The sequence below is a fragment of the Hymenobacter defluvii genome (assembly GCF_017589435.1).
Lineage (GTDB): Bacteria > Bacteroidota > Bacteroidia > Cytophagales > Hymenobacteraceae > Hymenobacter > Hymenobacter profundi.
This window is the reverse complement of the sequence record NZ_JAGETX010000020.1, coordinates 1-55,723: the sequence shown is the minus strand read 5'-3', so window position 1 is coordinate 55,723 and position 55,723 is coordinate 1. Positions and strand designations below refer to the sequence as shown.

Annotated in this window: 48 protein-coding genes; 36 read left to right on the top strand and 12 right to left on the bottom strand. The window is 57.3% G+C overall.

Annotation, left to right across the window (positions count from 1 at the left end; all coding sequences use genetic code 11):
* The 5 genes from J4D97_RS20035 to J4D97_RS20015 form a co-directional block, all read left to right on the top strand.
* On the top strand, positions 1 to 531 hold a 531-nt coding region (locus tag J4D97_RS20035), incomplete at its 5' end, for a DNA-directed RNA polymerase subunit alpha (RefSeq protein WP_279592465.1).
* Positions 532 to 734: 203 nt separating this feature from the next.
* Positions 735 to 1,334 carry a 50S ribosomal protein L17 gene (gene rplQ, locus J4D97_RS20030; protein WP_208309112.1) on the top strand — a complete coding sequence of 200 codons (600 nt, stop codon included), beginning with the start codon at positions 735 to 737 and terminating at the stop codon, positions 1,332 to 1,334.
* A gap of 195 nt (positions 1,335 to 1,529) precedes the next feature.
* Positions 1,530 to 2,801 carry a phosphopyruvate hydratase gene (gene eno, locus J4D97_RS20025; RefSeq protein ID WP_185284346.1) on the top strand — a complete coding sequence of 424 codons (1,272 nt, stop codon included), beginning with the start codon at positions 1,530 to 1,532 and terminating at the stop codon, positions 2,799 to 2,801.
* A gap of 162 nt (positions 2,802 to 2,963) precedes the next feature.
* Positions 2,964 to 3,278 (top strand): FtsB family cell division protein, encoded by a 315-nt coding sequence (locus J4D97_RS20020; protein WP_185281338.1) that lies wholly within the window; start codon positions 2,964 to 2,966, stop codon positions 3,276 to 3,278.
* Positions 3,279 to 3,398: 120 nt separating this feature from the next.
* Positions 3,399 to 3,794, top strand: a complete 396-nt coding sequence (locus J4D97_RS20015; RefSeq protein ID WP_185281337.1) for a hypothetical protein — start codon at positions 3,399 to 3,401, stop codon at positions 3,792 to 3,794.
* Between the two features lie 143 nt (positions 3,795 to 3,937).
* Here J4D97_RS20015 and hscA read toward each other — a convergent pair whose 3' ends face one another.
* The gene (hscA, locus tag J4D97_RS20010; RefSeq protein WP_185281336.1) at positions 3,938 to 5,797 is read right to left on the bottom strand and encodes a Fe-S protein assembly chaperone HscA; all 1,860 of its coding nucleotides are present in this window, start codon (positions 5,795 to 5,797) and stop codon (positions 3,938 to 3,940) included.
* A gap of 611 nt (positions 5,798 to 6,408) precedes the next feature.
* On the opposite strand from hscA, the gene J4D97_RS20005 reads away from it, so the two are divergent.
* Positions 6,409 to 7,248: a murein L,D-transpeptidase catalytic domain family protein gene (locus tag J4D97_RS20005; RefSeq protein ID WP_208309111.1), complete on the top strand. Its 840-nt coding sequence runs from the start codon at positions 6,409 to 6,411 to the stop codon at positions 7,246 to 7,248.
* A gap of 78 nt (positions 7,249 to 7,326) precedes the next feature.
* Here J4D97_RS20005 and J4D97_RS20000 read toward each other — a convergent pair whose 3' ends face one another.
* From J4D97_RS20000 to J4D97_RS19990, 3 genes are all read right to left on the bottom strand, one after another.
* Complete coding sequence (locus J4D97_RS20000) at positions 7,327 to 8,388, bottom strand: Ldh family oxidoreductase (RefSeq protein ID WP_208309110.1); 1,062 nt, start codon at positions 8,386 to 8,388, stop codon at positions 7,327 to 7,329.
* A gap of 75 nt (positions 8,389 to 8,463) precedes the next feature.
* Positions 8,464 to 9,411: a phosphatase gene (locus tag J4D97_RS19995; protein ID WP_208309109.1), complete on the bottom strand. Its 948-nt coding sequence runs from the start codon at positions 9,409 to 9,411 to the stop codon at positions 8,464 to 8,466.
* Positions 9,412 to 9,508: 97 nt separating this feature from the next.
* Entirely contained in the window at positions 9,509 to 10,390 is an 882-nt protein-coding gene (locus tag J4D97_RS19990) for a class I SAM-dependent methyltransferase (RefSeq protein WP_208309108.1), read from the bottom strand.
* 50 nt (positions 10,391 to 10,440) lie between these two features.
* Between J4D97_RS19990 and dapF the strand changes: the two genes are divergently transcribed.
* The 11 genes from dapF to J4D97_RS19935 all read left to right on the top strand — a co-directional run bounded on the left by dapF (position 10,441) and on the right by J4D97_RS19935 (position 24,138).
* Positions 10,441 to 11,250, top strand: coding sequence for a diaminopimelate epimerase (gene dapF / locus J4D97_RS19985; RefSeq protein WP_208309107.1), 810 nt, complete (start codon positions 10,441 to 10,443; stop codon positions 11,248 to 11,250).
* Between the two features lie 171 nt (positions 11,251 to 11,421).
* Positions 11,422 to 11,985 carry a GNAT family N-acetyltransferase gene (locus J4D97_RS19980; RefSeq protein ID WP_185281330.1) on the top strand — a complete coding sequence of 188 codons (564 nt, stop codon included), beginning with the start codon at positions 11,422 to 11,424 and terminating at the stop codon, positions 11,983 to 11,985.
* Positions 11,986 to 12,123: 138 nt separating this feature from the next.
* Positions 12,124 to 13,383 (top strand): glycosyltransferase family 1 protein, encoded by a 1,260-nt coding sequence (locus J4D97_RS19975; RefSeq protein WP_208309106.1) that lies wholly within the window; start codon positions 12,124 to 12,126, stop codon positions 13,381 to 13,383.
* 53 nt (positions 13,384 to 13,436) lie between these two features.
* Entirely contained in the window at positions 13,437 to 14,618 is a 1,182-nt protein-coding gene (gene glf / locus J4D97_RS19970) for a UDP-galactopyranose mutase (protein WP_185281328.1), read from the top strand.
* 303 nt (positions 14,619 to 14,921) lie between these two features.
* Positions 14,922 to 18,326, top strand: coding sequence for a preprotein translocase subunit SecA (gene secA, locus J4D97_RS19965; RefSeq protein ID WP_208309105.1), 3,405 nt, complete (start codon positions 14,922 to 14,924; stop codon positions 18,324 to 18,326).
* Positions 18,327 to 18,475: 149 nt separating this feature from the next.
* Positions 18,476 to 19,156, top strand: coding sequence for a deoxyribose-phosphate aldolase (deoC, locus tag J4D97_RS19960; RefSeq protein WP_208309104.1), 681 nt, complete (start codon positions 18,476 to 18,478; stop codon positions 19,154 to 19,156).
* A complete protein-coding gene (locus J4D97_RS19955) occupies positions 19,134 to 19,673 on the top strand; it encodes an SPOR domain-containing protein (protein ID WP_208309103.1) in 540 nt (179 codons plus the stop codon). Before deoC ends, J4D97_RS19955 begins: the two co-directional genes overlap by 23 nt.
* 42 nt (positions 19,674 to 19,715) lie before the next feature.
* On the top strand, positions 19,716 to 20,915 hold the full coding sequence (locus J4D97_RS19950) for a M20 metallopeptidase family protein (RefSeq protein ID WP_208309102.1): 1,200 nt from the start codon (positions 19,716 to 19,718) through the stop codon (positions 20,913 to 20,915).
* A 28-nt stretch (positions 20,916 to 20,943) separates the two neighbouring features.
* A complete protein-coding gene (locus J4D97_RS19945; RefSeq protein WP_208309101.1) occupies positions 20,944 to 21,765 on the top strand; it encodes a hypothetical protein in 822 nt (273 codons plus the stop codon).
* A gap of 228 nt (positions 21,766 to 21,993) precedes the next feature.
* The gene (locus J4D97_RS19940) at positions 21,994 to 22,446 is read left to right on the top strand and encodes an Hsp20/alpha crystallin family protein (RefSeq protein ID WP_208309100.1); all 453 of its coding nucleotides are present in this window, start codon (positions 21,994 to 21,996) and stop codon (positions 22,444 to 22,446) included.
* Positions 22,447 to 22,632: 186 nt separating this feature from the next.
* Positions 22,633 to 24,138: a Do family serine endopeptidase gene (locus J4D97_RS19935; RefSeq protein ID WP_185281321.1), complete on the top strand. Its 1,506-nt coding sequence runs from the start codon at positions 22,633 to 22,635 to the stop codon at positions 24,136 to 24,138.
* A gap of 245 nt (positions 24,139 to 24,383) precedes the next feature.
* On the opposite strand, the gene J4D97_RS19930 is transcribed toward J4D97_RS19935, so the two are convergent.
* Complete coding sequence (locus J4D97_RS19930) at positions 24,384 to 24,788, bottom strand: hypothetical protein (protein ID WP_208309099.1); 405 nt, start codon at positions 24,786 to 24,788, stop codon at positions 24,384 to 24,386.
* Positions 24,789 to 24,980: 192 nt separating this feature from the next.
* On the opposite strand from J4D97_RS19930, the gene J4D97_RS19925 reads away from it, so the two are divergent.
* Positions 24,981 to 26,276: a zinc dependent phospholipase C family protein gene (locus tag J4D97_RS19925; RefSeq protein WP_208309098.1), complete on the top strand. Its 1,296-nt coding sequence runs from the start codon at positions 24,981 to 24,983 to the stop codon at positions 26,274 to 26,276.
* On the opposite strand, the gene J4D97_RS19920 is transcribed toward J4D97_RS19925, so the two are convergent.
* On the bottom strand, positions 26,256 to 26,423 hold the full coding sequence (locus J4D97_RS19920; protein ID WP_208309097.1) for a hypothetical protein: 168 nt from the start codon (positions 26,421 to 26,423) through the stop codon (positions 26,256 to 26,258). The genes J4D97_RS19925 and J4D97_RS19920 overlap by 21 nt on opposite strands.
* 182 nt (positions 26,424 to 26,605) lie before the next feature.
* Here J4D97_RS19920 and amaB point away from each other — a divergent pair, with 182 nt between their 5' ends.
* The 10 genes from amaB to J4D97_RS19870 all read left to right on the top strand — a co-directional run bounded on the left by amaB (position 26,606) and on the right by J4D97_RS19870 (position 41,132).
* Positions 26,606 to 28,204: an L-piperidine-6-carboxylate dehydrogenase gene (amaB, locus tag J4D97_RS19915; RefSeq protein WP_208309096.1), complete on the top strand. Its 1,599-nt coding sequence runs from the start codon at positions 26,606 to 26,608 to the stop codon at positions 28,202 to 28,204.
* Between the two features lie 300 nt (positions 28,205 to 28,504).
* Positions 28,505 to 29,074 carry an RNA polymerase sigma factor gene (locus J4D97_RS19910; RefSeq protein ID WP_185281317.1) on the top strand — a complete coding sequence of 190 codons (570 nt, stop codon included), beginning with the start codon at positions 28,505 to 28,507 and terminating at the stop codon, positions 29,072 to 29,074.
* A gap of 97 nt (positions 29,075 to 29,171) precedes the next feature.
* Positions 29,172 to 29,924 carry a hypothetical protein gene (locus J4D97_RS19905; RefSeq protein ID WP_208309095.1) on the top strand — a complete coding sequence of 251 codons (753 nt, stop codon included), beginning with the start codon at positions 29,172 to 29,174 and terminating at the stop codon, positions 29,922 to 29,924.
* A 68-nt stretch (positions 29,925 to 29,992) separates the two neighbouring features.
* A complete protein-coding gene (locus J4D97_RS19900) occupies positions 29,993 to 31,174 on the top strand; it encodes a hypothetical protein (RefSeq protein WP_208309094.1) in 1,182 nt (393 codons plus the stop codon).
* A gap of 259 nt (positions 31,175 to 31,433) precedes the next feature.
* Complete coding sequence (locus J4D97_RS19895) at positions 31,434 to 34,751, top strand: toxin-antitoxin system YwqK family antitoxin (RefSeq protein ID WP_208309093.1); 3,318 nt, start codon at positions 31,434 to 31,436, stop codon at positions 34,749 to 34,751.
* Entirely contained in the window at positions 34,738 to 36,693 is a 1,956-nt protein-coding gene (locus J4D97_RS19890) for a DUF3857 domain-containing protein (RefSeq protein ID WP_208309092.1), read from the top strand. Before J4D97_RS19895 ends, J4D97_RS19890 begins: the two co-directional genes overlap by 14 nt.
* Positions 36,694 to 36,774: 81 nt before the next feature.
* Complete coding sequence (locus J4D97_RS19885) at positions 36,775 to 38,763, top strand: DUF3857 domain-containing protein (protein WP_208309091.1); 1,989 nt, start codon at positions 36,775 to 36,777, stop codon at positions 38,761 to 38,763.
* A 162-nt stretch (positions 38,764 to 38,925) separates the two neighbouring features.
* Positions 38,926 to 39,372, top strand: coding sequence for a PPC domain-containing DNA-binding protein (locus J4D97_RS19880; RefSeq protein WP_208309090.1), 447 nt, complete (start codon positions 38,926 to 38,928; stop codon positions 39,370 to 39,372).
* Positions 39,373 to 39,398: 26 nt separating this feature from the next.
* Entirely contained in the window at positions 39,399 to 39,911 is a 513-nt protein-coding gene (locus tag J4D97_RS19875) for a DUF4442 domain-containing protein (RefSeq protein WP_208309089.1), read from the top strand.
* Positions 39,912 to 40,037: 126 nt separating this feature from the next.
* On the top strand, positions 40,038 to 41,132 hold the full coding sequence (locus tag J4D97_RS19870; protein WP_208309088.1) for a glycoside hydrolase family 43 protein: 1,095 nt from the start codon (positions 40,038 to 40,040) through the stop codon (positions 41,130 to 41,132).
* Between the two features lie 187 nt (positions 41,133 to 41,319).
* On the opposite strand, the gene J4D97_RS19865 is transcribed toward J4D97_RS19870, so the two are convergent.
* Positions 41,320 to 42,882 (bottom strand): DNA integrity scanning protein DisA nucleotide-binding domain protein, encoded by a 1,563-nt coding sequence (locus tag J4D97_RS19865; protein ID WP_208309087.1) that lies wholly within the window; start codon positions 42,880 to 42,882, stop codon positions 41,320 to 41,322.
* Positions 42,883 to 42,986: 104 nt separating this feature from the next.
* A complete protein-coding gene (locus tag J4D97_RS19860) occupies positions 42,987 to 43,763 on the bottom strand; it encodes an energy transducer TonB (RefSeq protein ID WP_208309086.1) in 777 nt (258 codons plus the stop codon).
* Positions 43,764 to 43,862: 99 nt separating this feature from the next.
* Here J4D97_RS19860 and J4D97_RS23925 point away from each other — a divergent pair, with 99 nt between their 5' ends.
* The 4 genes from J4D97_RS23925 (at position 43,863) to J4D97_RS19840 (ending at position 50,206) form a co-directional block, all read left to right on the top strand.
* Entirely contained in the window at positions 43,863 to 45,698 is a 1,836-nt protein-coding gene (locus tag J4D97_RS23925) for a MutS-related protein (RefSeq protein ID WP_208309085.1), read from the top strand.
* A gap of 210 nt (positions 45,699 to 45,908) precedes the next feature.
* Positions 45,909 to 46,877 (top strand): bestrophin family protein, encoded by a 969-nt coding sequence (locus J4D97_RS19850; protein ID WP_185281304.1) that lies wholly within the window; start codon positions 45,909 to 45,911, stop codon positions 46,875 to 46,877.
* 128 nt (positions 46,878 to 47,005) lie between these two features.
* A complete protein-coding gene (locus J4D97_RS19845) occupies positions 47,006 to 49,207 on the top strand; it encodes an FUSC family membrane protein (protein ID WP_208309084.1) in 2,202 nt (733 codons plus the stop codon).
* Between the two features lie 477 nt (positions 49,208 to 49,684).
* Complete coding sequence (locus J4D97_RS19840; RefSeq protein ID WP_208309083.1) at positions 49,685 to 50,206, top strand: gluconokinase; 522 nt, start codon at positions 49,685 to 49,687, stop codon at positions 50,204 to 50,206.
* A gap of 136 nt (positions 50,207 to 50,342) precedes the next feature.
* On the opposite strand, the gene J4D97_RS19835 is transcribed toward J4D97_RS19840, so the two are convergent.
* A complete protein-coding gene (locus J4D97_RS19835) occupies positions 50,343 to 50,525 on the bottom strand; it encodes a hypothetical protein (RefSeq protein ID WP_185281300.1) in 183 nt (60 codons plus the stop codon).
* A gap of 134 nt (positions 50,526 to 50,659) precedes the next feature.
* On the opposite strand from J4D97_RS19835, the gene J4D97_RS19830 reads away from it, so the two are divergent.
* The 4 genes from J4D97_RS19830 to J4D97_RS19815 are packed head-to-tail and all read left to right on the top strand — an operon-like array spanning position 50,660 to position 53,834.
* Positions 50,660 to 50,905, top strand: a complete 246-nt coding sequence (locus tag J4D97_RS19830; protein ID WP_208309082.1) for a hypothetical protein — start codon at positions 50,660 to 50,662, stop codon at positions 50,903 to 50,905.
* Between the two features lie 27 nt (positions 50,906 to 50,932).
* The gene (locus J4D97_RS19825) at positions 50,933 to 51,667 is read left to right on the top strand and encodes a hypothetical protein (protein ID WP_208309081.1); all 735 of its coding nucleotides are present in this window, start codon (positions 50,933 to 50,935) and stop codon (positions 51,665 to 51,667) included.
* Between the two features lie 43 nt (positions 51,668 to 51,710).
* A complete protein-coding gene (locus J4D97_RS19820) occupies positions 51,711 to 52,751 on the top strand; it encodes an SHOCT domain-containing protein (protein ID WP_208309080.1) in 1,041 nt (346 codons plus the stop codon).
* 21 nt (positions 52,752 to 52,772) lie between these two features.
* A complete protein-coding gene (locus J4D97_RS19815) occupies positions 52,773 to 53,834 on the top strand; it encodes a DUF3089 domain-containing protein (RefSeq protein ID WP_208309079.1) in 1,062 nt (353 codons plus the stop codon).
* 103 nt (positions 53,835 to 53,937) lie between these two features.
* On the opposite strand, the gene J4D97_RS19810 is transcribed toward J4D97_RS19815, so the two are convergent.
* The 3 genes from J4D97_RS19810 to J4D97_RS19800 form a co-directional block, all read right to left on the bottom strand.
* Entirely contained in the window at positions 53,938 to 54,309 is a 372-nt protein-coding gene (locus tag J4D97_RS19810; RefSeq protein ID WP_185281294.1) for a hypothetical protein, read from the bottom strand.
* 45 nt (positions 54,310 to 54,354) lie between these two features.
* On the bottom strand, positions 54,355 to 54,693 hold the full coding sequence (locus J4D97_RS19805) for a hypothetical protein (protein ID WP_208309078.1): 339 nt from the start codon (positions 54,691 to 54,693) through the stop codon (positions 54,355 to 54,357).
* A 467-nt stretch (positions 54,694 to 55,160) separates the two neighbouring features.
* A complete protein-coding gene (locus J4D97_RS19800; protein WP_208309077.1) occupies positions 55,161 to 55,685 on the bottom strand; it encodes a carboxypeptidase-like regulatory domain-containing protein in 525 nt (174 codons plus the stop codon).
* Between the last annotated feature and the right edge of the window lie 38 nt (positions 55,686 to 55,723).

Below are 55,723 nucleotides of genomic sequence, written 5' to 3'. Positions count from 1 at the left end.
GCTGAAGAAAACAAGCCAACCGATCAGGTTTTCGGTCAGATTGCTATTGATGCGATTTTCACGCCTATCAAAAACGTGAAATACAGCATTGAAAATACCCGCGTAGAGCAGAAGACAGACTACGAGCGTCTGTTGGTTGAGATTCAAACTGACGGCTCAATCCATCCGGAGGAAGCACTGAAAGGTGCTGCCAACATTCTGATTCAGCACTTCATGCTGTTCTCTGATAATACGATGACTTTTGAATCGGCTAAGCCCGAAGAAGAAGAAACTGTAGACGAAGAGACGCTGCACATGCGCAAGGTTTTGAAAACGCCATTGGCGGATATGGACCTGAGCGTGCGTGCTTACAATTGCCTCAAGGCTGCCGACATCAAAACGTTAGGCGATTTGGTGCAGCTGGACATGAGCGACATGATGAAGTTCCGCAACTTCGGTAAGAAGTCGTTGACGGAGTTGGAAAACCTCGTGGAGGAAAAGGGTCTGACTTTCGGGATGGATCTGGGCAAATATCGCCTCGACGAAGACTAGTCTTGAATAGCCGAATGGCTGGACTGTTAAGAGGTTGCTCGATGAGCATACCGCCAACGGTTCGGCCATTCGGCTATTCACTTATTACAGAATACACACTTTTTTCACCAGTAAGCCCTGAGGGGCGTCGGTACTAATGTGGAGGCAGCTAGGCTGCTTACCCGCCGTGGCCGGCATCCGCAAGCTTACATTTTCTCTCTTTTATGCGTCACGGTAAATCTATCAACCACTTGGGTCGTACTACGTCCCACCGCAATGCGATGCTGTCGAACATGGCAATTTCGCTGATTCAGTACAAGCGTCTGACCACGACGGTAGCAAAAGCTAAAGCCCTGCGCCAGTTCGTAGAGCCGCTGCTGACTAAGGCAAAGAATGATACTACGCACTCGCGTCGTACCGTATTTGCTACCTTGCAAAGCAAAGAAGCTATCAAAGAACTGTTTGGCGACGTAGCGGCTAAAATTGCTGGCCGTCCGGGTGGTTACACCCGCATCATCAAATTGAGCCAGAACCGTCTGGGCGACAACGCTGAAGTGTGCATCATTGAGCTTGTAGACTACAATGAAACGCTACTAGAGGCGAAGAACGCCGGTGAAGCTAAGACGACTACCCGCCGTTCGCGTCGTGGTGGTAAGAAAGCTACCGATGATACCACTACCAGCGCCACTGAAGTAAGCGGTGAAGCTATTGCTCCGAATGCTACTGTGGAAGTTTCGGCTCCCGCAGATACCCCTACCACCACTGTGCAAGAAGGTGAAAGCCGCGAAGAAGCACAGGAGCGTGACGAAGAAGCTGCTTCGTAAGCAACTGCTCTGAAACGAAAAGGACTGGCCGCAAGCCAGTCCTTTTTTGTTGTTTGCCTACACGGCATGGATAAGAAGAGTACAGCTTCCCTGTCGAATTTCTTACCTTGCCCCACCAAAACACCCCGTTTGCTGCTGTTTCGCTCAACAGCTGGCGGCTACCCTACCACTTTTCAACCTCTCATACTTTTCAACATGAGCATTATCACCTCCATTCACGCTCGGCAGATTTTTGACTCTCGCGGTAATCCTACCGTGGAAGTAGACGTGACGACAGATTCTGGCGCTACTGGTCGGGCTGCCGTGCCTTCGGGTGCCAGCACGGGTAAGCACGAAGCCGTAGAACTGCGCGACGACGATAAGTCGAAGTACATGGGCAAAGGCGTGCTGAAGGCTGTGGACAACGTGAATACCAAGATTGCAGAAGAACTGATTGGTTTCTCGGTGTATGAACAGGCGTTGCTCGACAAAATCATGCGCGAGCTGGATGGCACACCGAATAAGGCAAACCTGGGTGCCAACGCCATTTTGGGCGTATCGCTGGCTGCTGCTCGTGCGGCGGCGCAGGATGCCGGTATGCCACTCTACCGCTATGTAGGTGGGGTAGGGGCTAATACGCTGCCCGTGCCCATGATGAACATTCTGAACGGCGGCTCGCACGCCGATAACTCCATCGACTTTCAGGAGTTCATGATCATGCCAGTCGGTGCGCCTTCGTTCTCGGAAGCGCTGCGCTGGGGCACTGAAATCTTCCACAACCTCAAAAACGTGCTGAAAAAGCAGGGACTGAGCACGAACGTGGGTGACGAAGGTGGTTTTGCACCGAACATCAAATCCAACGAAGACGCTATTAAAGTAGTGTTACAAGCTATTGAGGCAGCTGGCTACAAGCCCGGTGACGACGTAATGATTGCCATGGACGCCGCGGCATCAGAGTTCTACTCCGATGGTCACTACCACTTCAAGAAGAGCACCGGCGATAAGCTGACTTCTTCGGAAATGGTAGCTTACTGGACCGACTGGACCAAGAAGTACCCCATCATCAGCATTGAGGATGGTATGGACGAGGACGATTGGAGCGGCTGGAAGAGCCTGACCGACAGCATCGGCTCGACTACCCAGTTGGTAGGCGACGACTTGTTTGTGACCAACGTAGAGCGCTTGCAGCGTGGTATTGACGAGAAGATTGCCAACTCCATTCTCATCAAGGTAAACCAGATTGGTACCCTCACCGAGACGATTGATGCCGTGAACCTGGGCCGTCGCAATGGCTACAAGAGCATCATGTCGCACCGCTCGGGCGAGACGGAAGACAGCACTATTGCTGACCTGGCCGTAGCGCTGAACACGGGTCAGATTAAGACGGGCTCTGCTTCGCGCTCCGACCGTATGGCTAAGTACAACCAGTTGCTTCGCATTGAGGAAGAACTAGGCGAAACTGCTTACTTCCCCGGCAAAAAAATGTAAATCACGGGTTCTGCTGCTTAGCAGGATTTCACTGATTCCATGAGAATGGCACCGTTGCTTTCGAGCGGCGGTGCCGTTTTTGTTGTCAGCGGTATCAACTGAAATCTTGATATTTGTGGTAGGCGCCTGCTTTGGGGCGTTTCCTACCTTGTTCTACTTGCTATGAGCCTGCTCGACGTATTTCACCGTGTGCCCCGCTTTTTGCGCAGTTTCTACTTCTTGGCGGGAATGGGCTTTTTGGTGTGGATGTTCGTCTTCGATGCTAATGACTTGGTGAAGCAATACGATATGTACGCCAAATGGCGCGATTTGCAAACCGAGCGTGATTACTACCTTAAAAATATTGAGCAGGTGAAGCAGGACCGCGCCGAACTATTGAGTAGCCCTGAACTGCTAGAAAAATTTGCCCGCGAAAAGTATATCATGAAACGGCCGGGAGAAGACGTGTTCATTCTAGTGCCGCAGGAGGAAGAATAAGCCGCAAAAGCCGGTGCCAGCCAACGCAGCACCGGCTTTTGCAGTAACAAGGACATGGTCTATTTTACCCAGTTGTTGCGAACAGCTCTTTTTACCTGTCTATTATTCGTTTGTGGTAGCTTGCTGCTGGCAGCGGAGCTACCTCCTAAAAAAGCGTCGCAAGTGCAGCTGACGCGGAAGTTCTTGCTGACGGTGTTGCAAGGCAAATACCGCGACGCCTACCCCCTCCTGACTCCCGAAACCCGCCAACGCTTGACTACCGCTCAGTTCCGTACGGATAGCCGCGTACTGTATGAGCAAGGAAAGCGGTTTGGGCCGCGCATCACGCTCTACAAGCTAGGGTTTCGCATTGGCGACGATCAGAAGGCGCATCCGTTCTACCAATTCCACTTTGCCAGCGACACGCTTCGGCCAAAGCCGCAGGTGCTGTTAGACGTTAGCTTCCGAGATTCGACCGCTACTCAGGTGCTGACGTTTGGGATGGTGCCGGCGCCGCAGAAACAGAAAAGAAAATAGAGTAGGAAACACTGTCATCCTAAACGCAGCGGAGCGCAGTGAAAGACCCTATCACGCTAGAACGACTGACGTGCCAACGACTCGTCTTGACGTGATAAGGTCTTTCACTGCGCTCCGCTGCGTTCAGGATGACAAGAAGTTTCCTACTCTATTTTCTTGCCCGACATAGCTTGTTTGATAGAAATGTTCATCACGCGCTCGGCGAAGGGGCGGGTGTATTCTTCCAGCGTGTCCATGGCCTTCAGGATGGTATCCTTGTCGTTGGTGGCGAGGCTTTCGCGCAGAACTTCGGTGAGGGCCGCCGTTTGGGTGATTTCCGTTTCTTCGAGGTATTGCGAATTCTTGTTGACAAACCGCTCTACCTGATACAGCAGCTGGTCGGCGGCGGTGCGGGCCTCAATCACCATGCGGGCCGATACATCGTCGCGGGCGTAAGTGAGCGAGTCTATAAGCATTTTCTCTACCTGCTCGTCGGTGAGGCCGTACTGGGGCTTGATTTCGACTTGTTGGCTGACGCCTGAGCGTAGTTCAATAGCTTCTACCTTCAGAATACCGTCGGCGTTCAAGATAAAGTTGACATCTACCTTGGGTAGGCCGGCGGGCATAGCCGGGATGCCGCTCAGCACGAACTCTCCCAGCTTGCGATTTTCCTTCACCAAATCTCGCTCGCCCTGGTACACAGATACCTTGAGGTTGACTTGCCCATCCACAGAAGTGGTATACTGGCGGCCAGCCTTGGTCGGAATCTTGGAGTTGCGCGGGATGATGGAGTCCATCAAACCGCCCATGGTTTCGATGCCCAGCGTGAGGGGCGTTACGTCGAGTAGAAGCACGTCGCGGCGGTTTCCGGCCAGGATGTCGGCTTGAATGGCGGCCCCTAAGGCTACCACTTCATCGGGGTGCAGCGAATTATTGGCGGGCTGTTGGAAAAAGGCCGATACAGAATCGTATACCAAGGGCACACGGGTAGAGCCGCCTACCAGCAACACCGCATCCAGGTCTTTGGGGGTGAGTTTCGCGTCGGATAAGGCCTGCTGACAAGCATCCATTGTTCGGCGCACCAGAGGTGTGATTAGCTCATTGAACTTCGCCTTGCTTAAGGGTAGGCGCACCTCATCAAATATCACCTCAAACTCGTCGTTTTGACTGAGGTGGCGTTTGGCCTGCTCGGCCAACAGGCGTAGTTGCTGCTGAGCCGTTACGTTTTGGAACAACAGGGGAGAGAGCTGGTACTCGGTAGCCCAGTAGTGGTAGATGGCCTGATCGAGGTCGTCGCCACCGAGGTAGGTGTCGCCGTTGGTGCTTAGTACTTCGAAAATGCCTTGCTGAATGCGCAGAATTGAGATATCAAACGTGCCACCTCCCAGATCATAAACGGCCACAGTTTTTTCCTCGTCGGGCGAGAGACCGATGCCGTAAGCCAGTGCGGCGGCGGTAGGTTCGTTCACGATACGTAGCACCTCCAAGCCTGCCAAACGGCCCGCGTCGCGGGTAGCTTGGCGCTGCGAGTCGTTGAAATACGCCGGCACGGTGATAACAGCGCGGTTAACGGGCGTTTTCAGGGCGTGCTCAGCGCGCTGGCGCAACTCTTTCAGAATCTCCGCCGATAACTCGATGGGCGAGTAGAACTGTTCACCTACCCGTACCTGTACTAAGCCTTCCGAATTATCATCGATAATCTTGTAGCCCAGCTGGTCGGCGTGGTTGCCTAGGTCTTGATAGGCTTTTCCTAGCAGGCGCTTCACCGAGTAAATCGTGTTCTGCGGGTCAGTAAGCAAATATTGCTTGGCCTCGGTACCCACAATAGGCGCGGTACCATCGGTCGGGAAGTGCACTACCGACGGCACAATAGTGCCTCGGCCTTGGTCGTTGATGGCCACGGGCTGGCGGGTTTCCGGGTGAATGTAGGCCACCAGCGAATTGGTAGTACCCAGATCAATTCCAACAATAATTTCTTCCTGTTGCAGGCTCCCGGTGGAGAGGTTGATTGCGACTTTAGCCATAAGATGCGAAAAGCAGCGCGCCAAGCGCGCGATGAGGCGAACGGTAGGAGTATAGGTGTTTGATTACCTATACGAATAAAAGAACCGGTGCGGGCGCGCAAAAGTAACGAAGAAACAACGCCGGGGTAGTTGGGCAGTTGGTCAATCTCGGGGTGATATTCCCAAAGGGAAGTATTTTCCTTGTGCTTACCCTACCGTGAGATAGAAGGTGCCAGATTACTTAATGAATAGAATTTCAGAAGTAGTGCTAAGCTATACTGTGCCGCTTTCAAGTAGGGGCCTGGGTCGCGAACTTGTTCAATAGCAAGTGGAACAAGGCATGGTTCGAGACTAAACGCCAGCTATGCGGCAAAATTACCCCTGTGTAGGAGCTGCATCGTATGGTGGGTGGCCGTTTTACATGAAGCTGAATACAGGCGCGTCTTTTTAAATTTTTTGGTGGCGAAGCTAGTCGAAAAGGCCTCTGGAAGATGCCATGACAATATAGGGTCGTCCTAATAAAATGAAGTAGGCGGAAACTGAATCATCCGTTAACATTGTTCGTATAGGAGCAGATAAGCACCAGGCAAATGTGTTGGTGCTTTTTTCTTCCAGTAAGAACCTTACTCCCAATGGAAAAGCCGAGTGTAGTACATCGTCAGCGACTGAAGCGCCGGGCCAAGCGGCTCACGCGTCGAATTATGCCTTTTGTGGCCGCCTTGTTTCTGGCCACGCCGGTAGCGGCACCCGTCAGCAAAACGCTGGCGCGCGCTCGTACGCACCAAACCCTACCCACGGCCGAGGAGATGCGCGCCACTTTCCTGAATCAGCGGTTCGACAAGCTGTATCAGGATATGAACTTGGAAGCGCAGGGTATGCAATTCGGTGTGTTTGAGAAAGCTATGACCGGCTACCTCAACTTAAAAAAGGCCGATAAGCTGGGTGAGAAAGACCGCCTGACGGTTATCGATTTCAGCCTACCTTCCACTGAAAAGCGCCTGTGGGTGCTGGACCTGGACAGCAAACAAGTACTTTTCCACACGCTGGTAGCGCACGGCCACAACTCTGGCGAAAACATGGCGACCAACTTTTCCAACGAAAACGAGTCGAATATGAGCAGCTTGGGTTTCTATGTGACGCAGGCTGAGTACGTGGGTAAACATGGCCGCTCTCTGAAGCTGGTAGGCCTCGATGAAGGCTACAACGACAATGCGCTGAAGCGCTCCGTTGTGATGCACGGCGCCGATTATGTGAGCGAAGACTTTATTCGGCAGTATGGCCGTTTGGGTCGCAGCCTGGGTTGCCCGGCCTTACCCATGGACCAATACGCACAGATTATTGATGCAGTAGGCGGGCATACGTGCTTGTTTTTGAACGGCAACGATGCTTCTTACAGTTCGCACTACCTTGATCAAAACGTAGCCGCACAGGCCCTGGCCGCTGCAAATTCTAATACAGGACAACTGATTTAATTTCAGACTACTCCTAATCGTAAACAGCCGCTGCGAAAAATTCGCGGCGGCTGTTTGCGTTGGTAGCACAGGTTGTTTTTACAAAGTAATCCCAAACTTCTGCCCTACAGTTTCCAAGTCTTTCACCACGGGGTCGAGAAGCGGAATGCCTTCCAGCAGCCGCTTGGTCGACGATTCGCGCTCTGGGTCGCCAGGAATAAGCACTTGCTGGCCAGGCACGGCGCGGGCGTTGCGGAAGGTGGAAATCCAATTGTCCATGTGTGCTTTGAACTCGTCGGCGGGGCGGAAGGCGTCTACGCGCATCGCCCCGAAGAAGTGCCCAATGCCCTGGCCCACCGGATCGACGGGCGGTTGCAGAAACGCCACGAAGGGCGGCACCCACGGCCCGTAATTGGCTCCGCTGAGCACTGCCGAAAAAATATCGACCACGCTACCCAGGCAGTAGCCCTTGTGTGAGCCGGTTTCGCCGCCCAGCGGTTGTAGGGCGCCACCATCCTTTAGCTCATTCGGGTTGGTTGATACGTTGCCGTCCTTGTCCTGAATCCAGCCGGTAGGGGCGGGTTGGTTCTTGCGTTGCAGAATTTCCAGCTTGCCGTTGGCAGCAGTAGTGGTAGCAAAGTCCGCCACAAAGTCGGGCTGCTCAGCGGCCGGAATGGCTACGGCAATGGGGTTAGTGCCCAGCAATCGGTCGAGGGAGTGGGTAGGAGCCACCAGGGGCGAGGCGTTGGTCATGGCCAGCCCAATCATATCGTGCGCCAGCGCCTTCATGGCATGGTAGCCCGCAATACCGAAGTGGTTGGAGTTGCGCACCGATACCCAGCCCGTGCCCGCCACGCGCGCTTTCTCAATAGCCACCTCCATGGCCTTGGGCGCTACCACCAGGCCCAGGCCTCCGTCGCCATCCACCACGGCCGTACTGGGCGTTTCGTAGGTGACTCCCACGCGGGGGGTAGGGTTGATGCGGCCGGCTTCCCAAAGTCGCACATAGCCAATCAGCCGCGCCACACCATGCGAGTCTACTCCGCGCAAGTCGGCCGCCAGCAGGCTTTCGGTGGCTAGGGTCGCATCGGCCTGCGGGCAGCCCATGCTGCGGAACACGTTTTCGGTGAAGGTGAAAAGATGGTTGTAGGAGAAGGTCATGTGGTTGTGAAGCTATTTCTGTGAAAGAACGTCATGCTAAGCGCAGCGTAGCGGAGTCGAAGCATGACAGGGTTGCTATGACGCCAACATCTCTGCCAGCATGCCTTCTTTCAAAGCGTAAGCCGAGGCAATAATCTGCGTGAGACTATAGGTTTGCAGCACGTAGTCGATAAGGACACTGGCCACCACAATCATATCGGCGCGCATAGGCAGCATACCAGGTAGGGCACGACGGCCAGCATTATCCAGGGTGCGGAATAGGCGGTAGCTTTCGTAGAAACTTTCCGACGAGAGGGTAGTAGCCGGCGGTGGGGTAGGGCGCGGCTCGCCCACACGGGCGGCGTGCATGTCGGCCAGCGTATCGAAGGTGCCCGACGAGCCTACCAGCACCGTAGGCTGGTACTGCTGCACAGCCGCCGTAAGGGGCGCCAGCGCGGTAGCCAAGTAGGCCTGCTCGTCGGCAATATCAGAGGGTAGGAGGGGGTCGTGGCGGAAAAACTGGTCCAGCAGCCGTTGCCCGCCAATCTCGAAGCTCTGCTTCCAGAAAATGGTATCGGCATCGGCAATGATAAACTCCACCGAGCCGCCGCCAATGTCCATCAGTAAATGGCGAGTACTACCCAGTGGCACGGCCTGCCGGATGCCGTAGGCAATCAGCTCGGCCTCGCGGGCGCCGTCTATAACGTCTACCTGAATGCCCGTTTCCTCGAACACAAGCTGCACAAACTCGCGGCCGTTGCGGGCCACGCGCACGGCGCTGGTGGCAGTGGCGCGCACTTCGGTTACTTGGTGCAGTTCTATTTCCTCTTTGAAGCCTTGTAGCGTATGCAGGGCACGGTCCATGGCGGCGGGCTGCAACTCGCCCTTGCTCACCCCGCCTTCGCCCAGCTTCACGCCGGCTTTGGTGCTCAGCAACGTTTTGGGCGCTACATGCGCAGCCTCGGGCAGCTCCACAATCAGCAGGTGAAAGGTATTAGTGCCCATATCAATCAGGGCAAGGCGACGGTGGCGGGTTGGGTGCATAGGTAGGGGCACGTTACGCACCCATTGTTTTTGGGTGCGTTTTGGCTAGGGACAGGACAAAATAACAGTTGTTCAACGAGGGGCGCGCAACGTGCTCCTAGGTAGCAAATCGGCAGAAGGTGCCCAGCGGCAGCTTGCGCTGGCCTTGGTCGTGCAGGTAGATTTCCCCGATTTCGCGCTGCCCAGCCGACACGCCGAAGATGGCGGTGGTCAGATTGTCCAGAATCAACGCCGAAAAGCCCAGCGAATACAGGTTAATCAGAAAGAAATGATCTTGTGGGTCTAGCAACTCGCGGCAGAGCTTGAGCATCTCGTTCAGTTCGTCTTCCAGCTGCCATTTTTCGCCGTTGGGGCCGCGGCCGTAGGCGGGCGGGTCCAAGATCAAGCCCTGGTATTTGTTGCCCCGCTTCACCTCGCGGCGCACGTACTTCATGGCATCTTCCACCAGCCAGCGCACACCGTCAATGCCCGATGCTTCCATGTTGTCGCGGGCCCAGAAATTTACTTGCTTCACCGAGTCGAGGTGCGTCACGTCGGCACCGGCGGCGCGGGCGGCCAGGGTAGCGGCACCCGTGTAGGCAAACAGGTTCAGCACCCGCGGGGTAGGGGCACGGCGCTTTTTGGTTTGCTCGAATATAAAACGCCAGTTGGGGTCCTGCTCCGGAAACAGCCCCACGTGCTTGAACGACGACAAGCCCAACCGAAATTTCAGGTGCAGGTCGCCCTGATCGTAATTGATTACCCACTGCTCAGGCATGCTGGGCTTCAGCTTCCACTGGCCGCGTTCCTGGCTGCCTTTCTCGCGGGTGAAAGTAGCGTGGGCGCGCTGCCACTCCGAAGCCGGCAGGTGCGGATCCCAGATAGCCTGCGGCTCGGGTCGGGCCAGAATGTATTGGCCGAAGCGCTCCAGTTTCTCGAAGTTGCCTGCGTCCAGCAGTTCGTAGTCAGGCCAGGTGCCGGTGGTAAGGAAAGAGTACATAGCCACAAAGGTAGGGAGTAGGGTAGAACGCCGCGCCGTATCTTTGCAACATGACGACCACGCAGCTTTCCTTCTTCAAGTACCAAGGCACCGGCAACGACTTCGTGATGGTAGATGACCGGGCCAATCAGTTCGACGCCGCCAACCACCAGCTCGTGCACCGCCTCTGCGACCGGCGCCGCGGCATTGGGGCGGATGGCTTGATTTTGCTGCGTCTGCATCCCGAGTACGATTTCGAGATGGTGTACTTCAATGCCGACGGGCATCTGGGCTCTATGTGCGGCAACGGCGGACGCTGCACCGTAGCCTTTGCCCGCCAGGTAGGCGTAATTGATACCACCGCCCGTTTCCTGGCCGCCGACGGCCCCCACGAGGCCAGTATCGACGCCGACGGCACCGTGCACCTGCGTATGCAGGACGTAGCCGGGCAAGAAGAAGTAGCGGCTCACGACGGTGTATTTCTGAATACCGGCTCGCCCCATCTCGTACGGTTCTTACCCGCTGAGTCCTTGGCTGCCTTCAATGTGTTTGCTGAGGGTAGGGCCGTGCGCTATGGCGCGCTCTACGCCGATAAAGGCACCAACGTCAACTTCGTGGAAGAACCTAGCGCGCCTGATGCGCCCTGGCAGGTGCGCACCTACGAGCGCGGGGTAGAAGACGAAACTCAGAGCTGCGGCACCGGCGTAACGGCCGTAGCGCTGGCCGCCTCACGGCGCGGTGCCGGCAGCCCCGTGCACCTGCGCACACCCGGCGGCGACCTGCGCGTGGCCTTCCAGACGCATTCTGACGGCTCGTTTACCAATATCTACCTCAGCGGCCCCGCTACCCGCGTGTTCGACGGAACCATCGAAATAGCGTAGCTTGGCTCAAAAGAACGTCATTTCGACCACAGGGAGAAATCTCGCGTGCTGATGGTAGATACTACCTGATGTCAGCACGCGAGATTTCTCCCTGCGGTCGAAATGACGTTCTTTTGGCTCGTCTTATTACCAGTAGTTTAGTCTCTATTCGCGAATTTCTATTTTGAGTTGATGCTGCGTTGTCCATTAGTGAGCTTGCGGGCGCTGGAAAAATCGGATTTAGACTTTCTCTATCAACTCGAAAACGACCCCGTGATTTGGGGCGTGTCTGACACGCTGGCGCCCGTGTCGCGCTACATGCTGCGCCGCTACCTCGACCACGCCGCCGCCGATTGGCACGAGGTGCGCCAGCTACGCCTGGTGATTTGTGCCACCGAAGATGAGCGGCCCATTGGTACGCTCGATTTTTTCAACTACGACCCCTTGCACCAACGCGCGGGGGTAGGCATCACCATCCTGGCCACCGAGCGGCGGCAAGGTTTTGCGCTGGCGGCCCTGGAGCTAGTGCTCGACTACGCCTACCACACCCTGCGCCTACACCAGTTGTACTGCACCGTATCGGCGCGCAACACGGCCAGTTTGCGCCTGTTTCGGGCGGCGGGTTTCCGGCGCGTGGGCGTCCGGCGCGATTGGCTGCGCACGCCCACTAGCTGGGACGATGCCGTAGAATTTCAGCGGGTGCTCACGGCACCCGCATCCCCCGAAGCAGCATTTGAGGAAAAAGCTAAACAGTAGCGGAAAAAGCCCACGGAATTGCCCTAGCTCAACAATATCTTTTTGTTGGCAACTCCGTATGTCAGAAATACTACGCTACAGGTAAGTGTGAGATCTGCTGTACGTGGGCCATCCTCTACTTTTTTACTGCTTTTGTACATGCCGTCTCCGCCTTCGGCCAAAGAACCTGCGCGCGATACTGTAGCTGCCGCTTCCGTTCCTGTTTTACATCCTCTTCCCGCTACCAACGATACCACCGTGCCTGATTTGGTGTGTTTTGCGCACCTGCACTGGGATTTTGTATGGCAGCGCCCCCAGCACTTGTTGTCGCGGTTCGCGCAGCAAGGCCGCGTGTTCTACGTCGAAGATGCCTTTGTTCACCCCGATCAGGTGGAGCCGCACCTCGAAATCAAGGACCGGCAGAATGGGCTGAAGGTAGTAGTAGCGCACCTACCCCACGGCCTCGATGAGGCACACAGCAACCAAGTACAATACGAGCTATTGGCCCGCTTTTTTGGCGAAAACAGCATCGAAAATTATATTTTTTGGTACTACACGCCCATGGCGCTGGACAAGTCGCGCCAGTTTAAGCCCCTGCTGACCGTGTACGACTGCATGGACGAGCTGGCCGCCTTTAAGTTCGCGCCGCCCACTTTGCGTGAACGAGAGCAAGAGCTATTTGGCAAAGCTGACCTAGTATTCACCGGCGGGCACACGCTCTACGAAGCCAAGAGCCAGCAGCACCGCGACGCGCACCCCTTCCCGAGCAGCATCGATAAGGAGCATTTCGGACAAGCCCGCCAGGAGATGCCCGAGCCAGCTGACCAGGCCGGCATTGCGCACCCGCGCGTTGGTTTTTTTGGGGTAGTAGACGAGCGCCTGGACATTGAACTGCTGGGTGCATTGGCCGAAGCCCATCCCGAATGGCAATTTGTCATTATCGGGCCCGTGGTAAAAATCGACCCGGCTAGCCTGCCGCGCACCGCCAATATTCATTATCTCGGCGGCAAAGATTATCAGGAACTACCCGCCTACCTACGGGGTTGGGATGTAGCAACGCTCCTGTTTGCCGACAATGAAAGCACCAAGTTTATTTCGCCTACCAAAACGCCCGAATACTTGGCTGCTGGCCGCCCGGTGGTGAGCACACCCATCCGCGATGTGGTGCGGCCCTACGGCGACCTGAACCTGGTGCACATTGCGTCCACTGCCGACGAGTTTGCCCAAGGCATTGAAAAAGCCTTGCAGCAACACCAGGATGCCGACTGGCGTCAGCGCACCGACGAGTACCTCGGTACCATTTCCTGGGATTTAACCTGGGAGCAAATGGTGAAGCTCATGCAGGACCGCATAGAGCGCAAAACAAATCCGACCTCAGAAGATTCGGCTGCCAGCCCTACCCCCGACGAGCGTTTATAAGCACCTGCTCCTACACTAACATTTCTACATACAACCCAAAACACCCCTCTATTATGTTTGACTATCTCATCGTCGGGGCCGGGTTTGCCGGCAGCGTGCTGGCCGAGCGGCTAGCCACTCGTTCCAACAAGAAAGTACTCATCATTGATAAGCGTAGTCATATTGCCGGCAACGCCTATGATCATTACAACGAAGAAGGTATCCTGATCCACAAGTACGGTCCGCACATCTTCCACACCAATTCCAAGGACGTATTCGATTATCTGGGCAACTTTACGGAGTGGCGTCCCTACGAGCACCGCGTGCTGGCCTCGGTAGACGGGCAGTTTGTGCCGATGCCGATTAACTTGGACACTATCAACAAGCTGTATGGCCTAAACCTGACCAGCTTTCAGGTAGAAGAGTTCTTTGCCTCGGTGGCCGAGCCGGTAGCCAATATCAAGACCTCAGAGGATGTGGTAGTGAGCAAGGTAGGGCGCGAGCTGTACAACAAGTTTTTCAAGAACTACACCAACAAGCAGTGGGGCCTCGACCCTTCGCAGTTGGATAAGTCGGTAACAAGCCGTGTGCCTACCCGCACCAACCGCGACGACCGGTATTTCACCGATACCTACCAGGCCATGCCCTTGCACGGCTACACACGCATGTTTGAGAAGATGCTGGACCACCCCAACATCAAGATCATGCTGAACACGGATTACCACGAGGTCATCGACTTCATTCCGTTCAAGGAAATGATTTTCACGGGTCCGGTAGACGAGTATTTCGACCACAAGTTTGGCAAGCTTCCCTACCGCTCACTGGAGTTCAAGCACGAAACCCTGAGCAAGGAAAAGCACTTGGCCGCGCCCGTAGTGAACTACCCCAACGACAACCTCTACACGCGCATCACCGAGTTTAAGGCCCTCACTGGCCAAGAGCACCCCAAAACGGCGCTGGTGTACGAGTACCCACAAGCTGAGGGCGACCCATACTACCCCATTCCAATGGCCGAAAACGCGGAACTGTACAACAAGTATAAGAAGCTGGCCGAGGAAACGCCCAACGTACACTTCGTAGGCCGCTTGGCTACCTACAAGTACTACAACATGGACCAAGTAGTAGCTCAGGCTTTGACCTTGTACAAGAAGCTGACGGAAAAATCAGACGAGGCAATTAAGAAGCCTGCCATTTCCGGCTCGACCTCGCTGGTTGAAAAGTTGGTATCCCGCGATCCAGCCAAGCCGAAAGCGTAGGTTGCGTTAAGAGCCGGCTGTCATCCTGAGCTTGCGAAGGACCTTCTCACATTTGAACGATTATCATAACAATGACTCGTTCTGGCGTGAGAAGGTCCTTCGCTCTGCTCAGGATGACAGATCTTTTACAACTTCACCATCGTCTCTCCACCTGACACCTTTTCAGCAAACGAAAACCCCGCACACTCTTTGAAGTGTCGGGGTTTTAGCGTTTTGAGGAACAGGGCCGCGCTTGGTCGGGTTTTACTCGAAAATCTGTAAATTTGAGGTGCGCCCCGGCGTTTCATTTTCTATACTACCAGCATGTTTGACTTTCTAGGGAAGACCGTCGCCAAGCTTTTCGGAACCAAATCGGACCGGGACTTGAAGGAGATTATCCCATACGTGGCACTCGTGAACGACGAGTATGCCAAACTGGCACCGCTCTCCGACGACCAGCTGCGCCAGCGCACCAACGAGGTACGCGCCAAAATTGATGAGCGCCTGAGCGCCATTGATGGCCAACTGGGCACCCTGCACCAGCGCATTACCGACGAGCCTAACCTAGACGCTGCCCAGAAAGAAGTTATCTTCGACCAGATTGATGATCTGGAAAAGCAGCGCAACAAAGATCTGGAAGTGGTGCTGTTGGAAGTCCTACCCGAGGCGTTTGCCATCGTGAAGGAAACCGCCCGGCGCTATAAGGAGAACGGCCAGCTAGTCGTAACGGCTACTGATTTTGACCGCGAAATTTCGCAGCGCAAGAAGAACGTCACCATCTCGGGCGACAAGGCTACCTGGTCGAACACGTGGACGGCCGCCGGCGCCGACATCACCTGGGACATGGTGCACTACGATGTGCAGCTGATTGGCGGCGTGGTGCTGCACCAGGGCAAAATTGCCGAAATGGCAACGGGCGAAGGCAAAACGTTGGTATCAACCTTACCCTCGTTCCTGAATGCGCTGGCCCGTCGGGGCGTGCACTTGGTAACGGTGAACGACTACCTGGCCAAGCGTGACTCGGAGTGGAACGCGCCGCTGTTCGAGTTCCACGGCATCACGGTGGACTGCATCGACAAGCACCAGCCCAACACCGATGCCCGCCGGCAGGCCTACCTGGCCGACATCACCTACGGCACTAACAACGAGTTCGGCTTCGATTACCTACGCGACAACATGGCCCGCGACCCGCAGGAACTGGTGCAGCGCAAGCACCACTTTGCGATTGTGGACGAAGTGGACTCCGTACTGATTGATGACGCTCGGACGCCGCTCATCATCTCCGGCCCCGTGCCTCGTGGTGATGTGCACGAGTTTTACCAGTTGAAGCCTCGTATTCAGATGCTGGTGGATGCCCAGCGCAAGCTGGTGCAGAACTACCTGGTGCAGGCCCGCAAGCTCATCAAGGAAGGCAATACGGGTCCCGAAGAGGAGCAGGGCGGCTTGATGCTGTTCCGCGCCCACCGCGGCCTACCCAAGAGCAAGCCGTTGATTAAGTTCTTGTCGGAAACCGGCATGCGTGCTGTGATGCAGAAGACAGAGAACTTCTACCTGCAAGACAACGCCCGCCAGATGCCCAAGGCCGACGAGCCGCTGTACTTCACCATCGACGAGAAAAACAACCAGATTGAGCTGACCGAAAAAGGCATCGACCTGATTACGGCCCAGGGCGAAGATCCGCACCTGTTCATCATGCCCGATATCGGCTCCGAAATTGCCGCTATTGAGCAGAACAAGACCCTTGGTGACGAGGACAAGCTGCACCAGAAAGATCAGCTGATGCAGGACTACCAGGACAAATCGGAACGGGTGCATACGGTGAACCAGCTGCTGAAAGCCTACACCCTGTTTGAGCGCGACGACCAGTACATCCTGACCGACGACGGCAAGGTGAAGATTGTGGACGAGCAGACCGGCCGCGTGATGGAAGGCCGCCGCTACTCCGACGGTTTGCACCAGGCCATTGAGGCCAAGGAAAACGTGCGCGTGGAAGACGCCACCCAAACCTACGCTACTGTTACGCTCCAGAACTACTTCCGCATGTACCACAAGCTGGGCGGCATGACGGGTACGGCCGAAACCGAGGCCGGCGAGTTCTGGGAAATCTACAAGCTCGACGTGGTGGTGATTCCGACCAACCGCGGCATCGCCCGCCACGATGAGCACGACAAAGTTTATAAAACGGTACGCGAGAAGTACAACGCCGTAGCCGAGGAAATTCAGACGCTGGTGCAGGCTGGTCGGCCAGTGCTGGTGGGTACCACTTCCGTTGAAATTTCGGAGTTGGTAAGCCGCATGCTGAAGCTGCGCGGTATTCCGCACCAGGTACTGAACGCCAAGCAAAACCAGCGCGAGGCCGAGATTGTGGCCGCCGCCGGCAACCCCGGCACCGTGACCATCGCTACCAACATGGCCGGCCGCGGTACCGACATCAAGCTGCGCGGCACCGCCAAGGAGTCGGGTGGCCTGGCCATCATCGGCACCGAGCGGCACGAGTCGCGGCGGGTAGACCGCCAGCTGCGCGGTCGTGCTGGTCGTCAGGGCGACCCAGGTTCTTCGCAATTCTTCGTGTCGCTGGAAGACAACCTCATGCGCCTGTTCGGCTCCGACCGCATCGCCAAGCTCATGGACCGCATGGGTCTGGAGGAAGGTGAAGTGATTCAGCACTCCATGATTACCTCTTCTATTGAGCGCGCGCAGAAGAAGGTAGAAGAAAACAACTTCGGCACCCGCAAGCGCTTGCTGGAGTACGACGACGTGATGAATGCCCAGCGTGAAGTGGTGTACAAGCGCCGCCGCAACGCCCTGTTCGGCGAGCGTCTGGAGCTGGACATCTGGAACATGATTTACGACGTTTGCGACGACGTAGTAACCAGCCACAAAGTCACCAACGACTTCGAGGACTTCAAGCTGGCCATCATCCGCGTGTTTGGCTACGACACGCACCTGACGGCCCAGCAACTCAGCGGCATGCAGGCGAACCAGCTCGCGCAGGCCCTCTACGACGAAGCCCTGGGCTACTACCAGAGCAAAAACGACTTCATCGCCTCGCACAACCTGCCCCTGATCAACGACCTGATCAACCAGAATGCGCCGTTTGAAAATATCGCCATTCCCTTCACCGACGGCCGCAAGCAGGTAAACGCCGTGGCTAACCTGCGCCGTAGCCAGGCCACCCAGGGCCACGAAATTATTCGGGGCATGGAGAAGGTAGTGGTGCTGGCTGTGATTGACGACGCCTGGACCAAGCACCTACGTGCCATGGACGACCTGAAGCAGGTAGTGCAAAACGCGGTGTACGAGCAGAAAGACCCGCTCTTGGTGTACAAGTTTGAGTCGTTCGAGCTGTTTAAGCAGATGATTGGCAAGGTGAACGAGGAAACCGTCACGTTCCTGTTCCACGCCGACGTGCCCAACCAGCAGAACGGCCAGGCTGAGGAGCCCGAGTTCTACGTGGAAGACAAGTTGCCAGCACCTGCGCCCGCGCCCAAGCTGAAAGCGCAGAAAGAAGTGTCGTCTATCTCGCTGGGCGCTGGTCCGGAAGACATGGGTCCCGACGAGCCGGTAGTACTGGAAAAACAGCAACCCGTGCGGGTGCAGAAAATCGCGAATCGCAACGAGAAGGTGAGCGTGCAGTACATGGACGGCCGCATTGTAAGCGACGTGAAATATAAGACTGTAGAGGACGATCTGGCCAGCGGTCGGTGCGTATTAGTAGAGGAAGCGTAAGCGATTCTACCTGCATAAATTACTCAGTGGCAGTTGGATTTATTCCTTCTGCCACTGTTTGTTTTCGGAACGACCAACGCCCTGCGTATTCTTTGCACAGTTATTGAGTATAGCCCCCCTGTTAACCGAATGCTAACCTGTTCGCCCTCATGGAAGTGACTACCACGCTTGCGCACCGTATCGACCATACGCTCCTCCGGCCCGACGCCACGCAGGCTGATATCGATAAGCTTTGCACTGAAGCCGCCCATTATGGGTTCGCCTCGGTTTGCGTGCCACCGTGCTTTGTGCGCCGGGCTACCGGCAAGCTGGCCGGCTCGGGGGTGGCCGTGTGCACAGTGGTAGGTTTTCCGCTGGGGTATCAGTTGGCGAAGGTGAAATTCTTCGAAACGCATCAGGCCCTGAACGATGGCGCCAAGGAAATTGACATGGTGATGAACATGGCGGCTTTCCATTCGGGGCAGTACACGGAGGTAGAGGAGGAAATCGGGGAAATAGCAGAACTTTGCCACCTGCGCGGTGCCAAGCTGAAAGTCATTATCGAAACCGCTCTGCTCTCCGACGAGGAAATAGTGCTGGCTTGCCAGCTCTGCGCCGAGGCAGAGGTAGATTTCGTGAAGACTTCCACTGGCTATGCCAACCGAGGGGCTACGGTAGCAGATATCCGATTGATGCGTCGTCATTTGCCGGGCTCTATCCGTATTAAAGCCTCCGGGGGCATTCGTACCCGCGCGGCGGCGCTGGCCTTAGTTGCGGCCGGTGCCGACCGTATTGGCTCCTCTAACAGCATTGCCCTGCTGGACCTGCATGATGAAACGCCTATTCCGTAACGTGCTCCTGCTGCCGACTTTGTTCGTAGTGGCAGCTTGTGCCACCAATTCTCCCTCGGCACCCACTGCCTCTCGTTCCGATACCACCCGGCGCACGCCGGCCGAGGACCTAAGCAAGTACCGCCCCGTATTTGAAGCGCCTGCTACCACAGCTGCTACCCCAGCCTCGGCACCCAAAAAGCCGGTAGTGCCTACCAACCAGGTGAATGCACAGATTGAGCAGCGCTTGCGCGACCAAGCTGCTGCCAACCTGAACGTGAAGTATGCGCAAGGTTACCGCATTTTGGCCTATGCAGGCCTAGAGCGTGACCAGGCTATGGCCGTGCGGCGGTCCGTTATCAGCCGCTATCCTGAGGAAACAGATTACTTGACCTTCAAACAGCCGGTGTACCGGCTGTATATTGGCGACTACCTTACCCGCCTGGAAGCCGAGCAGGCGTTGTTGCGCCTCAAACCATTGGCTCCCAAAGCAGAGTTGCAGGCGGCACAGGTGCTGTTGAGTAAAGGGGGGCAATAGGCGAGGTAGGGCAAAGCCAAACTTCGCCCTACTTTTGTACATATGATTCAGCCCGAGAAAATTCAGCAACTGGCCGCCGCGTACGCTGCCGATACCGTAGCCGTGCGGGAGCACCTGCACGCTCACCCCGAACTTTCTTTCCAGGAAACCAATACGGTAGCCTACGTGGCAGAGCAACTGCGCCAGTTGGGCATAGAGCCGCAGCCGGTAGCGGGAACTGGCTTGGTGGCTCTTATCGAAGGCCGCAACCCCGCAAGTAGGGTAGTAGCCCTGCGGGCCGATATGGACGCCCTACCCATCCAGGAGCAGAACGAGGTATCCTACAAATCGACCAACCCCGGCGTGATGCACGCTTGCGGGCACGATGTACACACAGCCTCTTTGCTGGGCGCGGCCCGCATTCTCACGCAAGTGCGCGACGAGTTTGAGGGTACTATCAAGCTACTATTTCAACCCGGCGAGGAATTACTACCCGGTGGCGCTTCGCTGATGATCAAGGATGGCGTGTTGGAAAACCCGCGGCCGCAGAGTGTGCTGGGCCAGCACGTGTTTCCGCATTTGCCGGCTGGCAAAATTGGGCTGCGGGCTGGGCGCTACATGGCCAGTACCGACGAACTGTACCTCACTGTGCGTGGCAAGGGCGGCCACGGCGCCATGCCCGAGCAAAACATCGACCCGGTGGTGGTAGCGGCCCACATTATTGTGGCGGCCCAGCAGATTGTGAGTCGGCGGGCCAGTCCTAAGCTGCCCTCGGTGCTGTCGTTTGGGAAGGTGATTGCCAATGGCGCTACCAACGTCATTCCCAATGAGGTGTATATCGAGGGAACGTTCCGGACCCTGAACGAAGAGTGGCGCAACGAGGCGCACCAGCACCTGCGTACGCTTTGCGAAGGCTTGGCTGCCAGCATGGGTGCCACCTGCGAGTTGGAAATCCGCCGCGGTTACCCCTACCTCGAAAACGAGCCCCGCCTCACGGCCCGCACCCGCCAAGCCGCCGAAGCCTACCTCGGCGCCGACAACGTGGTGGAACTAGACCAGTGGATGGCCGCCGAAGACTTTGCTTACTACTCACAGGTATCCGATGCCTGCTTCTACCGCCTGGGCACCCGCGCTGCCGACGGGCGCTACGCGGCCTCCGTACACACGCCAACCTTCGACATCGACAAGCAGGCTTTAGAGGTAGGGCCTGGCCTGATGGCGTGGCTGGCGCTGCACGAGTTGGCCGCGCTGCCAGCCAAATAAGTTGCTGCTGTTATATCCACCGTGTTTTATGAAATTCGCTATCCCCTTTGCCCTGCTGGCCGGGCTATTTCTACTGGCTACTAGCGCCGTTGCCCAGTACCGTACTGTGAACGATATACGCTTATTGCCACAGCTACAAGCCGAGTATGCACTGCATGGTGACGATTACCTGCTAGTGAGTCTGCGTAATTCTATCAATCCCACTAGCGATGGTGATGGATTGGAGCGGTTGGGTGTTTTATTGGGGTATGAGAAATTCTGGAATGCGCAATGGAGTGGCGGCGCTACATTGGGCGTGGATGCGTATTCTGTTTATCGTAACGGCAGTGATGTAAGCAGAGTCTATGCTGACCTTACGCCGGAGCTATTTGTGCGGCACTGGAATACGTTCGGCGGGTTCAATTTCCGGCAGCGTCTAGGCGTGACGTACGAAGTACTTGGTACACCGGGCAGCGAGAGCCGCGCTCAGACGAGCCTGCGCCTCGACTTGGATCGACTGGTGCCGGTAGGAGAACAGATAGTGCTGCGGCCACGTCTTGCATATCAGGCTACTGCTTACCTACGTTTCCAGCGTGACGAAGCTACTCAACTGAAAGAGCGGTTTATTGACTTCGGTTATGCCCGTGCGGAGGTAGGTATACGCCTCTCCAACCGCTTCGACTTTACCCCATGGTTTGGATATCAAACCACCTATATTTTTGCGTTAGCACGTTTAGATAAGGATGGGAACATTACCCGAGCGGCTGGAGCTAGTAACCTTATAACGCCCGTGCTAGGGCTGGATGCGCGCTTCACACTATTCCGGGGTGGTAGCATGTTTGAGAGGCGCCAGTTACCTACCCAACACTAAATAGTATAGTGACATTATGGCGTACGGTAAATTTTGATGAAAGTGCTTATATGAGTAGTATGGCTATTATATACTGAAAACATTTCATGCCTATGACTGCTATATTATTTATAATGAGACAAAAAGTCATTAAAATATAGCGCAGATAGCCGTTGGTATAGAATTTATAGAATAGGGGTAGGAACACGATGTAGTTCCTCCTTAAACCTTAACTTCTACAGTACCAATATGGCAACTCTGCTTTATAACAACCTGCCCGCCCGCCGTCCGGCGCGCCCCTTCAATACGGTCTTCAACGAGCTGCTGCGCGAAACGCTGCCGGCTGCTACTGAGCCCGCCACTTCGTTTGTACCGAGCACTGATGTGCTGGAGTCGAAAGATGGTTATGAACTGGTGCTGGCAGTGCCCGGCGTGGCCAAAGACAGCCTGAGCCTCGATGTGGAGGAAGGCAAGCTCACCATCAAAGGAGAGCGCAAAGCTCCGGTGGCCGCCGAGGGCGAGGACAACGCCCCCCGCTTCCGCCGGGTAGAAACCAGCTACGGCACCTTCACTCGCAGCTTCCGCCTACCCGACACGGTGAATACCAAGGCCATTGTGGCTGATTTGACCGACGGCTTGTTGCACGTGCAACTGCCCTTCGACACCGACAAAGTGACCAAGCACCACATCGAAGTACGCTAGTTATTTGACTCAAGAAAAAGGCTCCGCACGGAGCTTTTTTCTTTGATATAGCGTTGTTTTAATGCAACCTATACCAAGCGGCCGGGCTCCTCCGTTAGCCAACCAAAACGGCCGGTCGTTCATGGTTTTGTCATTTAGAATTTCTACTTTAAGACTGTTTTCAATTTCCAACCCTCTTTCTATCCCATGCAAGCAAGACAAATGATGCTCGGCCTCGTAGGCTCCGCTATCCTGGGCGGGGGCGTGGCCGTGGGTGGTTACAAACTGCTGGAACCCACCGTGGACACCCCGCAGCAAGTGGTAGCCGCCGACCCCAATGTTCGTTATACCAGCGCACTGCGCTCTTCTAACTATGCCGTGCCCGAAGGCCTGAACTTCGTGGCTGCTGCCGCTTCCGTGACGCCCGCTGTGGTGCACGTGATGACAGAATACGCTCCGAAAATAAGCCAGGAACAAGGCGAGTCGGGTATGGACCCGTTCCTGCGTCAGTTCTTTGGTGAAGATATGCGGGGCTACCACCAGCAGCGCGGCCCGCAGATGGGCTCGGGCTCCGGAGTTATCATTGCCGCCAACGGCTACATCGTCACGAACAACCACGTGATTGAGAAGGCCGATAAGATTGAGGTGGTGATGGACGATAAGCGCAAGTTCAAAGCTAAGCTGGTAGGCGCTGACCCTACTACGGACATTGCTGTGCTGAAGGTGGAAGCCGACAACCTACCCTTCGTGCGCTACGGCAACTCCGACGACGTGAAGATTGGCGAGTGGGTACTGGCCGTGGGCAACCCCTTCAACCTGAATTCCACCGTCACAGCTGGTATTATCTCCGCCAAAGGCCGCAACATCAACATCCTGCGCCGCGAGGACAACATGGGCATCGAGTCGTTTTTGCAGACCGACGCCGTGGTGAATCCCGGTAACTCGGGCGGTGCGCTTGTGAATCTGAAAGGCGACTTGGTTGGCATTAACTCGGCCATTGCCTCGCACTCGGGTGCGTTTGAAGGCTATTCATTTGCCGTGCCTAGTTCTATTGTGAGCAAGGTGGTAGACGACCTGCTGAAGTACAAAGTGGTGCAACGCGCCCTGTTGGGTGTGAATATCCAGGAGGTGAATGCCCAGCTGGCCGCCGAGAAGAAGTTGAGCAGCCTCAATGGGGTATATGTAGCCGGTGCCAACAAAGGAAGCGCCGCCGCCGCCGCGGGCTTGCAAGAGGGCGACATCATCACCTCTATCAACGGAGTAAGCGTGAATACCTCCTCGCAACTGCAAGAGCAGGTGGCCCGCTTCCGCCCCGGCGACAAGATAAAGGTAAGCTACCTGCGCGGCTCCGACACCCGCACTGCTACCGCTACCCTACATAACGCCACCGGCACCACCGATATCGTGCGTGAGGAAGTGGCCGCTGCCAGTGTGAAGTATGAAGGTGCTACCCTCAGTGCCGTATCGCGCCAGGAAGCCAGCAAGCTGGACCTGCAAGGTGGTGTGAAAATCACCGGCATTCGGAGCAGCAACTTCCGCCGCACGGGTATTGCCGATGGTTTCATCATCACGGAGATTGACAAGCACAAAGTATCCAAACCGCAGGATGTGCAACGCTACCTCGAAGCGGCCAAAGACAGCGAAGGCGTACTCCTGAAAGGCGTGTACCCCGACGGCCGCGAAGCCTACTACCCCATTGGGCAGGCCGGCTAAACAATGTCTTGCTTGTAACAAAACAAAAAGCTCCCAACCGCATGGTTGGGAGCTTTTTTTGTGACGGCAGGACTTCCGCACGAGTCGTTTGCCACGTTCGCAGATCATTCGTGCAACGTCAGTAGACAGCAACCAGTTAGACGCTTCTGGCGTTGGACCGGCAGACGATTCGTGCGGAAGTCCCGAAAGAAATAGATAGCGGGAGAGGCTTGATAGTAACGGGATATTCTTCAATCAGGTGCTGCCTATTCCAGTAGCCATTCCATGGCCTTGCCTTCGTCGCACACGAGGTGCATCTGGTAAGCCTGGTGGGCAATGCCGTGGGCCAGGTAGCTCTGCTGCTCCGCGCTGGCCGCATACACCGCCATGCGTGCCGGAGAGCACAGCACCGACAGGCGCAGCGCCTGCGGAGCCAGCCGGGCGGCCGCGTGCGGGAAGAAGATACGGGTGGTCCAGTCGCCGAGCTGTGGGTCGAGGTGGGCGCGACGGCGCACATCGAGCAGCCAGCGAGCCGTGCCGTTCTGCTCGGCTACGGCCAGAATGGCCTCAAAGTCGGCTTGCAGGGTAGGGAAGGGCGCATCGTCGGGCCAGCGCACGATGAGGGACCCCAAGTCGGGGCGGTAGGCGAGGGAGCAGGTGGGGGAGTGCATAGGGGGTAAAAAAGAGGTGGGTTAGGTAATCTACGCATTTTGTTGAATATATTATTTCCCCTATTCTACTGCTCTGCTGGACTTATTGGCAGACAAATTAGCGCTTCGACCATTGAGCAGAAGCGCAAAACACAACCGTTGCGTGGCTTTATTGGTTAAGCACAGTTCAAGTTCAGCTGCCTACCTTCCCACATGTTTTCCCGCCTCTTGTTGCTCTTGTTGCTGACCTTGCCGGTCGCGCCGGCCGCTGCCTACTCGGTACTTACTCACCAGGCCGTTATCGATTCCACCTGGGACCAGCGCCTGGTGCCGCTGCTGCGCCAGCGCTACCCCGGTGCCGACTCCGTACAGCTCGCCGAAGCCAAAAGCTACGCCTATGGCGGCGCCATCATTCAGGACATGGGGTACTATCCGCTGGGCGTGGAGTTTTTTACCGACCTCACCCACTACGTACGCAGCGGCGACTTTGTGCGCAATCTCTTGCGGCAGGCTCGCACCCGCAACGAATATGCCTTTGCCCTAGGCGCCCTCTCGCACTACGCCGCCGACAACGTGGGCCACCCCGAGGGCACCAACCAGATTATGCCCACCGTGTATGAGGACCTGCGCGCCAATTATGGTCCCGTGGTGACCTACGAAAACGCACCCATTCGGCACACCGAGCTGGAGTTTTCGTTTGATGTGGTGCAGGTGGCCGCCGGCCGCTACCGTACCCAGGACTACCATAAGGCCGTGGGATTTCGGGTGAGCAAAGACGTGCTGGAACGGGCCTTTCAGCAGACGTATGGGCTGGAACTGAGGCAGGTGTTTCCAAACGTGGATGTGAGCGTGGCGTCGTTTCGGTTTGCTGTGAACCAACTGTTACCGGCTGCGGCGCGGGCGGCCTGGCATAGTCAGCGCAAAGAAATCCGGCGGGTGAGCCCGCGGGCGCGCCGTCGCGAGTACCTCTACAAGACCAACCGCCGCAAGTTTGAGCGCGAGTTTGGTACCGAGTACAAGAAGCCCGGTTTCGGGGCGCGGGTAGTGGCCAAGCTGATTAACCTGCTTCCCAAAATAGGTCCGTTGCAAACGTACGCCTTTGAGCTGCCCAGCCCGGCCGGCGAGCAGAAGTTTCGGCAGAGCTACCGCGCGGTATTGCGGGCGTACAGCACCCTCACCGCCGAGCTGCCCCGCGACACGGCCGCCCTCGACCCGCACTTGCTCAACACCAACCTCGACACCGGCCAGCCCATGCGCCCTACCATCTACCACCTGGCCGATGCCACCTATGGCGAACTGCTCCGCGAGCTGCACAAGCATCATTTCGAGCACCTTTCACCTAGTCTGCGCTCTGAGTTACTCACCTACTTCGTCCAGGGCGTGCCCACCCTGGCCCAACAAACCGACCAGCTCGGCGGCCACGACGCCGACGAAGACCAGCGCGAGTACCAGAAAGAGCGCAAGGAAACCGAAGAAGCGCTAGCGGCGCTACGGGCGCTGGCACCGTGAGAGGGGTAGGGTAGGGTAGGGTAGGGTAGGGTAGGGTAGGGTAGGGTGACGCAAAAGGCGGCTGTTCTCCTGCGCTTGAAGGACCTTCTCACAGCAGAACGAGTCGTTGTTACGAGCATTATTCTTGCGTGAGAGAGGCTTTCGCAAGCGCAGAATGACAGGTAATTGTCAAGTAGTGTTACCTGCTTTTGTTATCGCCTATTCAGGTAGGAAAGCTAACAGATAGCCTTACGTCGCGCCGATGTTTGTTAGCTTTGTTATCCTACGTAAGACGTCCAGCGCAAGCAACGGCGTTTGTTCTCCCACCCCAACACTCTACCCTTTCTGACATGAAACAAGCCCTCGAAGAAGCTGCCGCTACCGGCGCGGCCCCCGCGCCCGAAGACCCGCATGGCATCCAAACGGTATTGCAGGAATTGGGCGTGCAGCCCGAAAACGCTGCCTATTCTACCGGCCGCTACTGGAGCAAGGTAGGCAACGGGCCACAGCGGGCCATCCACTCGCCCGCCGATGGGCAACTGATTGCGCAGGTGCAGTTGGCTACCCCCGAGGACTATGAGCAAGTGGTGAAAGCCGCTCAGGAAGCCTTCACGGCCTGGCGCCTGGTGCCTGCGCCCAAGCGCGGCGACGTGGTGCGACAAATCGGCAACAAGCTGCGCGAATACAAAGCGCCGCTGGGGAAGCTGGTGAGCTACGAGATGGGTAAGATTGAGCAGGAAGGCCTGGGCGAAGTGCAGGAAATGATTGATATCTGCGACTTTGCTGTGGGTCTTTCGCGGCAGTTGCACGGCTTCACGATGCACTCCGAGCGCCCCGCCCACCGCATGTATGACCAGTACCACCCGCTGGGCGTGGTAGGCATCATCTCGGCCTTCAACTTTCCGGTGGCCGTGTGGAGTTGGAACGCCATGCTGGCCGCTGTGTGCGGCGACGTGTGCATCTGGAAACCCTCCGAAAAAACACCCCTGGTGGCGGTAGCCGTGCAGCATCTGGTAGCACAGGTGCTCAAAGAAAACGACCTGCCCGAGGGCATCTTCAACCTTATCATAGGTGATGCGGGGGTAGGCGCAGCCATGGCAGCCGACGAGCGGATTCCGCTGGTGTCGGCGACGGGCAGCACCCGCATGGGCAAGCAGGTAGGCGCGGCCGTGGGCGCCCGCCTGGGTAAGTCGCTGCTAGAGCTGGGCGGCAACAACGCCATCATCCTCACCGAGCACGCCGACCTCGACATTGCCATGCGCGCCGTGGTGTTTGGGGCGGTAGGCACGGCTGGGCAGCGCTGCACCACTACCCGCCGCCTCATCATCCACGATTCTATTTTTGAGGATGTGCAGGCACGCCTCCTCAAAATCTACCCCAACCTACCCATCGGTCACCCTCTGGCCGACGGCACGTTGGTAGGCCCGCTCATCGACAAGCAGGCTGTAGAAGCTTTTACTAAGTCTCTCGCCAGCGTGCAGCAAGAAGGCGGCACGCTGCTGACAGGCGGCGACGTGTTGAGCGGCCCCAGCTACGAAACCGGTACCTACGTGCGCCCCGCGGTGATATTGGCCGAAAACCACTACCACACGGTGCAGGAAGAAACCTTTGCCCCGATTCTCTACCTGATCCGGTACAGTGGCGACGTGCAGGAGGCCATTGCTCTGCAAAATGGCGTGCGTCAGGGTCTGTCGTCCAGCATTTTCACCCTCAACCTACGCGAAGCTGAAGCCTACCTGGCCGCCACCGGCTCCGACTGTGGCATTGCCAACGTAAACATTGGCACCTCGGGCGCTGAAATTGGGGGGGCCTTTGGCGGCGAAAAAGACACCGGCGGCGGCCGCGAGTCCGGCTCCGACGCCTGGAAAGTGTATATGCGCCGCCAGACCAACACCATTAACTACTCCCACGAGCTGCCCCTGGCGCAGGGCATACGATTTGATGTATGAGGGTAGGGGCGGCTTGTAGCTGCCCGTGGTTGGGTGCAATAGCTTGTAAGCCAGCTGAAAAGTGGTGGTAGAGAAGTATTCCTACCCTCGCACTCTATTTTATACTGAATAGGAAACAACATTACTCCCCGTCGTGTATTCGGCGGGGATTTTGCCTGTTAGAAGGAAAGTGTCGGCCCTTGCAACCTTCCTCCTCAATCACTTGTCTTTCTCCTGCTTACTCGCTGAAACTAGCAGCTTAGCCCAGAATTTCGGATATTGGACAGCTAACCTGATTCCGAAACCCTGAACGTCTTTTGCATGGAAGCTTTCGCGTATACCGACATCAATGCCCCGCTTGTAGAACGCTGCCGCCTCGGCGACCGGCGTGCGCAGGCGGAGATTTATAAACGCTACTCGAAAGCCATGTTCAACGCTTCTTTGCGCATCACCGGCGACTTTGCCGAGGCCGAGGACGTGTTGCAGGAAGCGTTTCTGAGTGCGTTCCGGGAGCTGCACAGCTACAAGGGCGATTCGTCGTTTGGCTCCTGGCTGAAGCGCATCGTGATCAACAAAAGTATCAACTGCCTACGCAACCGTCGGCTGCAAGTGGTGCCTTTAGGAGAGCAGCACGACGCGGCTGGCAGCGACGCCGACAGCCACTTCTCGGAGGCCGATGCGCAGGAGCTGCACTGGCGCGCCGACGTGGTGCGCCGCTGCGTGCAGGAACTTCCCGACGGGTATCGGGTTGTACTCTCGCTGTACCTGCTCGAAGGCTACGACCACGCCGAAATAGCCGGTATTCTCGACATCACCGAATCAACTTCCAAATCACAGTATAGCCGGGCGCGTAAGAAGCTGTTAGAACTTGCCCGGCAACACGGATTGTAAAACCCCCGCGGCCCCAGACGCGTTATTCCACCACCCATCGTATACACAGCGGACAGTTGACCGTGGCCAGATGTGGCTGTGTATAGCTCTATTGAGTATGAACAAGAACCCCAACGGATTAGAGGCTTTCGTGGAGCGGCATCGCGCCGACTTCGACGCGTTTGAGCCCCGCCCCGACTTATGGGACGACTTAGAACAAGCCCTGGATGCTCCGGCAACTCCAGCGCCTGCTCCTCTGCGCATTGTGGCAGATGATGCCCCGACGCAACCAGTTGCTACCCCTACCCATATTCCTGTAGCCGAAACACAGCCCATGCGTCGTCGCTATGCCTGGGCTGCTGCCTGCGCGGCTTTACTGCTAGCTGGCAGTGGCTATTTCTGGCAGACTACCACCCAAAATAACTCCTGCTGGGCTACCCAGTCAACAACTGCCAGTGCCTCTTCGGCAACAGTTGCTACCTCTGATTTGCCGCTTTACCTGGGAGGCGAGCCGATGGCGGTAGAAGCCTCCAATGCGCCGGCCCAGCGCCTAGCCACGGCCGTACAGCGTATGGAAGCCTACTACGCTACCCAGATTCGGGAGCGTCAGGCTGATTTGCACGAACTAGAAACAGCCACCCTTGCCACTCCCGACGCCGACTGGCGTCAGGAACTGACCTCGCTGGACTCTACCTACCGGCAGCTACGTGTGGAGCTGTACCGCAACCCCGAGCCCGATGTGGTGCTGGACGCCATGAACCGCAACCTGCAAATCCGGCTGGATATTCTGAACCAACAATTGCGCACACACGAGCAGGTACAAGCATACGAAGAGCCCTTTGCGCTGGCCGATAATCATCGTCGCAAATGAGCCACTGGTTTACACGTGCAGGCTGGGGTAGAAACCTATTGACAGCGTTTTTGTGCGCAGGCGCCTCTTTGAGCTACGCCCAAACTGCGGAAACGACCGGGGAGTTCTACCGGCAGCCGGCTGCGGCCGAAGCAGCTACGGCCGCGCCCCAGCAAACGGTTCCTGCCCAAGGCACCACTACTGCCGTGCAAGGCGAAGCCCCGGCACAAGGTGAAACGCCTGCACAAGACCCCGGTGCTATTGCCGTAGAAAAGTCTCGCAAGCTGAGCCGCACGTTTGCTGCTGTGCCGGGCAAAAGCTACGCCCTGGAAACTCGCTACGGCCGCGTGCAGATCAATACATGGAGCCGCAAGGAAATCCGGACGGATGTAGAAGTGATTACGCGTGCTTCGACGGATGAGAAAGCCCAGCAGCTCCAGGACATGATTCAGGTGCAGCTGCAAGCCAACGACCCCGCCACGGGCGGCGTGTCGGCCCGCTCCCGCTTTGGGCTGATGCCTAAAGAATGCTGGAGCAAGCGCCGCATCTACGAAGTAAACTACACCATCTGGCTACCCAAAAACACGCCGCTGAAGCTCCAGAATACCTTTGGCGAAATCAGCATCAACGGCGACCTGACCGGCAGCACCGACCTGGCCGTGCACTACGGGCAACTGCGTGCTGGTCGTCTGGATGGCGCGCAAAATGCCGTGCGCGTGAGCAACGGCCAGGCCACCGTAGCCTACGCCCGCGCCGCCACCATCGACGCCTGCTACTCCCGCCTGCGCCTGAACGCCGGTAAGACCATTGAGCTGCGCAACAACTACTCGGATATCGATATGGGTACGGTGCAGGACCTGACCGTGCACAGCAAGTACGGCGACGTGGTGCTGGGTACCGTGCATAGCCTCAGCGGCTCGTCGGGCTTCTCGAAATTCAGCATCGACAAGCTCGACAACAAGCTGGACATGAAAGTGCAGTACTGCCCGGCTTTTGAGGTGCGTAACACGGGTAAGAACTTCCGTCAGATCAACCTCGACGGTGGCTACAGCACCTTCCTACTCAATTTTGCCGCCGATGCGGGCTTCAACTTCGATGTGAATACCGACCACGGCAAGCTGTTGGTTGACAAGGAAATGGTGAAAGTAGCCTCCGAAGAAAGCAACGAAGCCTCCAGCGATACGCAGGGTAGCTTTGGGGCGGTGCAGGCCCGCAACGCCAGCAACGTAAACATCAAAGTGCGCTACGGCAACGTCAGCTTCAACCGCTAAGGCGGTGTGCAATAGCAATACTAAGAACAAGAAAAAGGCCGGCTGTGAAGTCGGCCTTTTTTGTGTGACCTGTAAGGTAATACATGCGGCTGTGCTTTAATGATGCGCAGAGCAGATGCACTACCCCAAAATTTCATCTAAAACGCACGAACGGTTCAGGTTAGATGCCACAATAGTGATATTATTGTGGCAGTGATAATAGCCTTCGGGTTGATCCTGGTGCTTTATCAAGTAATTATAGTTCTATTCAGTTAGTTGAATGCGTAAGTTTACCCGTCCGGCCCTGGTGGCCCTATTGGTAGCGGCCGGTAGTGCGGCCCAGGCACAACAAACCACGCTGCCTACCCTCCCCAACTCCACACAAATTCTCCGCGACGCCGTAGCCCTGCACGACAAGGGCGACTATGCCGGCGCCATTGCCCAATACCGCACCGTGCCATCAAGCGACACATCCTATGTGCGGGTGCTAGGCGAGTTGAGCCTGTCGTACCTCTCCAACAAGCAGTATAAAGAGGCCGCTGATGCCAGCCGCCGGGCTATTGCCCTGCACACCAACGATGCGGAGCCCTACGTTATCCTGGCTGAGGCAGAAGAGCAGCAGGACCATATACCCAAAGCGTTGCAGGCCTACACCGAGGGCCTGCGCCGGTTTCCGTACAGCCAAACGCTGTGGTATAATCAGGGCGTCACGCAGAAAAATAATGGCCGCTACGCCGAGGCGCTGGCCAGCTTGCAGCGTAGCCTGGAGCTGAACCCTACCCACGCCAACAGTCACTTTCTACTGGGTGGTTTGGCAGCACAGCAAGGGCAGACAGCGCGGGCTATGCTTAGCCTGATGACTTACCTGGCGATTCGGCCCGATACAGAGCAGAGCAATGGTGTGCTGGTGTCGCTGGAGCAACTGGCAACGGGCACGCTGGAAGTGGAGGAAAAGGAACGCGTGAAGCCCTTTGTGCCAAATGAGAATTTTCAGGAGCTGGATTTGCTGCTGAACTCCAAAGTAGCCCTACGCAACGACTACACCTCTAAGGTGAAGTTTAATGCGAACGTGGTGAAGCAGTTGCAGCTGCTGGTAGAGAAGTTTCCGGCGGCTACCGGCGCGGCGGCCGAGTCGGATTTCTGGCTGCGCACGTATGGGCCGCTGGTGTCTACCCTGCGCAAGAAAGACAACCTCACGGCCTTCACCTACCTTATTCTTATGTCAGCCGATGATAAGAAGCCGGCACAGTGGGTAAAGTCGAACAAGAAAAAGGTGGAAGCCCTGGGCAGCGCTAGCGCCGACGCGCTCAACGAGCTGCGGGCCTACCAAGTGGTGCAGCGCCAGGGCAAGCCCGTTCGGATGAAAGCCTGGTACGACAGCGAAGGCAGCCTCGATGGATTTGGGGAAGGCGAAGTAGGCAAAGATGGCAAAATGCACCTGCGCGGCGACTGGATGATGGTGCAGGCGCCCGGTTACGTAGTGTCGGAGGGCGCTTTTTCGTCGAATGGGGAGCGCACAGGCACGTGGCACGAGTATTACGATAACGGACAGGTGCACAAGGTATTGGACTACGCGGCGGGCAAGCAGGAGGGCTCGTACAAAGAATATTTCGACAACGGCGAGCTATCAGTTGAGGGAGCCTACCGCAATGGGGAGCCCGAGGGCGACGCCAAACTATACTATTACTGCGGCATTGTGCGCGAGGTGCGGCCCTACCGCAACGGCGCCATCAACGGCGAAGCGGTGTTTTATTACGCCGATGGTAAGGTAAGACGCCGCGAGCAGTACAAAGCCGACAAGCAGGACGGTCCCGAAACCGCCTACTACCCCGATGGCACCGTGGAGTACCGGTACACCTACCTGAATGGCGAGCTGAACGGAGCCTTTGAGGTGTTTGGTCCTACTAAAAACCTGGAAAAGAAAGGCACTTACGAAAAAGGCGAGTTGCACGGCGCCTACACCGATTACCACCCCAACGGGCAAGTGCACAACGCCGGCACGTTTGCCCAGGGTAAGCGCACGGGTACGTGGCACGAGTTCTACGCCGATGGCAAGCCCAGCACCGAAATCAGCTACGACAACGCGGGCGAGCTGCACGGGCCCTACCGCGACTTCGACGAGGACGGCAAGCTGTTTGCGGAGTTTACCTACGACCACGGCCGCGTAACGCGCACCGCCTACCTCGACAAAGCCGGCAAGACCATCAACCAGACCGACGTGGCCCGGAAAGGCAAAACCACCATCCAGGGCTTTCGCCCCGACGGCACGCCCTACCTGACCGGCACCTACACCGATGGCCTGATGGAAGGCGAGTGGCGCTGGCTGCACCGCAGCGGTACCCCCTCCAAGGTGCGCCACTACACCCAGGGCAAGCAGGAGGGTTTGGAGGAAAGCTACTTCGTGAATGGCCGGGTGCAGGCCCGCCAGCAGTACCACAATGACGAGGCCGACGGCTACTACGAAACGTTTTACATGGACGGGCAGCCCCGCCGCAACGGCTTCTACCAGCGCGGGCAGCAGCAAGGGCCGTGGCACGACTACTACGCCGACGGCCACCTGAGCGAAACCTACAACTTCCTCAACGGCGACCTGAATGGCCTGTCGCAGAGCTACGCGCCTACCGGGCAGCTCACCAAAGAAAAGCAGTATGAACAAGACCGCTTGGTGCAGATAACCGCCTACGACTCTACCGGGCAAGTGCTGAGCCACGTGGCGCTGACGCCCAAAACCAAGAGCTATACGCTGGCCTACCCCGGTGGCAAGCCCTTGTTCAAAACCGACATCAACTGCTTTACCGAGACGGGCCAGGCCGTGTGGTACACGCCCACGGGCCAGGTGCAGTACGCCACCACCCGCGACCGAGACCAGAATGCCGGCCCCCACCGCGCCTACCACCCCAACGGCAAGCTGGCCGCCGAGGGCCAGTTCCACCACGGCGTGCGGGTAGGACCGTGGAAAATGTACTACCCCTCCGGCGCCCTGCTTAGCACCGGCACCTACGAGAATGGCGACTTGATGGGGGAGTGGCTTACGTATTTTGAAGACGGCAAAGTGGAGTACCGCACCACCTACGCCGGGGGCGAGCGGCACGGCCCCACGCTCAGCTACAACCGCCTGGGCGAGCTGATGCTGGAGAAAGTATACGAGAACGGCCTACCCGTGCGCTACCGCGGCCCCGGCCCCGACGGCCGCCCAACCGGCGAGTACAAGCCCGTGCCGGTAACCGGCTCCTTGAAAACAACCTTCGCCAACGGCAAAACGGCCGCCGAGGAAACCTACCGCCAGGGCGATACGGAAGGCGCCCGCACCTACTACTACAGCACCGGGCAGGTGTACCGCCGAATTCAGCATAAAGATGGCGTATTAAGCGGGTTGCTCACCACGTACTACCCCACTGGCAAGCCTTTTGAAGAGGAGCAGTATCAGCACGATGAACTGCACGGCCGGAGCCGCTACTATCGCCCCGACGGCACGCCGGAGCGCGAGGAAACCTACCGTTGCGGCGAAAAATGCGGTCCAACTATTTACTATAACACTCAGGGGAAGCCCACCAAAACGGACGTCTACTGGGATACTTATGTGTATGGCAGCAAGTGATTATTACCGTCGGGGCAGCCTGTGGGCGCTGCTGGCGCTGGGCCTGGTAACCGGCGCCCGCGCCCAGCAGCCCTTGCAGCTGCTAACCCAGATGAAGGAGCAGTATCCCACCGAAAAAGCGGTGTATCTGGAGTATCGGCAGGACCTGAACGTGACGCTGAAGGGCGACTCGGTGCAGGTGCTTACGCGCCACCACTACGACATGCTGCACCTGGGGGCGCAGTCGAGCATGTACGCCAACGACAAGGTATACAGCTCGCACTTCAGCCGGTTGCAGAAGCTGGAAGCCCAAACCATGGTGCCCGTCGGCAATGGCTATAAGGCGATGAAGGTGACCAGCTTCAAGGAAAAGTTTGAGATGCAGCCGGGCATTTTCTTCGACGATACGCGAGCCACCACCTTCAGCTTTCCGGCCGTGGCGCCCGGCGTGCGCACCGTGAGCGACTACACCGTGCGCCAGCCCGACGCCCGGTTTATGATGCCGTTCTACGTAGGCTCCTACGTGCCTACCCGCCACGCCGAGCTGACCATCACGGCGCCCAAAGCGGTGAAAATCAACTACAAGGTTTTTCACGCCGAGCAAACGCCCATTCAATTCACCCGGCAGGAGAAAGGCGGCAACGTTATCTACCGCTGGACGGCCGACAACCTGCCCAGCCCACCCCGCGACGAGGATGGTCCGGCGGCGGCGTACTACCTGCCGCACATTGTATACTATATTGAAGAAGCACCCGCTGCCGGGCAGCCGCGCAAAGTGTTGGGTGGGGTAGAGGACCTGTACGCTATGTACTCCGGCTTCACGGCCAACGTGGACAAGCAGGAAAGCCCTGCCCTGCGCCACATTGTCGACTCGCTGGTGGTAGGGGCCAAGACCGAGCAGGAGCGCGTGCGCCGCGTGTACTACTGGGTGCAGGACAATGTGCGCTACGTGGCCTTCGAGAACGGCATGAGTGGCTTTATCCCGCGCGATGCCGGGCTGGTGTGCGGCAAGCGCTATGGCGACTGCAAGGACATGGCCAACCTCACGCACGAGATGCTACGCATGGCCGGCGTGAAGTCCTACCTCACCTGGATTGGCACCCGCGACCTACCCTACCGCTACTCCGAGCTGGCCACGCCCGGCGTTGATAACCACATGATTGCGGCCTACGAGCCGAAGCCGGGGCAGTACGTGTTTCTGGATGCCACCAGCAAATACACGCCCTTTGGGATGCCTTCGGCCTTTATTCAGGGTAAGGAAGCCCTGCTGGCTGTGGACGCCAAGCAGTGCAAAGTGGCCACCGTGCCCGTGATGCCCAAGGAGCGCAACCTCGTCAGCGACGTGTCGCAGGTGGTGCTGGAGGGCAACGGGCTGCGCGGCAAAGGCAAGCTGGCGCTGGATGGCTACCCCAAGGTAGAGCGCTCCTACGCCCTCGACGGCACCAACAAAACCGACGAGGCCAAGTACGTGAAGGCGCTGCTGGAGCGCGGCAACAACAAGTTTTTCGTGGATAAATACGCCGTCGGCAACCTCGATACCCGCGAGCAGCCGCTCACTATCGACTACGAGTACCGCTTGCAGGACTACGTGCAGCAGCTTGACGACGAAATCTACGTGAACCTGAACCTGGAGCAGCCCTACGCCGCCGACCGCATCGACCCGGCCACGCGCCGCTTGCCCCGCGTGAACGAGTACGCGCACACCAACCACACCCGTACCGAGTTCGAAATTCCGGCCGGCTACGAGGTGGAATACCTGCCGACCAACGCTGAGGCCACCGACCCGGTGCTGGGCTTCAAGATTCGCTACGAGCGCCAGGGCAACAAAATTGTGCAGGAAAAGGACGTGTACGTGGACTACCTCATGCTCCAGCCCAACCAGTTTGCGCAGTGGAACGCTGTCATCGACAAACTCAACGCCGCCTACCGCGACGCCCTGATTCTCAAGAAGAAAAAAGCCTAAGAGTGATGAGTTGCCAGTTATGGGTTGCCAGTACACTCGTAACCCATAACTGGCAACTCGTAACTCACAATTCGCAACGCTATGTATTCTCGTCCGATTCGCTCTTTTGTACTTTTTCTAACCGTATTGCTACCGGCTGCGGCGCAGGCGCAAAGCCTGCCGGCTTCACTCACATATGCCACCTATAACTGGGAAACGCAGCGCAAGCGCCTACCCGTGAGCGGCGACGATGCCCAGCTGCCCGCCCTTGTGTTGCGGGAGTTCAGCGCCAACGAGTTTGCCTATACTGATGCGCAGCGCAAAAACCTGCGGCTGTTTTCTATCGACCACCGCATTATCCGGGTGAACACGTCGGAGGGGATTGAGCAATTCAACAAAATCTACGTGCCGGTGCAGGACGGTGCACGCATCGTGACCTTGAAGGCCCGCACCATCAGTCCCCGCGGCGAGGTGGTGGAAGTGAGCGAGGGCAACATGAAAGAGCTGAAGGACGACGATGGCACCCGCAACTACAAAATCTTCGCGCTGGATGGCGTGGAGAAGGGCAGCGAAATCGAGTACATCTTTATGCGGGAGCGGCCCGGCACGTTTTTCGGGCGCGAGTACCTGCAATCGGGCATTCCGGCCCGCGATGTCACGTTTGAGCTGATTTCGCCCGCCACGCTCACCTTTGAAACCCGGCTCTACCACGTCCCGGCCGGTGCCCAGCACGATACCGTGAGCCAGGAAAAGCGCATCACGCATGTGCACCTACCCGCCGTGGTAGCCAGCCACGATGAAACCTTTGCCGCGCCCAAAGCCGAACTGATGCGCGCCGAATACAAGCTGGCCTACAACGCTGCCCGCGGCAATGCCCGCCTGTTCACCTGGGCCGATGCCAGCCAGTACATCCACGGCACGACCTACACCCTGAACAAGGACGAGAACAAGGCACTGGATAAGCTGATGAAGCAGCTGCCCGTGCCGGCTGGCGCCGACGTAGCCGCGAAAATCACGGCCGCCGAGCAGTACCTGAAAAGTAATTTCAACCTCGATCCGGCTGCCGAGCCTTCGCTGACGCGCATTATCACCACGCGCAACGCCTCGGAGGTGGGCTTCACGCGGTTGTTTGCGGCCGTGCTGCGCCGCTTGTACGTGGAGCATGAGCTGGTGCTGACCTCGGACCGCAGCGACGCGCCCTTCGACGAAGGCTTCGACAGCTGGAACTACCTCAGCAACTACGCCTTCTATTTCCCTGCCACCAAGCAGTACCTGGCCCCGGCCCGCCCTGACTACCGTTACGGTATGATTCCGGCCGAGTGGACGGCCAACAAGGGCTTGTTTGTGAAGACCGTGAAGCTGGGCACTACCGAGTCGGCCGTGGGTGCGGTGCGCGACATCCCCACCCTCACCGCCGACGAGAGCCCCAACGACCTGGCCATGACCGTGCGTTTTTCGCCGGCGCTGGACAAGACGCTTATCGACTTTCACGAAACGCTGGGCGGCTACCAGGCGCAGCCCATCCAGCCGTTCTATAGCTTTATTCCGGAAGATAAGCGGACGGAAGTATTGCAGGAGCTGGTGAAAAGCAACGTGCCCAATGCCAGCTTCACCTCCGTGAAAGTAACCAACGGCGAAGCCGGCCTGAGCGCCTTGACGAAGCCTTTTGTGGTAGACGCGCAGGTGGAATCGGCGGATTTGCTGGACCGGGCCGGGCCGAAGTACCTGTTCAAAATCGGGACGCTGCTGGGGCCGCAGTCGGAGCTGTACCAGGCCGAAGCCCGGCAGTACGACGTAGAAAACGACTTCAACCGCCGCTACAACCGCGTAATTACCGTGGAGCTGCCGGCCGGCTATGCCGTGCGCAACCTGCAAGACCTGAACGTGGACGTGAAAACCGGCCCCACGGCCGCGCCATCTTACCTGTTCCGCTCGCAGTACGAGCAGAAAGGCCAGACAGTCACCATCAACATCACGGAGTATTACCGCGAAATCCGGTGGCCAAAGAAAGACTTTGAAGCGTTCCGAGACGTGGTAAACGCCGCCGCTAATTTCAATAAGGTGGTGTTGGTGCTGGAAAAGAAAGGCTGATTCTCACGGCTCATTACAAACTCGCCCGGCTCTGCCGAGTGAGCTTTTTGCTTCGGGCTTACGCCCCGAAACCGACGTAGTGGGCGTTCTGGTTCGTGCAGTATATTGGAAAGCCGGCGCACTCGCTGGCTTTCTGTTTTTCGTCATGCCGAAGTTAAACCAATGCCCATATCATTGTTGTCACCTTCCCTGCTCACCGCTTATGCCCTGCGTCTGCGCCCCGGCGACGACCTGCGTCAGCAACTAACCACCACCGTGCGGGCGCTGGGTATGCAGGCCGGGGCTGTGCTTACCTGTGTGGGCAGTCTCACCACGGTGGTGCTGCGCCTAGCCAATCAGGACGTAGCTACCACCTATCACGGCCACTTCGAGATAGTATCGCTGGTGGGTACGCTGGCCGAGAGTGGCAGCCACTTGCACCTGGCGGTGGCCGATAGTACGGGCCGCATGATAGGTGGACATTTGCTGGATGGCAACATCATATACACCACCGCCGAGCTGGTGCTGGGCGTGCTGCCGGCGCTGGTCTTTCGGCGGGAGCCAGACGTGATTTCCTCCTATCACGAACTGGCGATTTACCCAGCCGGAGCGGCTCCCGAAAATCCGTAACTTCCCAGCTTTCTCTCACTTTGCTCATGGCTGATTCCTCGCATAGTTCGGCCCCTGTGCTCTCGGCGGCCCAGCAAGCTTTCAAGCGCAACATTCTGAATCCGTGGAAGCTGCGGCTGTTTCTGCTGCGCAGCCTGCCCATGGCCTACCTGGCCGGGCTGCGGGTGCGGAGCCTTACGGCGGAGCAGGCCACCGTCACGGTGCCCTTCAAATATCTCACGCAGAATCCGTTTCGGAGCATCTACTTTGCTTGCTTGAGCATGGCCGCCGAGCTGGCTAGCGGGGTACAAGCCATGCTGCGCACACAAGGTGCAGGTAGGGTGTCGATGCTGGTGGTAGGGCTGGAAGCGGAATTCACTAAGAAAGCCACTGGCCTCGTTACCTTCACTTGCCCCGACGGTGCGGCCATTGCCCAGGCCATTGCCGACAGCCGCGCCACCGGCGAAGGCCGTACGGTGGTGTGCACCAGCACCGGCCACGATGCGGCCGGCGACGTGGTAGCCGTGTTCCGGGTACGGTGGTCGTTCCGGGCGAAGTAGTCCTCTGTAAGAAAATGTGGGGAGGCAAACGATACCGATAGGTTATGATGCCCCGCAAGGGTAGGGAAGGGTAGTAAAGCTGCGCGGTTTCTGCGTATTTGCTGCTTTCCACCTCTATTGCTCTCTATGCGTTTCTCTCATTCCTACTTGCTACTCGGCGCCGTGTTGGGCTTGGCCGCCTGCGAATCGAACAGTACCAAGCAGCCCGAAACCGCCGCTTCTACTACTACGACGGCCTCCGCCGATTCGACCAAGTACCTGTCGCAGCCACTGGTGCGCGACATCTACACGGCCGACCCATCGGCGCACGTGTTCAACGGCAAAATCTACGTGTATCCCTCGCACGATATCGAGACGGGCATGCCGGAAAACGACAACGGCGACCATTTTGCCATGCGCGACTACCACATTCTGTCGATGGACAGCGTGGGTGGGAAGGTAACTGACCACGGCGTGGCCCTCGATGTCAAGGATATTCCCTGGGCCAAGCGCCAGTTGTGGGCGCCCGATGCGGCCTTCAAAAACGGCACCTACTACCTGTACTTCCCGGTGAAGGACAAGCAGGATATTTTCCGTATAGGAGTAGCTACCAGCACTTCGCCCACCGGCCCCTTTAAGGCCGAGCCGCAGCCCATCAAAGGCAGCTACAGCATCGACCCGGCCGTATTTACGGACACCGACGGCAAGACCTACATGTACTTCGGCGGCATTTGGGGCGGGCAGCTCCAGCGCTGGCGCACTGCGCAGTACGACTCGACGGTAGCGCCCAGCCAGCCAGCGCAAGAAGTAGCCATTGGCCCCCGCGTGGCTACGATGAGTGCCGATATGAAGGAGTTTGCCGGACCAGTAAAAGAACTCCAAATCCTGGGCAAAGACGGCAAGCCAATCTTGGCCGGCGACAACGAAAAACGCTTCTTTGAGGGTATCTGGATGCACAAGTACAGCGGCAAGTACTATCTGTCGTACTCCACCGGTGACACGCACCTGCTGGTGTACGCCACCAGCGACTCACCCACTGGTCCCTTCACCTACCAGGGTGTAATTATGGAGCCGGTACAAGGCTGGACCACTCACCACTCCATCATCGAAAAAGACGGCAAGTGGTACATTTTCTACCACGATACCCAACTCTCTGATAAAACCTGGCTGCGCAACGTGAAAGTAACCGAGCTGAAGCGTAATGCTGATGGCAGCATCCAGACTATCAAACCGATGAAGTAGATAGTGAAGTTGTGAGTTCGTGAAGTTGTGAAGTAAAAAAGCGTCTGTCATCCTGAGCGCAGCGAAGGACCTTATACCAGTTGAACGACCATCGTAGCAACGACTCGTTCTGACGTGATAAGGTCCTTCGCTACGCTCAGGATGACAGACGCTCTTTTTACCTCACATTCACAAACTCACCATTTCACTACTCCTCCTCCAAGCTCTCCTTGGTCAAAACATCCACTAAGCCATCCTCACTGACCACAATAGCCATGCAAGGGTAGGGGGAGCTTTGCACGTAGCGGATGGCGGAATTGTAGCGGGCGCCGCGGGTGCTGTTGCCGCGCCCGGTGGCCGTACCATCCAGAATCACACCGATGGAATAACAGTATGACTCGGGGTCGAGGAGTACGGCGCCGTCGATGGCTGTGACCAAGCGGGTGATGAGGGGCGTGAGCGGCACCGGCTCGATGAGCGTGCATTGCAGCTTCAGGCGGTCGGCTTCGGCGAGGGCTTCGGTGGTGATGACGAGCAGTGTGCCGTGTTTCTGGCGGCTGGCTTCGGCGGCTACCTCCCACAGGCGCTCTACCTTCTCGGGGTTGGTAAGGTCGAAAGTGCGGCGCAGCTCCTTGCGGAAGCTGCTGCGGTTGAGGCGTGCCCGCGCCAGGCTGGGCTGCCCGTAGTGCGTGCGCATCAGCACCTTGCCGGCGTGCTGAAACTCCCAGGCATAGTGCGTCACGAAGCTGATAACGAACAAATCTTCGCGGCTGGCGTCGTAGTGTCCTATCTGTCTGCCTAGGGCGTACACGTTTTCGCCGTCTGCGAGCAGGCTCACGTCGGGCGTGGTCATTTCCAGCAGCTTGCGCACGGCCCGGTAGTCGCTGAGCGGGGTAGGGCAGGTGAGGGCAAACACCTCTTCCAGGTTGGGGTGGTGCCGGGCGGCCAGCATCATTTTGCCTACCCCTTCCATGCCCTCGTAGCGGAGCGAGGAAATAGTGTTTAGCGTGGCGTACAGCTTGGCTTCGGCCTTGCTAATGCCCAGGTCCTGCGCAGGCGTCTGCATAAACAGCGTGCCGGCGGCACGCACCAGCTCGTCGGTTTCGCGGGGACGGACCAGCAGGCCCGCGCCGGGCTCCGGCTCACTCAGCGACTTAGCGCATTCCTCGTGAAAACGAATAATAGCCGCCTGAATCAGCGACGGTATCACAGGCCGGCCATTGGTATAGAAACGGTCGGGGCGGAGGGTAGGGTGGCGGCGCACCGTTTTGCGGTTGAGCTGGAGCACAGGCACCACATGGTAGTCATTGATAAGTACCGGCCATCCGGCAAAAGATGCGCGGGTGAGGTGGACTTTATCATGCTCGTCCAGAATTTCCTGAACGGCGAGGCGCAGCACATACCCTTCGTAGCGCCGCCGAACGGGCTCCTCAGGCGTTTGCTCGGTACGCTCGGTCAGAATCCAGCTGCCGCGGTCGTGCAGGTGCTGGCAGCGCGTGTGCACATCGGAAAAAGCAGACGGGTCGTACTCTGAGGTATCGGAGCCCAATAGTGAGGCCAGTCCGGTAGCGTTGTCGATGGATGGTACGGCCAGCAGTTGCACGCGCGGCTGCAAGTCTTCGTCTAGAGCATCAAATACGCCATCGGCCATTGTCTGAGCAGCCTGGCGGAAATGCGCCTGGTAGGGCCAGATCAGGGTCGGGTCGGGGCTGGGGGTAGGAAGTCCCGGCGCAACGGGCGGTGCGGCGAGCAAGGGGAGGGTCGTCAGCATACAACAGCGGGGTAAAAGCGCCGCCGGATGCGTAGCGGGCAGCGCCCACCGCAGGGAAGCGCGGCGGTTAGTTAGCAACCGCCGAAAGCCCCTTCTGGTTGCGCTTACAGCTGAAATACTATAGGTAGCACCATTTTTTGCCGTACGGGCTTTCCCTGAAACCGGGCCGGCTCCCATTTCGGCGCAGCCTTAATCAGGCGAATAGCTTCCTCATCCAGCCCCGAGCCCAGGCGCTTGGGCACCTTCACATCGGTGAGCGAGCCGTCGGGCTGAATCAGAAACTCCACCATCACCCTACCCTGAATCTTGCGTTGCCGAGCCAAAGCAGGATAGCGCTGGTTTTGCTGCACCCACTCAAAAAACGCGTCGGTGCCGCCCACGGGCCGGGCGGGCGAGTCGGGCTTCACAGTAATGGGGCCGCCGTTGGGGTTGGGGGTAGGGGCAGTGGTGCCGTTAGCATCGACTGGAATTTGAAACGTAACGGGGACCATGACGCGCTGACGCACTTTCTGGCCTTTGTGCTCGGCGGGCGTCCAGCGCGGGGCGGCAGAAATCAGCCGGATGGCTTCGGCGTCCAGGGCCGGGTCCACGGGCTTGTCCACCTTCACCTGCGAGATGCTGCCGGTTTTTTCTATCACGAACGACACCGGCACTGTGCCTTGCTTGCCGGCCTGCAAGGCCTGGGTAGGGTATTGCTGATGCTCGGCCAGATACTGCGCATAGGCCTCCACGCCCCCAGCCGGAATGGCTGGTTTCTGTACCTCCTCGTAGATTTCCTGCGGATCAGCTTTCGGATATTTCAGCTTCTGCTGGGCGTGGGTGGTGAGGCTGGCGGTGCTGAGCGCGAATAAAAAAGTAAGGCGGGGTAGGAGGCGGGGCATGAGGAAAGTAGTGAGAAACCAGGTAGGCGGGGCAACAACCGCACCAGCCATTCGGTGCGGCGCACCCCGTATCTTTGAACAAAATCTGTTTCCATTACCGTGCCCGAAACCAGCTTCCGCCCGCTTACCGTTGCTCCCGTTGATGTGTTCACCGAGAACGTGACCACCCACGCCGCCCGCGAAACCTACTTTGCCGGTCGGCACCGGGTGGTGGCGTGGGTACGAGTAGCGGCCTTTGCCGCTGCCGGGGTAGGGGCGTATTATTTTCTTTCTGCGGGGATGCTGGTGCCGGCACTGGCGGTGCTGTTTGCGCTGTATCTGGTATTTCTGGGTCTGGTGCGCTGGCACGACACGATAGGCTACCAACGCGAGCAGCACCGCCTGCTAGCCCAGCTCAACCGCGATGAGCTGGCCCGGCTGGAAGGCAAGCTCAGCAAGTTCGACGCGGGCCTGCGCTACCTCGATGCCGCCCACCCCTACGCCGCCGACCTCGACGTGTTCGGCGCGCACTCGCTCTACCAGTTGCTGAACCGCGCTACCTCCCGCCTGGGCCACGACTGGCTGGCCGGCTGGCTGCTTGCGCCTGCGTCCGCCGCGGAGGTAGTAGGCCGGCAGCAAGCCGTGGCCGAGCTGGCCCCCGATGTGGCCTGGCAGCAGGAGTGGCAGGCGCGGGCACGCCACTTCCCCCAGCAGGAGTCCGACCCGCGCACCTTCACGGCCTGGCTCCGGCGGCCCAATTTTTTCGCTGGTAAAAGTTGGCTGAAACCCTTGCTGATAGTGCTGCCCGTGCTAGCCGTGGGTAGCATAGCGGGCTGGCTGCTAGACTACTGGACAATCTGGCCGCCGGTAGCTGTCATTGGTCTGATTAGCCTGCTGAACGCGCAATTTCGCGCCGCCCGCGACGATTACTACCATCACAGCGCCACCGTGCGCGACGCCCTGCGCGCCACCCGCGACCAGTTGCCGCTGTTTGAGCAGCGTACCTGGCAGTCGCCCCGGCTACGGGCGCTATACGCTACCCTGCACGCCGGTGGCACCGCTGCTTCGGCGCAGATTGGGCAGCTGGCGCGTATTGCGGGGCTGTTCTCGGCCCGGCAAACGCCTTTCGGTAACCTGTTTATGAACAGCCTGTTTGCCTGGGACTTGCAGTGCATGTGGCGGCTCGAAAACTGGAAAGCCCAGGCGGCCACCAACCTCGACGCGGTGCTGGAAGCCAGCGCCGACCTGGAAGCGCTGGTGAGCTTAGCGGGTTTCGCCTTTGCCTACCCTACCTACGTGGTGCCCGAGCTGAGCCCAACCGAGCTGGAATGCACGGCCACACAACTAGGGCACCCGCTCATCTTCACGCGCCAGCGCATCACCAACGATTTCAGCATGAAGGGGGTAGGGCACACGGGCGTAATTACCGGCTCCAATATGTCGGGCAAAAGCACGTTCCTGCGTACGGTAGGGCTGAACATGGTGCTGGCCCAAGCCGGCGCCGTGGTGTGCGCCGCCAGCATGCGCCTGAGTTCGGCGCAGGTATACACGGCCATGCGCACCCAAGACAATCTGGCCGAAAGCACCTCCTCTTTCTACGCCGAGCTGAAGCGACTGCGCCTGCTGCTGGAGCTGACTAGCACCGGCCAACCCGTATTCTACCTGCTCGATGAGATTTTGCGCGGCACCAATTCGCTAGACCGGCACCGGGGCGCGCACGCCCTCATTCACCAGCTACACCAGCGCCGGGCCAGCGGCCTTATCAGCACCCACGACCTAGAATTGGCCGCTCTGGCCGACGAGCTACCCGGTGCCGTGCAGAACTTCAGTTTTAACAGCACCATTGAGGGCGACGAGATTCGCTTCGATTACCAACTGACGCCGGGCGTGTGCCGGGCCTTCAATGCCAGTAAGCTCATGCAACTCATGGGTATAGCTATTGAGGAAGAAGGGTAGGGGATTAAAATGGTTTTAATCAGGAGATTAAATCGTTTTAATGTGTGAACCTACGTTGTGTGGTTTGCTTTTATACGTGCAACTTTCGAGAATAATACTGGTAGAAGACGACGGCATGGGTGTTACCGCTCTGTTTTCTTCTACTAAATTGTCGCACTTCAACGAGGGTGTGCCCACAACCCAACCCGCACCCTCGTAGCATTCCTACCTATGTACATTCGTGAAAATCTGCGCTGGCGTGTTATCTGGAAATACGCCTGGAAAAGTTTGTTGATCTTTTTGATTTACGATACAATTGTCTGCTACCTGTACGGCCCGCTCGGCTTTCGGTCATTGGATATTCCGTGGCAGCCAGTGGGCACGTTGGGCGTGGCGGTGGCTTTTTACGTGGGCTTCAAAAACAACGGCTCCTACGACCGTTTCTGGGAGGGCCGCAAGCTGTGGGGCGGCATCGTGAACTACAGCCGCACCTGGGCTATGGAGGCGCTGGAATTTGTGACGTCGGTGGTGGATGCGCCCGATGTGCAGGCGGCGCCCGCCTCGGCCGAGGAACTGACCCAGCGGCACCGCCGCATGGTGTACCGTCAGATTGCCTGGATAAATGCGTTGCGCCTGAACCTGCGTCGCCAGCCTGAGCTGTGGGACGAGGCCGTGGCGCCCTTCCTAGAGCCAGCCGAGTCGGAGCAGTTGCGCGGGTTTGCCAACCCGCCCGCCCAGATTTTGCGGGCCCAAGCCGCCGAAATGCGCGTGCTGCGCGAAAGCCGCGGCCTGCTCAATGACTTTCAGCACGTGACCATGATGCGGGTGCTGGAAGAGCTGTTCAACCTGCAAGGCGCCTGCGAGCGAATTAAGAATACACCCTTCCCGCGCCAGTATGCTTACTTTAGCTGGGTGTTTGTGTGGATGTTTGCGGCGCTGCTGCCGCTGGGCCTCATCGGCGAATTCGAAAATATGGGTCCTGGCCACTTCTGGCTCACGGTGCCGTTTTCGGTGCTGGTGTCGTGGGTGTACTACACCATCGAGTGGGTAGGGCACCACAGCGAAGACCCTTTCGAGAATGAGATGAACGACGTGCCGATGACGGCTCTCTGCCGCAACATCGAAATAGACCTGCGCCAAATGCTGGGCGAAACCAATATGCCGCCCAAGATTGAGCCTGTGAACGATATCCTGTACTAAGCCACGTTGACTGTGGTGAACCACCAAAACGTCATGCCGCACGCCGCGGCATGACGTTTTGCTTTTTAGGCCCCGACTTTGCAGGTCGCCGTTGCGTATAGGCAACGCGCTGCTTGTGCTACCGCTCTATGGCTACCTTTTTTCGCAATTTACAGTACTTCTTTGCCAGCCAGGATTTCTCTGATGGACTGCGCACCACCGTGGGCATCCTGACGCCGGCGCTGGTGTGTTCACTCTTGGGGCACCTCGAAATGGGCATGACGCTCTCGCTGGGCGCAGTGGGCGTGAGCGTGACCGACACGCCCGGTCCCGTGAAGCACAAGCGCAACGGCATGCTCTACGGCGCGCTGTTCGTGTTCGTGACTACCCTGCTCACGGGGTTTGCCCGCTTGCACCCAGTTGCGCTGGGGGTAGAAATTACCGTGCTGAGCTTCTTCTTTTCGATGCTGCTGGTGTATGGTGCCCGCGCCGGTGCCGTGGGCACGGCTGCGCTGCTGCTCATGATTTTGCAGATGGACAAGCCTCTGGCGCCGGCCGAGGTGCTACCCAATGCCCTGCTGGTGCTGGCCGGCGGGCTGTGGTACATGGCGCTGGCGCTGGCCTTTTTCCGAGTGTTGCCCTACCGCGCTGCCCAACAGGCACTGGGCGAAAACATCCACGCAGTGGCCGATTTTCTGCGCATCAAGGCCGAATTCTACCGCACCACCACCAACCTCGACGATGACTACCGCCGCCTGGTGGCGCAGCAGGTGACGGTGAGCGAAAAGCAGGATGCTACCCGCGAAATTATGTTCAAAACCCGCCGGTTGGTGCAGGAATCGACGCGCACGAGCCGCCGATTGGTGCTCACCTTCGTGGACATGGTGGACCTCTACGACCACATCACGGCCACCTATTTCGATAATGCGGCTCTTCGGGAGAAGTTCGGCCCCACGGGTATTTTAGAGGAAATAGCGGTGGTGATTGAGCGCCTGGCCGACGAGTTGGATGCCATCAGCTTTGCCATCCAGACCAATCGTACCCATCGTGGCACCACCGACCTCACTGCCCAACTGGAACAACTCAAAACCCGCATTGACGCCCTCACCGGCGACGAGCAGGTAGGCAGTACGCTGGTGCTGAAAAAGGTGCTGGTCAGCCTGCGCAACCTCACGCAGCGGGTAAAGGATATTGTGATATACTTTCAGGCAGATGCTGAGCTACCTAAGGTGGCGCGGGCAGCCAACGCCCGCGAATACGCCCGTTTCGTGTCGCCGCTGCGCTTCAGCTGGGAGGCTCTGCGCGACAACCTCACGCTCAGCTCCTCGCATTTCCGTCACGCCGCTCGCGTGATGCTGGCCTGCGTGTTCGGCCTCCTGGTGTCCAAGCTATTCTTCACCGGCCATCACAGCTACTGGGTCCTGATGACTAGTACGCTGATGCTCAAGCCCTCCTTCAGCCTGACCAAGCAGCGCAACTACCAACGCATTATGGGCACGCTCATCGGGGGGCTGATTGGGGTGGCCGTACTGCTCCTGCTACCTACCCACCCGCGGGTGCAATTTGGGCTATTGGTAATGTTTATGCTCACGGCCTACAGCTTCCAGCGCCGCAATTACGTGGTGATGGTCATTTTCCTGACGCCCTACCTGCTCATTCTCTTTAGCTTCATGGGCCTGGCCTATTTTAATGTGATTGAGGAGCGCGTGACCGATACGGCCGTGGGCTGTGCCATTGCGCTGGCAGCGTCCTACCTGCTGTTTCCCAACTGGGAGTCAGACCAATTGCGCAGCTACATGCGTGCTGTATTGCAGGCCAACATGGCCTACCTCCAACAAATTGCCCAACGCCTGAGCGGCCAGCCGCCCTCTCTCACGGACTATAAGCTGGCGCGCAAAGACGTGTACATCAGCTCGGCCAACCTGGGTGCCGCTTTCCAACGGATGCTCTCGGAACCCAAGAGCAAGCAGCGCCATAACTCCGACGTGCATCGCTTTGTGGTGCTCAACCATATCCTGTCATCCAACATGGCCACGGTGGCAGCCTCCTTGGAAAATGGTGTGCCCCAGCACGCCCGCGACGGCCTGCGCCCAGTGAAGCAAGCGCTATCGGCGCTGCAACGAAGCGCGCAGCAGCTGACTCCGGCTGCCCCGGCTCCTTCACCGCCTATCCCGGCCGCTTCTCCAGCTTCAGCAACCACCGCCACCCTCACTGCCGACGACCGGCTGCTACTCGATCAACTGGAGTTCTTGCAGAAAGTCAGCAGCGACATTGGCCGCACCACCGAGCAAGTACTGGCCGAGAACGAGGCTCCAGCTTATAAAAAGAGTCCGGTAGTGGCCGGAAGCTAAGCCAATTTGGAGTGCCTTCCAGAACCTACCCTCTGTCAAATACTCTGTGAAGCATCTGGTTATCCACAAAAGCACGGTTTGTGGTATTTCACCTTTTTCTACCTGTATGTGATGCAGAGCATCCCGGCAGGCTTTGGGCTCACGGGCTTAGTAAACTACTTGATCGGCAAGGGGCTAATCGCCGAAACCGTAGCCTCGTTTGGCGTCATCATAGGCCTGCCCTAGGTCATTTAGTTCGCGTGGGGCCCCTTATCGACAAGTATCAATACTCCGTGATTGGGCACCACAAGCAGTGGGTAGTGCTCACGTAGTTCGTGGCTTTTCTGGCTTCGTTGAGGCTGCTGCTGGCGCTTCGGCGACAACAGCCACTGATGCACAACCTAGCGGTGTTGAACACCGAGTGATTTTGTGCGTTGTTCTCCTAAAGCTGGTGTATTCCGTATAGCCGGAGATAGTCTTTCCTTAGCACTTTCCTGAATGCAACTCAGTTCAATCTACATTGTAATGGGCGTGTCGGGCAGCGGCAAAACCACGGTAGGCAAATTGCTAGCCGAGCGGTTGGAGCTGCCTTTCCATGACGCCGATGATTTTCACCCTGCCGCCAACATTGAGAAGATGAGCAACGGCATTCCGCTCGACGATGACGACCGGGCCGGCTGGCTGGCCGATATGGCCAAAGCCATTACTAAATGGGAAACTACCGGCGGTGCCGTGCTGGCGTGTTCTGCACTGAAAGAAGCTTACCGCCAAACATTGCAGGGCGGTGCCCGCCAGTCCCTGCGATGGGTATTTCTAGACGGCTCCCGTGAACTATTGAGCGACCGAATCGAACACCGAAAAGGCCACTACATGGCCGTCGATATGCTGGATTCGCAGCTTGAAACATTGGAAAAGCCTGCGTATGGTCTGCACATCGAGCTGCGCGAAGAGGAAACGCCCAAGCAGGTGACCGATAAAATCATACAGGCAGATATTGCGTCGGAAACCAAGCCTGCGTAGGTAGGCTGTCGCTTCATTAAGCTTTGGACTAGCTGAATAGGGTAGCCTTTGCGTTTATTCTATAGCCAAGAAACACAGCCACTCTACTACGCAACGCAGTAGGGTTGTTGTGTTTCTTGGCTATAGAATATCCCGACTACTCCGATTTTTTCCGGCCGGAGCCGCTTTTCTTACCGCCGCCGTCTTGCTTATTGACAGTGGCCCAGGCGCGTTTTTCGGCTTCTTCTTCCGATACGCCGCGTTTCTCGTAGCTTTCTTCAATGTGTTCGGCCTGCCGCTTCTGCTTGTCGGTGTAGGCCGATTTATCTCCTTGTGGCATGATATAAAGTGCGTTAGGTGAAAGGTAAACGAACAGTTTTCCTATACGCGTTACCTACGCGTGCGTTATAGCTGGGCTTCCATCGGGCTTGAAGCACACTGCGTATCTTCGCGCCTCATTTTACGCAAGCTGCTATGCGCCAACTCGCCGTCGTTCCGCACCCCGAAGTCAAAATCACACTTTTCGCCTGGAATGGCAAATACCTGATTAAGCTAGAAAAAGGCATGTTTGAACAAACCTACAAGGTGAGCGAAATGGACATCACCAGCGAAGACGACGTGCATGCCCTGCTCGACCAAGAATTTCTACAAGCGGCCATTGCCCGCTTCTCGGGCATGCGCACCGATTTGCAAGCTGCTTTTGACCGACACGATCTGTAGGCGGTGGAAATGGAATACAGCTTTTGCATGACTAAAAAGCCTATTATCATCCTGCTGCTGCTCGGTAGCCTTCTGGCAGTGCTTCCTCTGTCTGCTGCTGCCCAGCTCTACGAAGCACGTAACGGCTCTGTGAATGTGGAGCGCCAGGCGCGTGACGCAGTGCAGGTACAGACCGACGGCTCGGCGCAATGGCTGCGCGACTTTTGGCAATCCTGGCTGAAAGACACCTATAACATCCGACTGAAGGGCAACGGTATGTTGGGGGTAGGGAAAAAGGATGTGCTGGAAGCGCAGCAAGTGCCCGTGTCAAGCGTGTCGGGTAAGATGCTGAATTTCTACTCCATCATCGTAGCACCTACTGATTCCACTGCCCAGCTAAGTGTCTACGCCGCTTTCGATAAAACTTCCTACCTCAGTGCCACCAGTACACCCAGCGAATACGCGGCGTTGCGCAACATCGCGCAGAGCTTTGCGGCCGCTGTCCGGCAAAAAGCCTACCGCGAGCAACTGGTAGCCGCAGAGGAACAGCTGCGCGCCTCCGAGAAGGAAAAGGAACGCCTCGCCAAAGACGTAACGAATCTGCAAACCAATACGGCTGCCAACCTCCTCAAGATTGCTACCCTGCAAAAGCAAAACGAAGCCAACGTATTGCAAGCCCGTCAAGATTCTGTAAAGCTCGTACGTAATGCCCAGGAGTTGGAGCTATACAAGCAGCGCGTGCAGCGCCGCCGCGACCAACTATCAGCCCTCGACCGTAAATAGCTGCTAGCGTAGCCGTCACAAATAGTTTTTCGTACTGTCTTTTATGGAAAAAGACCCCTCGCCGCTCGATACGCTCCGCCAGCTCAAAGAATGGCTGGATGCCGGTGCCATCACGCCTCAGGAGTTTGAAGCGCTGAAAACCAAACTGGTTTTCAACCAAGGAGTCCACCGCGAAGGTCTACCCCTACCCGGTACGCCATCCGTGGAGCCCACCACCGAGCCAGAGCCCCTCGCACCAACTGCTCAGCCGCCGTACTTGGCGCCAGGCGCGGCTGCTGGGCCGACAGTACCATTGGCTCCCTCCGCTATTCCTGACCCAGAGCCCACGTCGGCCGGGCTCGATCCGCTGGCACCTGGTGTGGGGCCTGTGCCAAGTGAGGCCGAATCGCGTAGCCCCTTGGGCATTCTTCTGATTGTAGGGGGCATTGTACTGCTTTTGGGTCTGATGGTTTACTTGGTATTCGGTGGGCGCGAGTCGGAGCGCCTAACGAGCACCTCCCAAACTGCTGCCGATACGGTAGCCGTGCAGCCAGAGGTGGGCCCCCAGGCTGAGCAAATTGAGCTACCGCCCGCCGCTGCCCCCGAAACCGTACGGGTCGCGCCGGCAGTGCTACCCGCAGCTCCTGTTCCAACCACCGATTCAGGATCAACGGCTGCTACGGCAGCCCCTTCTGCCGCCGATGAAAAAGCGGTGCGCACCCGGGTGCAGCAGGCGCTTGCTGCGTATTATACTGATCTGCAAGCTGCCCCTTTCAACGCCGAAGACCACTTTGCTCCGAGTGTAGAGCGGTTCTACACCCTGCAAAATACCACGCCTGAAGCCATTAGTGCCGACCTCGTTGAGTCACATTTTCCGGAGTTTACGGAGGAGCAGACACAGATAGTGCCAGGCAGCCTGAAGGTAGAACCCGCCGCCGAAGATGGGACCCGTACTGCTACCTACCTCGAAACCAGTACTGCTTTCCGGCAGTCGCGCCAGCAGCACCAGCAAACCAAAGCGCAAGTGCGGGTACGCTTCGACCCAGATTACAAAATCGTGTATCTGCGCCAGGAGCGTTTGCTGGAAAATAAATTTACGGAGTAGCCCCGTGCTACTTGCTTTCCTATGATAGCCTACAGAAACCTGCGCTGGACAAGTAAGGTAGGCCTGCTGTTGCTGATGGGCTTGCTTTCATCTTGTCTGAAGCTACTGAAGCCGGGACATCCAATCAGCAAGGAAATGCCTCCCTTCGCTCCTGCTTACAGCAACGCGGCCAACTGGGCGGCCTTGCCTACCCGCCTCGACTCAGCCGATACTGTACCCTACGGCTCCAACCTGCGCGACCAGCAGCAAAACGCCAGCGCCGATGTATTCTTTGTGCATCCCACGACGTACTATCGTCGCAAAACCTGGAATGCCGCGTTGGACGACGAATTGGTGAATAAGATTACCGATCGGGAAGTCATCCGTAAGCAGGCCAGCGTGTTCAACGCAGCGGGGCAGATCTATGCTCCCCGCTACCGGCAAGCTACTTTATATGCGTTTTTTGAGAACAAGCGAAAGCACAACGGGGAGAAAGCGCTAGACTTGGCATATACCGATGTGAAGGCTGCTTTCACATACTATCTGACTTACTACAACCAAAACCGGCCGATTATTTTGGCTAGTCATAGCCAAGGCACTGTATTGGCTACTCGCTTGCTGCGCGAGTTTTTTGACCAAGACCCGGCTCTGCGCCGCCGGTTGGTAGCGGCCTACCTTATCGGCTACAAAGTGCCCGCCACCACGTACCAAGTGCTGCAACCGTGCACCGACTCCACTCAAACTGGCTGCTACGTGAGTTGGAATTCCGTCAACTGGCGGAAACCGTTTCCGCGTTTTGAAGGCGGCGTGGCCGTTAACCCCCTTACCTGGACTACTGATACCACGTACGCGCCCGCGACCCTCAACCAAGGTAGCGTGCCCCAATCTTTCGACCGTATCGACCGCGGCGTGGCAGACGCTAAGGTGCACGATGGCCTCGTGTGGCTCCACGACCCAGATGCCAACGGCTATACAAGGGTCCGAATTTTCGGACACCACAAGCTACACTATTCCTTTCACTTAGTAGACTATGGCTTGTACTACCTAAACCTGCGCCATAATGCACAAACGCGGTTGCAAGCTTGGCACTCAACTCACCAGTAGCCCTATTTTCAGGTAGGAAGTAGGCTCCCGCTTATATAAGTGTACAACAAAAAGCCCTGGTATCTATACAAGATACCAGGGCTTTTTTGCCATAAGCAGCGTATTAGCTCAATACGTCGGTATGCGATTTCAATACCTGACGGGCAACAGCCAGGTTCGTGTCGCGGGAGTTCACAGCTAGGTAGATGAACTTTTGACCGTTAGGCGACAATTTCAACAAGTGCAACTGATCTGTCAGCGTTAGCAGAATGTCTTGGATAGTCTGGTTCAGCTTCAGGGCCGAAATAGCCTTCAGCTTCTGCTTTACTACCTCTGTGTTGTAAGCGGCAGCCGTTTCGATATCGAAGCTCGCTACGTTTGAATGAGCAGCCAAAGGCATACCCGTTTCAGTTTCAACTACTGCTACCGCTACTAGCGAGGGCAGTTCTTTTAAAATTTCTTGAACCGTTTGGTTGGGAGCTACAGTAACGCTCATGGCAATAAGTAAATATGAAAGTGAGAAAACAAGGTGAAGCGTAGTTTACTGACTGGAGTGCTTGCGCAGTACTTCGCGTGCCAAAGCCAGGTTGGTATCGTGCGTATATACTAGTAGCAAGCAGCCCCATTGTTGGTCTGCCGTTAGGCGAAGCACGTGGAACTGTTCGTCTAGTACTAGTACCAGATCTTCCAACTGCTGCGTAGCCAGCCCTGGCTGGGCCGATAGGCGCGCTAGATGCCGCGCCGTAGCTACTGCATGCGTAGTTACTTTATAAGGGTCTGATTGAGCCTGTTTGGTGTAAGCCGCCAACAACCGTCCAGAACTCAGATCGACAACGGTAGCTAGAAGCAGTTCGGGTAATTCCTGAAGTATTCCTTCCAATATCTCAGTTGCCCGTTCGCGAGAGGCGCCAGTGACATCACTCGTAATTTTCCGAACGGCAACTTTTTGCAGGAATGGAATTCTCATTTGAGTAGAACTCTATCTGGTTCCAGCAGCTAGAGGTAGTAAGAATATCAGTGAAGTAAACTGCTAAGCAGAGGGGAGCAAAAACACTCCCTACTCACAGCAGCTGACGGCCAATTGAACGAATAAACAAGCCAAGTTCGATGTCTTCTGTTTATCCTGTTCAGAAAGCCTTCATGATAATTACAGGCCAAATAGAATGCCAAAAATACAATTACTGATTCCCATGGGTGAAAAATATGCGGTGATATAAGGAGCGGTAAAGTATTCCTTTGAATTGTAGTATAAAGCCACTTTATAGAGCAGCTTATACACTATAATGTAATATCAATGGAAAAGCTATACACTCCATATACCACCGCCACAGCCTTCTGTGCTAACAATTAAAAGAAGAGCCAGTGACGCTTAGGCTTTTTCGCTTTTTCCATGTTAGGTACGAGGGTCATATTTTCTACAGCACCACCTTTCACCTGAATTTCGTCGTCGCTGTAACCTGCATAGCCGTATTGAAGCGTGGTCGGGCGGCCAGCCGGAACGCGTAGCGAATAGTTACCTTGTGCATCGGTGCTTACGCCCCGGCTTGTGCCTTTCTGCAGAACAGTGGCGCCTATCAATGGCCGACCGTTCTCGTCCAGAATGCGGCCACGCACAACTACTGTTGCTGCATTGATTGAAGCTACTGAAGCTACTTCAGCTACCGAGGTTTCAGATGCTACTGCGGTAACAGGTGCAATAGCGGTATTCTCGATTGTGCGGCCAGAGTTGGCGAATACGGCACCACCGACCAATACGCTACCTACTAACATAGAGGCAGCACGGCGACGAAAACGTTGGGGCTCCGTCCGGATCAAATCAAACTGCCGTTGCACCCAGCCTACAGGCTGCACTTGGTGGCCTTGCTGCTTCATTTCGTAGAAGCGGCGTAAAGTAGCATCAGCATGTGCAC

Coding starts and splice junctions, on each gene's coding strand:
- rplQ (WP_208309112.1), top strand. CDS start 735: ATGCGTCACGGTAAATCTATCAACCACTTGGGTCGTACTACGTCCCAC.
- eno (WP_185284346.1), top strand. CDS start 1,530: ATGAGCATTATCACCTCCATTCACGCTCGGCAGATTTTTGACTCTCGC.
- J4D97_RS20020 (WP_185281338.1), top strand. CDS start 2,964: ATGAGCCTGCTCGACGTATTTCACCGTGTGCCCCGCTTTTTGCGCAGT.
- hscA (WP_185281336.1), bottom strand. CDS start 5,797: ATGGCTAAAGTCGCAATCAACCTCTCCACCGGGAGCCTGCAACAGGAA.
- J4D97_RS20005 (WP_208309111.1), top strand. CDS start 6,409: ATGGAAAAGCCGAGTGTAGTACATCGTCAGCGACTGAAGCGCCGGGCC.
- J4D97_RS20000 (WP_208309110.1), bottom strand. CDS start 8,388: ATGACCTTCTCCTACAACCATCTTTTCACCTTCACCGAAAACGTGTTC.
- J4D97_RS19995 (WP_208309109.1), bottom strand. CDS start 9,411: ATGCACCCAACCCGCCACCGTCGCCTTGCCCTGATTGATATGGGCACT.
- J4D97_RS19990 (WP_208309108.1), bottom strand. CDS start 10,390: ATGTACTCTTTCCTTACCACCGGCACCTGGCCTGACTACGAACTGCTG.
- dapF (WP_208309107.1), top strand. CDS start 10,441: ATGACGACCACGCAGCTTTCCTTCTTCAAGTACCAAGGCACCGGCAAC.
- J4D97_RS19980 (WP_185281330.1), top strand. CDS start 11,422: ATGCTGCGTTGTCCATTAGTGAGCTTGCGGGCGCTGGAAAAATCGGAT.
- J4D97_RS19975 (WP_208309106.1), top strand. CDS start 12,124: ATGCCGTCTCCGCCTTCGGCCAAAGAACCTGCGCGCGATACTGTAGCT.
- glf (WP_185281328.1), top strand. CDS start 13,437: ATGTTTGACTATCTCATCGTCGGGGCCGGGTTTGCCGGCAGCGTGCTG.
- secA (WP_208309105.1), top strand. CDS start 14,922: ATGTTTGACTTTCTAGGGAAGACCGTCGCCAAGCTTTTCGGAACCAAA.
- deoC (WP_208309104.1), top strand. CDS start 18,476: ATGGAAGTGACTACCACGCTTGCGCACCGTATCGACCATACGCTCCTC.
- J4D97_RS19955 (WP_208309103.1), top strand. CDS start 19,134: ATGATGAAACGCCTATTCCGTAACGTGCTCCTGCTGCCGACTTTGTTC.
- J4D97_RS19950 (WP_208309102.1), top strand. CDS start 19,716: ATGATTCAGCCCGAGAAAATTCAGCAACTGGCCGCCGCGTACGCTGCC.
- J4D97_RS19945 (WP_208309101.1), top strand. CDS start 20,944: ATGAAATTCGCTATCCCCTTTGCCCTGCTGGCCGGGCTATTTCTACTG.
- J4D97_RS19940 (WP_208309100.1), top strand. CDS start 21,994: ATGGCAACTCTGCTTTATAACAACCTGCCCGCCCGCCGTCCGGCGCGC.
- J4D97_RS19935 (WP_185281321.1), top strand. CDS start 22,633: ATGCAAGCAAGACAAATGATGCTCGGCCTCGTAGGCTCCGCTATCCTG.
- J4D97_RS19930 (WP_208309099.1), bottom strand. CDS start 24,788: ATGCACTCCCCCACCTGCTCCCTCGCCTACCGCCCCGACTTGGGGTCC.
- J4D97_RS19925 (WP_208309098.1), top strand. CDS start 24,981: ATGTTTTCCCGCCTCTTGTTGCTCTTGTTGCTGACCTTGCCGGTCGCG.
- amaB (WP_208309096.1), top strand. CDS start 26,606: ATGAAACAAGCCCTCGAAGAAGCTGCCGCTACCGGCGCGGCCCCCGCG.
- J4D97_RS19910 (WP_185281317.1), top strand. CDS start 28,505: ATGGAAGCTTTCGCGTATACCGACATCAATGCCCCGCTTGTAGAACGC.
- J4D97_RS19905 (WP_208309095.1), top strand. CDS start 29,172: ATGAACAAGAACCCCAACGGATTAGAGGCTTTCGTGGAGCGGCATCGC.
- J4D97_RS19895 (WP_208309093.1), top strand. CDS start 31,434: ATGCGTAAGTTTACCCGTCCGGCCCTGGTGGCCCTATTGGTAGCGGCC.
- J4D97_RS19890 (WP_208309092.1), top strand. CDS start 34,738: ATGGCAGCAAGTGATTATTACCGTCGGGGCAGCCTGTGGGCGCTGCTG.
- J4D97_RS19885 (WP_208309091.1), top strand. CDS start 36,775: ATGTATTCTCGTCCGATTCGCTCTTTTGTACTTTTTCTAACCGTATTG.
- J4D97_RS19880 (WP_208309090.1), top strand. CDS start 38,926: ATGCCCATATCATTGTTGTCACCTTCCCTGCTCACCGCTTATGCCCTG.
- J4D97_RS19875 (WP_208309089.1), top strand. CDS start 39,399: ATGGCTGATTCCTCGCATAGTTCGGCCCCTGTGCTCTCGGCGGCCCAG.
- J4D97_RS19870 (WP_208309088.1), top strand. CDS start 40,038: ATGCGTTTCTCTCATTCCTACTTGCTACTCGGCGCCGTGTTGGGCTTG.
- J4D97_RS19865 (WP_208309087.1), bottom strand. CDS start 42,882: ATGCTGACGACCCTCCCCTTGCTCGCCGCACCGCCCGTTGCGCCGGGA.
- J4D97_RS19860 (WP_208309086.1), bottom strand. CDS start 43,763: ATGCCCCGCCTCCTACCCCGCCTTACTTTTTTATTCGCGCTCAGCACC.
- J4D97_RS19850 (WP_185281304.1), top strand. CDS start 45,909: ATGTACATTCGTGAAAATCTGCGCTGGCGTGTTATCTGGAAATACGCC.
- J4D97_RS19845 (WP_208309084.1), top strand. CDS start 47,006: ATGGCTACCTTTTTTCGCAATTTACAGTACTTCTTTGCCAGCCAGGAT.
- J4D97_RS19840 (WP_208309083.1), top strand. CDS start 49,685: ATGCAACTCAGTTCAATCTACATTGTAATGGGCGTGTCGGGCAGCGGC.
- J4D97_RS19835 (WP_185281300.1), bottom strand. CDS start 50,525: ATGCCACAAGGAGATAAATCGGCCTACACCGACAAGCAGAAGCGGCAG.
- J4D97_RS19830 (WP_208309082.1), top strand. CDS start 50,660: ATGCGCCAACTCGCCGTCGTTCCGCACCCCGAAGTCAAAATCACACTT.
- J4D97_RS19825 (WP_208309081.1), top strand. CDS start 50,933: ATGACTAAAAAGCCTATTATCATCCTGCTGCTGCTCGGTAGCCTTCTG.
- J4D97_RS19820 (WP_208309080.1), top strand. CDS start 51,711: ATGGAAAAAGACCCCTCGCCGCTCGATACGCTCCGCCAGCTCAAAGAA.
- J4D97_RS19815 (WP_208309079.1), top strand. CDS start 52,773: ATGATAGCCTACAGAAACCTGCGCTGGACAAGTAAGGTAGGCCTGCTG.
- J4D97_RS19810 (WP_185281294.1), bottom strand. CDS start 54,309: ATGAGCGTTACTGTAGCTCCCAACCAAACGGTTCAAGAAATTTTAAAA.
- J4D97_RS19800 (WP_208309077.1), bottom strand. CDS start 55,685: ATGAAGCAGCAAGGCCACCAAGTGCAGCCTGTAGGCTGGGTGCAACGG.